We start from the raw sequence: 56,638 nt of genomic DNA on the forward strand, positions 1-56,638 counted from the left end.
TCGGTGATCTGCTCAACGGTGCCCCAACCCGAGGACGGGCGCTGCTGGAACAGGCCCTGCGAGTCGTGGTCGTTGCGCTCACCCAGGTGACCCAGGTTCTCCAACTTCGACTCCTGCAGCGCGGTCGCGATCGCCACCACGGCGGCCCGCTCGTCCATACCCGACTTCTTCGTCGCCGCGATGATCGCCTTCACGTTCTCGGTCTGCTCGCTGCCCAGGTCGATGCGCGACTGCTTGCCCTGCACACCGTGCGGGATCAGCTTGCCCTTGTCCACACCCGGCTTGTCGGCCTGCACCACGGCAACCGCCTTGGCGTCCACCGGGGTGGCGTGGGCCTCGGTGACCGGGCCGGCGAAGACGCCACCGGCGAAAGCCAGACCAGCGATACCCAGAACGCTCTTATGCAGAATGGTCGTGTTCATCAGAGTGGCTCCATTCGGGGGTTGGCACCCAGGCCCGACGGGGGTCGAGCGGGCGCAAGCACCACGACGGCGCTCAAAAAGATCAAAGGGAAAGTCTTCGCCCCGGCAGGCTTCGCGAGCGGGGGCTCACGGCGCCGGGTCCATGTGTAACGACCGGCGGCCCACCATCATTCCGGCGGCCCGCATCCCGGGCGGCCCCATGTATCGGGCCGGGGTGCTGCTGCGATCGTCCAGGTGATGTAACGACCCCGGCCCGGCCACCATTCCACCGCCGGGGTGCCCCCGGTCACGGGACGACCCGGACCAGCTAGCCCAGACCCGACATCCGGGCACGCACAGTGGCCGATAATCGGACATCCGGCACGCGGAGGCCCAACCGGAGCCCGACATCCGGGCACGCCGATCCCGCCGGAATCGGACAACCCGCCCACGGCCAGCGACCGGAACAGGACAGTCCCCGCTTGCCGCCTTTAGTTAGCCGCCGCCCTCAGTACGCCGGCTGCCTGCACTCCGGCAACCGGCGCCCGGCTGCCTCCCAGGGCGCACGCCGTTTGCGGCGTGTCGCGCGATCCCGCGCCCCCGTTCCCGCGACACACCGCAAATCGCGAAGAGGCGACAGCTCGGCGACGGGCTGGGGCGGGGCGGCCCGCGTACCCGGTCAGGGGTGGCCGGGGCGGCGCGGACCGTGCGGGTCAGGAGGTGCGGGCGCTGACCTTGGCCGCGCACTCGGCGACCACCGACCGGGCGTCGAGCCCGAGGCTCTCGATGGCGACCAGCGCGGTGAAGACCACGTCGGCGAGTTCGGCGGCGACGTCCTCGCGGGTGTGGGTGACCCCCTTGCGCGGGTTCTGGCCGAGCACACCGATCCAGGCGCCGGCCGCCTCGCCGGCCTCCTCGGTGAGTTTGAGGATGCGGCAGGTCAGCTCCGCCTGCCCGGTGCCGTTGGCGGCGTCCAGCCAGCTCCGCGAGGCCCGTACGGCGTTCCAGATCGACTCGTCCATCGGATCAGTGAACCGGACAGGGGTGACGATCCGTATCCGGGGACGGTCGGCGGGATGACGCCGGCCCGGTGGTGGCGACGAGGCCGCCAACTGGACCGGAAGGGACGTGCGGTGTGATGCCGGAGGCCGTCGAGTCGGTGTTCGCCAGTGTGGTCAGCCGGAACCCGGGCGAACCGGAGTTCCACCAGGCGGTACGGGAGGTGCTGGAGAGCATCGGCCCTGCCCTGGCCCGTCACCCCGAGTACGCGCGGGCGCGGATCATCGAGCGGATCTGCGAGCCGGAGCGGCAGGTCATCTTCCGGGTGCCGTGGGAGGACGACCACGGCCGGGTCCGGGTCAACCGGGGATTCCGGGTGGAGTTCAACAGCGCGCTCGGCCCGTTCAAGGGTGGCCTGCGCTTCCATCCGTCGGTCTACCTGGGAATCGTCAAGTTCCTCGGCTTCGAGCAGATCTTCAAGAACGCGCTGACCGGCCTGCCGATCGGCGGCGGCAAGGGTGGGGCGGACTTCGATCCGAAGGGCCGCTCGGACCGCGAGGTGATGCGCTTCTGTCAGAGCTTCATGACGGAGCTGTACCGGCACATCGGCGAGCAGACCGACGTGCCCGCCGGGGACATCGGGGTGGGCAGCCGGGAGATCGGCTACCTGTTCGGGCAGTACAAGCGGATCACCAACCGGTACGAGTCGGGGGTGCTGACCGGCAAGGGCCTGTCGTACGGGGGTGCGCAGGTACGCACCGAGGCGACCGGGTACGGCGCGGTGTTCTTCGCCGAGGAGATGCTCGCGCAGACCGGGGACAGCCTGGACGGCAAGCGGGTGGTCGTCTCCGGATCGGGCAACGTGGCGACGTACGCGATCGAGAAGGTGCACCAGCTCGGCGGGACGGTGGTGGCCTGCTCCGACTCGGACGGCTACGTGCTGGACGAGAAGGGCATCGACCTGGAGCTGCTGCGGGAGCTGAAGGAGCAGCGCCGGGTCCGGCTGGACGACTACGTGCGGCACGTGCCGCACGCGGTGGCGGTCTCCGGCCGTACCGTCTGGGAGGTGCCCTGCGACCTGGCCCTGCCCTGCGCGACGCAGAACGAGATCGGCGGCGCGGAGGCCGCGGCGCTGGTCGCCGGCGGCTGCGTGGCGGTGGTCGAGGGGGCGAACATGCCGACCACCCCGGAGGCGGTGCGCATCCTCGGCCGGGCCGGGGTGCGGTTCGCCCCGGGCAAGGCGGCCAACGCCGGCGGCGTGGCGGTGAGCGCGCTGGAGATGCAGCAGAACGCCAGCCGGGACTCGTGGACGTTCGCCCAGTCGGAGCAGCGGTTGCGGGAAACCATGCGGGACATCCACGCCCGCTGCTGGGCCACCGCCGAGGATTACGGCCTGCCGGGCGACTACGTGGCCGGTGCCAACATCAACGGCTTCCGCCGGGTCGCCGAGGCGATGCTCGCGCACGGCCTGGTCTGAGCCGATCCCCCTGACCGGGCGGTCAGTCGGTATCGGCTGACCGTTCGGTCAGGAGGGCATTGACAGGGTTCGACGGCGGGGCCTAGCTTCAGGACGCTACCGGCCGGTAGGCACCGTCCCGCCTGGCCGCCCGCACACTGGGGCGGCACCGTCCCCGGGGGAGCATCGATGCTGTCCTCATCCACCCGACTCGTCCGCCGCCTGCTCGCCGCCGGCGCCACCCTCGCCCTGACCGTCGGGCTCGCCGGCGCGGCGCCCGCCGCCGCCGCCGACCGTGATGGCGACGGCTCCCAGCCACTGCCCGGCTACACCATCAGCAACCCACCGCTCGCGCCACTCGACGTGCGGGGTACCCCGTCGACCGTCCGGCAGGGCGTGCACCGGCACGCCGGCTACATCATCGAGATCCCGCCGGCGTGGAACGGCGAGCTGGTCATGTGGGCGCACGGCTACCGGGGCCAGACCACCGTGCTCTCCCCGGAGACCCCCAACTACGGCCTGCGGCAACGCCTGCTGGACCAGGGGTACGCCTGGGCGGCGTCGTCGTACTCCACCAACGGCTTCGACATCCGCTCCGGTGTGGTCAGCACCCGGGAGCTGGCCGACCTCGTCGCCGGCACCGTGCGGCGGCCACACCGGACGTACCTGACCGGGGTGTCGATGGGCGGCTACATCATCGGCCGCTCGCTGGAGCAGTACCCCGGCTACTACGACGGGGCGCTGCCGATGTGCGGCGTGCTGGGCGACCACCAACTGCTCGACTTCTTCCTCGACTACAACCTGGTCGCGCAGGCCCTCGCCGGGGTGCCCGCCTACCCCACGCCGCCGGACTACCTGACCAACGCGGTGCCGCGGATCCAGGTGGCGCTCGGCCTCGCCGGGCTCACCCCGACCGGGCCGGACACCACCAACGAGCGCGGCAAGCAGTTCCGGGAGATCGTCACCAACCGTTCCGGCGGCCCGCGTCCGGGCGCGGACCGGGCCTTCGCGGCCTGGAAGGACTTCCTCTTCGGGATCAGCACCACCAACGGTGGCGACTCCCCCGCCCAGCGACCGGGGCAGCTCGCCACCAACCTGCTCACCCGCTACACCCCGAACACGCCGGTGAACGTCAACGCCGCCGTCCAGCGGGTCGCGCCGGAGAACGTCCGGCAGCGGCTCTCCCCCACCCTGACCGAGGTGCCGCGGATCGCCGGGCGGCCCACCGCCCCGGTACTCAGCCTGCACGACCTGGGTGACCTGTTCGTGCCGTTCTCGATGGAGCAGGCGTACGCCCGCGACGCGGCGTGGCACGGCCGCAGCCGGCTGGTCGTGCAGCGGGCCATCCGGGCCAGCCAGCACTGCGAGTTCACCCCGGCCGAGGCCGGCGCCGCCTGGGACGACCTGGTGTCCTGGGTACGCACCGGCGCCCGCCCCGGCGGCGACGCGGTCACCGACCCGAAGGCGGTCGCGGCGGCGGACTTCGGCTGCCGGTTCAGCGACCGGGCCGCGTACGCCGCCGGCGTGGGCACCCGTCGGCTCTACTCCGCGTGCCCCTGACCGGACCCGGACACGCCGCTGGCCGGCACCCCGCTCGGGGTGCCGGCCAGCGTGTCGTTCACGTGGTTCAGCTGTTCCAGTGCTCGGCGACCAGGTCGGCAGCCTGCCGCTCCCACTGCGCGTAGTGGAACGGGTAGGCCGAGACCTGCACGGTCTGCGCGGCCTTGGTCAGCGGCATGTCCTGCCAACCGTCGACCTGCTTCAGACCCTTCAGGAACGCCATCGTCGAGTACTCCGGGTCGGTGATCTGCTCAACCGTGCCCCAACCCGACGACGGACGCTGCTGGAACAGGCCCTGCGAGTCGTGGTCGTTGCGCTCACCCAGGTGACCCAGGTTCTCCAGCTTCGACTCCTGCAGCGACGTGGCGATCGCGACCACGGCGGCCCGCTCGTCCATGCCCGACTTCTTCGTCGCCGCGATGATCGCCTTGACGTTGGCGGTCTGCTCGTCGCCCAGGTCGATGCGGGACTGCTCGCCCTGCACGCCGTGCGGGATCAGCTTGCTCTTGTCCACACCCGGCTTGTCCGCCCGCACCGCGACGGCGGCGGCCCGGGTGTCGACCGTGTCGGTGGTGCCGTGGTTCAGCGGACCGGCGGCGAGACCACCGGCGACAGCCAGACCAGCGATACCGAGAACGCTCTTGCGCATGATCGTGTTCATGGAGTAGCTCCTTCGGGGGTTGGCGCCACGACCCGACGGGGGTCGAGCACGGGCGCAAGCACCACGACAGGGCGCTCAAAAGATCACAAGGGGAAAGTCTCTGCCCGGCAGGTCATCACGAGCGGGGGGCTCGTGGCGCCGGGACCATGTGTAACGACCGGCGGTCCACCATCATTCCGGGGGCCCGCATCCCGCGCTTGCCACATCATCGGTCCAGGCCAACGGGGGTTGCTGCTGCGGTCGTACGGAGGATGTAACGACGCCGGCCCCGCCCGCCATTCCGTCGCCGGGGTGCCGCCGGTCACGGACACCGCGAACGGTCACCCCCGATACCAGACATCGGCGGCCAGCGGATCCGGACAGCCCGCACCTGACCGGACATCCCGGCCCGTAACGACCGAGGCCGCAGGCGACACCCATCCGTTGCGAACGCGCCCGGTGAGGGACAGGCGGCAGTGGCCTACCGCTCGTGCCGCCCGTGACCGCCCAGGCCCATCGCTACGTCCTGCGGGGGAAGCTCGGCCAGGTCGGCGTCCACCGCCGCGGCCGGCGATCCGTCGTCGGGCGGCTGCGGCGGCGAGATCCAGGTGACCAGCACCACCGAGATGATCATGAGGAGGAACCACGACGCGAGTTTCGTCGCCGAGACCGGGTGCCAACCGCCCACCTGGCTGGGATACAGCCAGGCATGCGACCAGGTGGCGATGTTCTCCGCGAGCCAGATGAAAACGGCGACGAGGAGGAAGGCCAGCAGGAGCGGCATGCGCCACCGGAACCGGAAGATGCGGAACTGCATGACACAGCGCCCGAACACCAGAGCGACGACGGCGATGAGCAGCCATCGCACGTCCCGGACGTAGTGGTTGGTGAAGAAGTTGGCATAGATCGCGGCGGCCACGACAGCCGTCACCCAGCGCCTCGGGTAGCGCACGAACCGCAGGTCGAACAGCCGGTTGACCCGGACCATGTAGGAACCGACCGCGGCATACATGAAGCCGCTGAACAGCGGCACCGCGCCGAGCCGCAGGACGCCGTCGGGCGCGTAGGACCACGAGCCGATGTGCGTCTTGAACAGCTCCATCGCCGTGCCGACGAGGTGGAACAGCACCACCACCCGCAGTTCGCGCAGGGTTTCCAGGCGTCCGGCCACCATCGCGATCTGGATGACCACCGCGGCGAGGGTCAGGAAGTCGTTGCGGGCGATCAGCGCGACCTCCGGGTACCACAGGTGCGCCGCGAAGATGACCGCCAGCATCGCCCCACCGAACACGCACGCCCAGGCCTGTTTGAGCCCGAAGACCGCGAACTCGGTCAGCCAGCCGGCCGGTCCGCGCCGGGGCAGCCGGGCCAGGATCGCGCGGAAGCGGGCATCGATCGCGCGCTCGGCCGTGGTCAGGGTGGCCGGTCCGGAAGGGGTACCCATCGCCGCGACGCTATCGTGCCGGCGCAGCTCAGCCGGCACCGGCGGGGTGCGGCGGGGCAATCACGCCGGGCACGGTCGGCCAGAGCCACGGCGAATCCGGTGGAGAGGGCGCCCGTCCCGCCACTACGGTGCGGGGATGCCGCTGCACCCCGACCCGTCAGCATCCACCGGACACCTGCTGAGCACCGACGACGGCACGCCGCTGGCCCGGCTGCGGCTGCGCGACGACGACGGTGAACGCGTGGCCGGGGAGGTGACACCGCTGCCGGGAGCGGACGTGCGGGTGCTCGCCGCCCAGGCGCGCCGGGACCTCGCCGGCGCGCGGCTGGAGACGCCGGACGACGACCTGGCCGCCGCGCTGGTCGCCGGGGGCCTGACGCTGCGCCGGGCCGCCACGGACATGCGGCACGACCTGACCGACGTACCGGAGCCGGTGCCGCTGCCCGCCGGTTGGTCCTGGGCACCCGCCGGGTGGGACGACGACCTGGCCGAGGGGCTGGCGGCGGCGTACGGGCCGGACCACCCGGACGGGCGGTGGCAACCCAGCGACACCGCCGAGGTGCGCGGGATGTTCGAGCGGGCCGATCCGGTCGCACCGCTGCTGCCGGCCTCGGCGCGGGTGATCGGTCCGGACGGGCGCAGCGGCGGTCACGTCCTCGCCGCCGGGCCGGTGCCGTGGACCGAGGACGTCTGCGCCTGGATCCTCAACCTCGGGGTGGCGCCGGCGGCGCAGCGGCGAGGGCTGGGGCGGGCGCTGCTCGGCCACGCGTTGCGCGGGGCGCGTGCGGCCGGGCTGCCCCGGGTGGGGCTGTCGGTGGCCGACGGCAATCCGGCCCACCGGATGTACGACGAGGCCGGCTTCCGCCCGGTGGCCCGGGTGCTCACGGTGCCGCTGACGGGCGACGACGGGTCGCCGGACACGCGGCCCTGACCGGGCGCACCGGGGTACGCCCGTGAGCGCCGGAACGTGTGCGGGCGCCCGCCGGAATCCTCCGACGGGCGCCCGTCCTCACTGTTCCGGGCATTGCCCGGCGTACGGGATCAGCGTGGCGACCCCATGCCGAAGCGGTTGCGCCGGCGCCACACCAGGCTGCCCAGCATCAGGACCGCCCCGGCGCCGACGAGACCGCCGCCGACCTTGAGCGGGGTGCCCATGCTGTCACCGGTCACGGGGAGGTGCTTCCCGTCGTCCTTCCCGTCGTGCCTCCCGTCGTGCTTCTTCTTCGGCAGCACCTTGAGGAAGGCGCTGAACTTGCAGCCGGCCGCGGTGAAGGTGTAATTGCCGATTTCGGTCGGCCGGAAGGACACGGTGAACTGGCCCGCCGCGTTGGTCTGCGCGGTGAGGTGCCCCGGGGCTCGGCTCACGTCGATGTCGACCGTCTGGTTGGGACCGAAGCCGGTGCCCCTGAGCACCACGGTCTCGCCGATCTTGATCGTGGTCCGGTTCACCTTCAGGCAGCCCGGCTTCGGCACGTAGTCGTCGGGCGGTGGCTGGGGCGCGCCAAGGGCCGGCTGCGGCTGCGCCGCCCCCGCCGCGGTCGGCGCCAGCACGACGGCCAGGCCGGCCGTGAGCGCCATGATGATGCGGGATAGCCGCATGGTGGTCTCCTCCTACTGGTTGCAGCTTGGTGCGGAAACAACTTGGGTGGTCCATGGGGTGGCTGTGGGGGTGAGCCAGAGCTCGGGCGTACCGGCGGTGTTCCTGCCGGTCAGCAGGTCGACGTCGAGCGTCCGGGTGGCCCCGGGCGGGACCTCGACGTTCGCCACGCCCACCTGCCGGCGCCGCTCGGTGCCGCTGCCCAGGGCAGCGTCCGCCCCGTCGATCCGGGCGCCCACCACGGCACCGTCGGCGGGGCTGAAGACGTACACCAACGTGCGGATGGTGTACGGGTCGCCGGCCTTCCCAGCACCGAGCACCGACCTGTTCAGGCCGGACGTCGGCGCCGAGGAACGCAGGCTGAACCGCAGGCGCAGCTGACGGCGGCCCTCGCCCTGGCACTCACCGACGGTCAGTTGCGCCGTCGGCTTCAGGTAGTAGCCGAGCTTCGCGCCGCTGCCGTCGTTGAGGAACACCCCCACGCTGGGCACCGTCTCGTGCTCGGGCAGGATCCCGCTCACCCGGCTTTCGCCGAAGATGCGCTGTTCTCCTGACCGGGCACTCCAGAACAATATCCTTCTTTCCGCTATAGAGCGGTCAAAAGCGGACAAAACAGCCTTTGGGTTGACTTTCGCGGCAAGAAACGCGTCGAAGACGGCGGCGGCGGCCGCCGCGTAGTAGGCGTCCTGCTCCTTCAGGCCCATGCTCTGGTAGGTCTCGGAGAGCAACGTGCGGACGACCGTGTCGGCGGCGAGCTTCGGCCCGCCCGGCACCGCGACCGGGCCGGTCGCGGCCAGCAGGTACGACAGCGCCACCGGATCGACCGCCAACACACCGTCGACGGTGGTGCCGGTACGGAGCCGGACCATTTCCCGGTAGAGCTTCGCCGCGGTCGGGAAGTGCGGGGTCAGGTTGACGTCCGCCGGATAGATCGCGGGCAGGTCGGTGTAGAGCCGGCGCATCTCGTCCGGGAGCGTGGCGACCGGCGGATCGAACCGCCTCAGGTCCACCCCCGCGCTGCCCTGGGTGACGATCTCCACCCGACCGCCGTCGGCACGGATCACCGCGTACGCTCCCCACATGCCGCCGGTGGCGCGCAGCTCCGCCGGGTTCTGCGAGACGAGCAGGTAGGTGCGGGGCCCGTCTGCCCCGAGCAGCGCCGGGAGCACCTTCGCCCCCTGGTCGGCCGCTCCGGTCAGGCCGGCCAGCCGGTCGATCTCCGCCCGCAGGTCGGTCAGGGCCGTGCGTATTTGTCCGACCAGGTCGGTCGTCGGCACCGCGTCGAGGCGGGTCCGGGTCTCCCGGACGACGGTGTTCACGTCGGCCAACTCGGTCGAGACCGCCCGCAGCCGACCCACGTCCAGGCGCCCCTCTTTCGGCACCAGGGTGGCGAGATCGGTCCCCACCAGCGTGGGGAAGGCCCGCCTGGCGAGATCGTCGATGGCCACCGCGATCTGGCGCACCGCCCCGAGGTCGTCACCGGCGTACGGGGAGCGCTGCCCCAGCCACCAGCCCGGGTCACCGGTGGCGTCGCGGGCCGCCCCGGCCTGCTCCTGCAGTGCGGCGAGCGTGCGCTGCGCCCGGACGGCGTCCCCGCCGACGATCTGCGCGCTGAGCTCACGGGCCAGACCGGCGGCGTTGAGCAGGTGCGCCCGCGCCTGCCAAGCCCGGAACCCGACCCACCCGGCGCCCGTCAGGAGCAGGGATCCGACCACGAGTCCGGCGAGCGACGCTTGCCGGATTCGCGCCCTGGTCCGTCGTCGCAAGCGCCTCCGACTGCGACGCGACACACCGCTCTCGGTCACACCACTCTCCACTCAGAAACGGACAAAATTACGATTCGTCAATTTTCTAGCACGAACCACGCAGCTGGCCTGGCGATTTCACCGCTTTGGTGGCGTAAAAGATGTGGCGCGAGGATCGTTCGGGTGATCACCTGCGATGCCGCGCGACGGCCACCTGGTTCAGCATTTCCTCCACCCGGTCGACACCCGCCCGCAGCGACATCTCCCGCAGATACGTCTCTCGTCCCCGCCGCCCCATCTCGGAGCGGGCCGCGGACGGGATGGTCGAGGCGAGCCAGAACCGGTCGGCCAGCGTGGCCCAGTCCTCGGGCGGGCAGGACAGCCCCGCCCGCGCGCGCTCCACCAGCTCCACGGTGTCCCCGCCGGCGGAGGCGATCACCGGCGCCGCGCAGGCGAGCGCGGCCTGCAGCTTGCCGGGCACGGTGCCGCGCAGCTCGGGCAGGTCGCGGAGCATGACCAGCTGATAGTCGGCGGCCGCGTACAGCTCCGGCATGTCGACCGGCGACCGGCGCTCCACGAAGCGGACGTTCTCCGCCCGCAACTCGGCGGCGAGCCCCCGCACCCGCCGCTCCTCCGCGCCCGAGCCCACCAGCACCAGGTCCGTCCGACCGTCGAGCGCCGCCGCCGCCCGGACCGCCGTCTCGAGCCCCTGCCGTACCCCGATCGTGCCGGCGTGCATGACCACGCACCGGCCGTCGCGCCGGACGAACCCCTGCGCGGCGCGGCTGGGTCGTACCGGCTGGAAGATCTGCTCGTCGGTCCAGTTGAGCACCACCCGCACACGGTCGGCGTCGACCCCGTCCGCGAGCACCATGTCCCGCATGGACGGGGCCGTGACGGCCAGGGCGTCCGCCTCGCGCAGCACCCGACGCATGGTGCTGGCGGTCCGTCCCGGCCGGCGCTGCCGCTGCGCGCCGACCACGTCTTCCTCCAGCCAGAGGTCCTGCACGTGCAGGACGGTGGGCACCCGGCCGAGCATCCTCATCAGCGCGGCGGTGGCGAACGTCGTCGCCGGGAGCTGGAAGACGTACAGCACGTCAACGTCGGCCAGGTAGCGGCGTCCCACCATCGCCACGCTGCCTGCGAAGGAGAGATGACTGGCCATCCGGGCGCCCGTGGAGCCGTCGCCGCCGGCGTACCGTGGCACCCGTCGCACGGTCAGCCGCTCGCTGCGCGTCAGGTGCCCCCAGCGTTGCCGCCAGCCCGGATAGACGTGCCCGCCCGGATAGTCGGGGAAGCCGGTCAGCACCCGTACCTCGTGCCCGCGGGCGGCCAGTTCCTGGGCGAGGCTGCCCGGGATGAAGGCCGGTTCGGGTGGGAAGTGGTACGACAGGATGCCCACCCTCATCAGCGGGTCCCCCTCGGCGGTGAACTCGGCGGGGCGGCCGACCCGCTGCCGGAGCGGGTCGACAGGCCGCGGCGCGTCGTGCTGGCGGCCGCCGCCCGCGCCCGGGGACGGCGGCAACCCGCCGCCCCCGGCGCGGACGATCCCGGTGCTCCCAGCCACGGCCGGCCGGCCGTACGACCAGCGGTGGCACTCATCGGCGCAGCCGGGTGAGTTCCTGCGTGCGATCGGTGACCCCGTCGACCCCGTGCGACTCGCCGTGGCGGGCCGCCGGTGCCCGGTCCGCGGGAACCTTGGTCTTGCCGGTGGTGGCGATCCGGTACGCCTCGTACTGGTAGGCGTCGGCCTTGGCCACCTTGGTCATGTTCAGCACGCAGCCGAGCAGGCGTACCGAGACCGCGTGTAGCGACTGGGCCGCCGCGGCGACCTGGCTCCGCGAGGTGCGCCCCTGCTGGGTGACGAGCAGCGCGCCGTCGGCCTGCACGGCGACCACCACGCCGTCGGTGACGGCCAGCAGCGGTGCGGTGTCGATGACCACGATGTCCGCCGACTCGCGCAGCGCGAGCAGCAGGTCCGCCATGGCCTTCGAGCCGAGCAGCTCGCTCGGGTTCGGCGGCGCCGAGCCGCTCGGCAGCACCAACAGGGACTTGTCGCCCCAGCGCTGCACCACGTCGCCGACCTGCACGTCGCCGACGAGCACGTCGGTCAGGCCGACGCCGCCGTCGAGGCCCAGGTAGTCGGCGACCTTCGGCCGGCGCAGGTCGGCGTCGACCAGCAGCACCCGCCAGCCCGCCTCGGCCAGCGCGATGGCCAGGTTGCAGGACATGGTCGTCTTGCCCTCGCCCTGCAGGGCGCTGGTGACCGCGATGACCCGGGCCGGCTCGTGCACGTCCACGAACCGCAGGTTCGTCCGCAGCTTGCGGACCGCCTCGGCGCGGCCGGAGGTCGCCGCATCGCCGACGATGAGCGGCGCCGCCTTCGCGCCGGCCTCGAACGGGATCTCGCCCAGCAGCGGGCTGCCGGTGACCCGTTGCAGCCCGGCGGCGTCGCGCAGCCGGACGTCGACCAGGCCGCGCAGCACGGCCAGCGCGGCGCCGAGCAGCAGACCGACCAGGCCGCCGACGATCAGGTTGCGGGTGGGCTGCGGCGAGACCGGGCTCGAACTCACCCGGGGACCACTGACCACCTCGATCTTGATGGGAGCGGCCCGCCCCTCGGCCGGCGTCTCGACCTTCTGCACCAGCTCCACGAACTTCGCCGCGAGCGTCTCGGTCACCCTCATCGCCCGGGTCTGATCCGTGTCGGTGACGGTGGCGCGCAACAGCACGGTGCCGGTCTCGGTGGAGGCGCGGAGGCGGCGCTGCACGTCGTCGGCGGTGAGGCCGACCTGCGTCTCGGCCACCACGCTCTGCGCCAGGCGGTCGCTGCGGAGCAGGTCGGCGTAGGACTTCACGCGCTGCTGAAGGAAGAGGCCGCCCTGGTAGGCGTCGGTGACGCCCTGGCTCGGCGTGGTGACGAAGAAGGTCACGGAGGCCACGTACCGGGGTGGCGTGCGGACCGTGATCAGCGCGGCCGAGCCGATCGCCACCATCAGCGTGACCAGGACGATCCACCAGTGGCGGCGGACCAGGCGCAGGTAGGTGCGTACGTCCATCACGCTCTCCGTTCCGCCGGGACAACTAGCCGGTGAAACTGCACGAAATCCCCCAATACTCCCCAAACGACATGACAGGATCTATTCGTCGCAAGCCTGCCGTGAAGTGACCAAACGAATGTAAGCGATCGAACATCCCCGGAGACCTTAATCCTCACAATCAGGCGATAAACGCAGAGGACACCAATGGACGATGCAGCCTCCTTAACCCGCACGAACATCCCGCGACGCGACTGGGTCACCCGACGTGCGAAGACCCTGTCTCTGCTAACGCTCGACACCGGCGCATGGTGCGCTGGATTTCTGGTGGCCGCCTGGGCCAGGTACGAATTCGGCCTGACCCCACAGCAGTGCGCCCTCGCGTTGGGCACCGCCGCCGTCTGCGCGGTGGTGCACGCCGCCATCGAGCAGGTGCGCTCCACCGCCCGTGGCCGCCACCCGATCGGCAGCATCGGCGAGGCCCGTGACCTGGCCCTGACCACCCTCCTTGCCGCCGCCGTGATGTTGGCCGCCCTGGTTACGCTCACCGAACGGCCGGTGCCGGCCAGCGTCCCGGTGACCGGCGGGGCGGTGGCCCTGCTGGTGATGGCCGGCGGGCGGGCCGGCTACCGGTGGCGGCGCGATCGCGACGACCGCCCGGTCCGGGGCGCGGAGCGGGCCCTGATCTACGGCGTCGACGCCGCGAGCGAACGCCTCGTACGGGTGCTGGTCGGCGACCCGGACGGCAGCTACCTGCCGGTCGGCCTGCTCGACGACGACCGCGAGCGACAGGGGCTGCGCCTGGAGGGACTCCGGGTGCTGGGCGGCCGCGAGCAGATCGAGCAGGCGGTACGCCGCACCGGGGCCACCACGATCATCTTCTCCATCGACGGCTCGGACGCCGAACTGATGCGCGACGTACGCCGCCGGACGTTGCAGGCGGGCGCCGCGTTCAAGGTGCTCCCCCCGGTGCGGGAGCTGCTGGACCGGCCGGTGCGGGCCACCGACGTCCGGGACCTGCAGCTCACCGACCTGCTGGGGCGGGCGCAGCGGGTGGCCGAGCTGATGATCGAGCGCAACGGCCTGGCCGGCCGACGGGTGCTGGTCACCGGAGCGGGCGGTTCGATCGGCTCGGAGCTGTGCCGGCAGATCGCCCGCTGCGAGCCGGGCGAGCTGATGATGCTGGACCGGGACGAGTCGGCCCTGCACGCGCTGCAGATGTCGCTGCACGGCCGGGCGCTGCTGGACGGGCCGGAACTCATCCTCGCCGACATCCGCGACGCCGACGGCATCGCCCGGATCGTCGCCGACCGGCAGCCGGACATCGTCTTCCACGCCGCCGCCCTCAAGCACCTGACGCTGCTGCAACGGCACCCGGGGGAGGCGGTCAAGACCAACGTCCGCGGCACCCTGAACGTGCTGGAGGCGTGCCGGGACGTGAGCCAGTTCGTCAACATCTCCACCGACAAGGCGGCCAACCCGGTCAGCGTGCTCGGCTACTCCAAGCGGATCACCGAGCGGCTGACCGCCCACTACGCCGAGCAGGTCGGCGGGGCGTTCCTCAGCGTGCGCTTCGGCAACGTGCTCAGCAGCCGCGGTTCGGTGCTGACCGCCTTCCAGGCGCAGGTCGAGGCGGGGTTGCCGATCACGGTCACCCATCCCGAGGTGACCCGCTACTTCATGACCGTGCAGGAGGCGGTGCAGCTGGTCCTCCAGGCGGCGACCATCGGGCGCGGCGGGGAGGCGCTGGTGCTCGACATGGGCGAGCCGGTGCGCATCGCCGACGTGGCGCGCCGGCTCGCCGCCGAGGCGGACCGCCCGACGGAGATCGTCTTCACCGGACTGCGCCCCGGCGAGAAGCTGCACGAGGACCTGTTCGGCGTCGACGAGGTCGACAGCCGGCCGCTGCACCCGCTCATCTCGCACGTGCGAGTGCCCTCGCTGAGCCCGGAGGAGGTCCACGGGCTCGACCCCTACGCCGACGCGGACGAGCTGATCAAGTGGATGGCGGCGTACTGCGAGGACCTGCCGGTGCGGTCCTCGATGCTGCCCTCACCCCGCTGACGAGGACGCCGCGGCGGCGGAGCCCGATGGGGCCCGCCGCCGCGGCGGCGTCAGGGACGTACGGCGAGGTCAGCGCCGCTCGCGGGCCCGCTCCCCGTCTTCGCCCTCGGTCTCCTCCAGCGCGTCGGCGAACGGCTCGGTCAGGTCGTCGCCCGGCACGGCGACCGCCTCGGCGCGGTCCTGCTCGTCGATCCGGCCACCCGGCGGCGGCTCGGGAGCGGTGGCGCCACCGGCGAAGCCGTACTCGTTGGGCTCGTCATGCCTGCTCATGGGGTTATCCTCCCGCTATGTTCGCTTTGCGTCCTGCCGCTCACGGTAGGCCGTGATCGTCTTACCCGCAGGGCGGCGGCGATAGTCGGTGCCGGGGCGGGCGCGCCGGCGGCGATCCCGGCCCAGAGGAGCTGGCGCAGCAGGATGATCGCCGCGGCGGTCGCCAGCGCGGTCCAACCGCTGCCCACGGCGAGCCGGAGCAGGCCGGCGGCGACGAGCAGGTCCAGCAGCACCCGCAGCGCGGTACGCCAGGAACGGACGGTGAGCAGGACGACCACGCCGCTGCCCAGCGCGAGGGCGGTCGCCACATCGGCCAGGGCCTCCCTCACGTCCGGCTCCCCTGGTCCGTCCCGGCCTCGCCGACCTGCCGCTGTTCCTGGGCGATCTCGCGGCGCAGGAAGAAGTTCAGCGCGGTCCGGATGGTGGCGATGGCCGCCAGCTGCCCGATCTGGTCGAACGTCGGTGACACGGCGGTACGCAGGATGTCCGCGGCGAGCTGGAACTCGAGGCCGAGCGTGAGGAACCGGCCGAGGGAGAGCCGGATCGGGGTGAAGACGGCGGCGCTGCGGTGTCGCAGTCCCTCAACCACGAACCGCAGCGCCGCCCAGAGCGCGCCGACGAAGATCACCACGGCTCCGGCGATCTCCACCAAGGTGACCGCGATGCGGTCGCCCTCGCGCAGGAACTCGTCCAGGTCCACCCGGGGGCGTTACCCGCCCCCGCCGGCGCTAGGCCGGGTCAGAGCTGGTCGACCGCCTCCAGGATCAGCCAGAGACCGCAGATGGCGAAGAGCACGGCGGCGCCGTACCGGATGGTCTTCTCCGGCAGGTGCCGGCCCAGCATCCGGCCGACCAGGATGGCCAGCGCGTCGGCGGCCACCATGCCCAGCGTCGAGCCGAGCCAGGTGCCGAACCAGCCGTACTTGGTGGCCAGCGTGATGGTGGCGAGCATCGTCTTGTCGCCCATCTCGGCCAGGAAGAACGCGACACCGACCGCGATGACGGCCGACTTGCCGGTCTTCTCCGCCTTGCGCTTCTCCTCCTCGGTGAGCTTGTCGCCGCGCAGCGTCCAGACGCCGAAGCCGAGGAACGCCAGGCCGGCGATCAGGGAGATCCAGCCGGTGGGCAGGGCCGCGTTGAGCCCGTAGCCGATGGCCACCGAGGCCAGGTGGACGATCGCGGTGGCGATGGTGATGCCGATCAGCACCGGGACCGGCTTGAAGCGGGTGGCGAAGGTCAGCGCCATCAGCTGGGACTTGTCCCCCAGCTCGGCGACGAAGATGACACCGAAGCTGATCACCAGCGCGGCGAGAAAACCGTCCATGAGAACCTTCCCGATCATGCCGGGAGGAGGTACGGGGGCGCCCTCGACCCGGCTGCAACAGCCTGAGTCGAAGGTCTCGCCCGCCCCACCGGGGTGGGGCCGCGTGGCCGGATGCGGAACGCACCAGTATGTCGACCACGACATTGGGGGCTACTCCCCTTCGCGCCCTCACCCTAGCCGATCACGCCGGCCGCCGGCCCGGACGGGTGCCCCAGGTCACCGCGCGCCGGGCCGCCCGGCCATGCGTTGCGCTGGTCCAAGGGGGGGTATGGCCCGCCGTGCCCGGCTCCGGGCGGTCAGGCTTGATCCCTGCGCCGGGCACGGCGGGCCACACCCCCGTCGTGGGCAACCTCCGCACGGCCCTCGCCGCCCTCGCGGCCCCGAACCCTCCGCCCAGCGTCCGCCGCCGCGCTCGGGCGTCGGCGCCGCGTGGAGTCTTCCACTCACCGTCACGCCTCGATCGACCGTCGCCTGATCCACTCCGTTTGCGGCGTGTCGCGGTATCGCCGGGCTCGGACACCGCGACACGCCGCAAACGGGAGGCGATCACGGGCGCCCACCGCTCTGTGCGGGGCGGTGCCCTCCCGTCCACACCGGTCACCGGCGGTGGATCTGGGTATGCCGCCGGCCGGCGCCGAGGTCGCGCGGCGGGCCGACTGACCGGCGGCCGCCGGTCAGTCGGCCCGGGCCAGGTTCACCCCGAACAGGCCGTCCGGGTCGGTCCAGAACTCGCGTACGGTGAAGCCGGCCGCCGCCAGCTCCCGGGCGATCCCCTCCGGCCGGAACTTCGCCGACACCTCCGTGCGCAGCTCCTCGCCCGCGGCGAAGTCCACCGTCAGGTCCAGCACCCGGACCCGCATCGCCCGCTCGGCCCGCAGCCGCATCTCGATCCACTCCCGGTCGGCGTCCCAGCGCGCCACGTGGGTGAAGGCCGCCGGGTCGAAGTCCGCGCCCAGCTCCCGGTTGACCACCCGCAGCACGTTGCGGTTGAACTCGGCGGTGACCCCGGCCGCGTCGTCGTACGCCGGCACGATCACCTCCGGGTCCTTGACCAGATCGGTGCCGATCAGCAGCCAGTCGCCCGCCTCCAACGTCGCGCGCATCGCGGACAGGAACGCGGCCCGTTCGGGCGGCAGCAGGTTGCCGATGGTGCCGCCGAGGAAGACCACCAGCCGCCGCCCGCCGGTGGGCAGCCGGTCGAGCTGGCGGGTGAAGTCGCCGACGATGCCGCGTACCCGCAGACCCGGGTAGTCGGTGGCGATCTGCTCGGTGGACTGGCGCAGCGCGCTCACGGACACGTCCAGCGGCACGAAGGTGCCGAGCCCACCCCGGCGGGTGAAGGCGTCCAACAGCAGCCGGGTCTTCTCCGACGAACCGGAGCCCAGTTCGATCAGCGTCTTCGCGCCGGTCAGCTCGGCGATGTCGGTGGCCCGCTCGGCCAGCACGGCCCGCTCGGCCCGGGTCGGGTAGTACTCGGGCAGCCGGGTGATCTCCTCGAACAGCTCGCTGCCCCGGGCGTCGTAGAACCATTTCGGTGGCAGCCACTTCTCCTCGGCGGTCAGCCCGACCCGTACGTCCTCCCGCAGGCTGCGCCCCAGGTCCTGGTCTTCGAGGTAGATCTCCAACGGCTCCGCGCCCATGAGGTGTCCCTTCTCCTTCGGCGAACGTCCCTGTCTCCACCTGCGACCCTGCTGCGGCGTCACGCTCCCGCCAGGGCGCGCACGCGCACCGAGGTCGAGGTCGCCACCACCAGGTGCCGGTCCGGCAACGACCGCCAGCCCGGGTCGTCGTCGTGCGGCTCGGAGGCCAGCAGCACCGAGTCCGGCGTCGCGAGGACGGACATCGCGTGCCCCGCCACGGTGGCCACCACCGTCCGGCCGTCGGTGAGCAGCAGGTTCAGCCGCGACCCGGGCGCGGCCTCCGACACCTGCGCGACCGTCTCCGCGACCGCCTCCGCCGGGTCGGCGCCGGCCCGCAACCGGTGCCGGACCAGCGCCCAGAGCAGGGCGGAGTCGGTCGGGGCGTCGAGGGTGAGCAGGTCACGGACAGGCAGGGTGTCGGCGAGCGGCACCAGCGCGTCGGGCCAGCCCCGCACGACACCGTTGTGGCTGAACAGCCACCGGCCCTCGGTGAACGGCGCGGCGGCGGACTCCTGCACCGGCATGCCGACGGTGCCGGAGCGGACGGCGGCCAGCACCGCGCCGGCGAGGGTCACCCCGGCCAGCGCCGGCAGCGTCACGTCGCTCCAGATGGGCTGGGCCCGCCGGTAGCGCACCGGATCGCCCTCGCCGGGGTACCACCCGACGCCGAAGCCGTCGGCGTTGACGGTCCCGCCGCCGCGCATGTCCCGGGGTGCCCAGGACTGCCGGACCAGCGAGTCCGGCGGGTCGTACAGCAGGGCGCGCAGGCTCAGCGGCGGCCCGAGGTAGGCCAGGTGCCGACACATCAGGCGGTGCCGCCGATCACCCGTGCGCCTCCTCGGGCCGGGCGTCGCGGGCGCAGCGGAAGCCGCTGAAGATCTGCCGCCGGATCGGGTAGTCCCAGTTGCGGAACGTGCCCCGGCAGGCCGCCCGGTCCGTGCCGAACGAGCCGCCGCGCAGCACCCGGTAGTCGTCGCCGAAGAACACCTCGGAGTACTCCCGGTACGGGAAGGCCGTGAACCCGGGGTGGCCCCGGAAGGTGCTCGACGTCCACTCCCAGACGTCGCCGATCAGCTGGTGCACGCCCAGCGGCGAGGCGCCCGCCGGGTAGGCGCCCACCGGTGCCGGCCACAGGTGCCGCTGCCCCAGGTTGGCGTGCCCGCCGGTCGGGTCCTCGTCGCCCCACGGGTACCGGCGGGAGCGGCCGGTGCCCGGGTCCCAGCGGGCCGCCTTCTCCCACTCCTCCTCGGTGGGCAGCCGCCGTCCCGCCCAGGCCGCGAAGGCCTCCGCCTCGTACCAGCAGACGTGCACCACCGGCTCGTCGTCGCGGACCGGTGACCACCGCCCGAACCGCCGGTACGCCCAGCCGTCGCCGTCGCGCCGCCAGTGCATCGGCGCGGTCAGTCCCGCCTCGGTGCGGTGCCGCCAGCCGGGCCCGCTCCACCAGCGCGGGTCGTCGTACCCGCCGGCGGCGATGAACTCGCGGTACCGGCCGTTGGTGACCGGCGCCGCGTCGATGACGTACGCGGGCAGCTCGACGGTGTGCGCGGGGCGCTCGTTGTCCAGGGCCCACGGGTCGGTGGAGGTGCCCATGGTGAACGGGCCCGCCGGCACCAGCACCTCGTCGGCGACCGGCACCCGGGGCTCGGGCGGCGGGGGCGCGTCCAGGACCGCGGGCCCGGCGCGCAGCTGGTGGGTGGCGAGCATCGTCTCGTCGTGCTGCTGCTCGTGCTGCACGATCATCCCGAAGGCGAAGCCCTCGGCGACCAGCGGACGGTCGGTGAACCGGATGGCGTCCAGCAGGTCGAACACCTTGTCGCGGACCGTCGACACGTAGGCGCGCGCCTCGGCGGGAGGCAGCAGCGGCAGCGACGGGCGGTCCTTGCGGGGCTGCTTGAACGCGTCGTACAGGTCGTCGATGTCGTGGCGGACCGGCTCGCGCCCGCCGACGTCGCGCACCAGCCAGAGCTCCTCCTGGTTGCCCACGTGGGCGAGGTCCCAGACCAGCGGGGACATCAGCGGGGAGTGCTGGCGGGTCAGGTCGTCGTCGTCCACCGCCTCGGTGAGCAGCGCCGTACGGGCCCGGGTCCGCTCCAGCTCCGCCGCGATCCGGCTGCGCAGCACCTCCGCCTGCGTGTCCGGCTGTTCGGTGGTGGTCACCGGTGCCCCCTCTCCGCGGCGGCCCGTCGCCGCCGGATTCCTCGGCTCGTCTCGTCGTGGGTGCCCGGCGGCAGGTCCAGCCGGGGCAGCGCCTCCAGCGCCAGGTCGAGCAGGGCGGCGGCCGCCGCGGCCAGCGGCGGGTCGGCCAGGCCGTACCGGGCCGCGGCGTGCCAGCGGTCGGCCACCGGCGCGGCGATCGCGCGGGCGGACCGCGCGGTGTCGGCGCGGTCGAGCAGCGCGGTCAGCACGGCGAGCGGGAGGATCCAGCCGGGACCGGGCTGGGCGTCCAGGTAGCGCACCTCCAGGTAGCCCCTCGGGCGGACCGGCGGGAACAGGGTGCTGACGTGGTATTCCAGGTCGTCGGTGGTCGGCGGGCGGGGCAGCGCCCCGTCGATCCAGTCGGCGAAGGTGATCCCCGGTGGCGGGGTCCAGTCCGGGCCGTCGTGGCGCAGGCAGAGCAGCGGCGCGGCCAGCGCGTACTCCGTCCAGGCGGCGACCGGGTCCTCGTCGGGCCGCCGCGGCGACCAGACCGGCCGGGTGCGGGCCGGGTCGATGCCCAGCCAGGCGGCCATCCGCGCGGACGCCCAACCGGTCCGCCGGCCGGCGTGCCGGTCGGCGGTGGCGAACGCGGCCACCAGCGGCGGCCCGACCATGTGCACGGTGGCCCAGCGGGCGGCCAGCTCGGCCGGTTCGCCCGCGTCCAGGCAGACCTGAAGGCCGGCGGTGCTGTACATCATGGTCCGCCCGGCAGGGCCCCGGCGGTCGAAGACGCAGCGCATCGCGCGGTAGCGGGAGGTCTCGACCACCGGCTGCGGGACCCGCCACGGGTCGATGCCGCTGCGGCCGAGCACCAGCCCGGCGCGCTCCAGCAGCGCGCTCAGCTCGGCGATGTCGGCCTCGGTGGCCAGGATCAGCGCGGCGACCGACGGTCGGGGCGCGGTGGACACCTCCACCTGCCCGCCGGGCTCCACGGTCACGCTGCTTCCGTGCCGGAGCGGCTGGGCGGGGCTGGTGTGGTCCAGGGTGACGGGGCTGTGCCGCCCCAGCGCCGCCCGCAGCCGCTCCCGGTCAACCGGTCGGGCGGGGTCGGCGGCGTCGTGCACGGTCCATTCCAGTTCGACGCCGGTGAAGACCGGTGGCCCGGTCTTGAAGCAGATCCGGCCGAGGTGGGCCGCGGCGGCGGCCTTCTCGCCCAGCACGGTCGTCCGCTCGAGTTCCGGGGACGTCACCACGAAACGGTCTCCTCCCGACCGGGGACCCGGCGACACTGCCGGCGCGGGCGGCATCGACCGTCGCCGGCCGGCCGCCGCGTCTCACCATCTTCTGTCTAGCAGACGGAATCCGCGGCCCCGGGCGGGAAGAAATTTCTGTGAAGCCTTTTCGACTACTTCTTCCGACTTGGGCGGGCGTCCGGAGTGGGCGCCGCCGGGGCCGCGGGCGGGCCCGACGGCTTCGCCTCCGGCGATTCGTCCGCCTCCGGGGCCCGCTCCGGAAGCAGCTCCCGGCAGTACGCCTCGACCTTGCCCGCACCGCCGGCGGCGGCCACCAGATCGGCGAACGCGGAGCTCCGCAGCGCCTTCTCACGCTGCGCCGCCGGCTTCGCCAGGTACGCCCGGCACTGCCCCGCCAGCTTCCCCTCGGAGGCCGGCTTCCCGGAGGCGCCGGGCCGGCCGGAGGGGGACGCGGCGGAGGGGCCGGCACCCGGGGTGGGCGCGCCGGTCGTCGACCCGCCACCGGACGAGGACGGCGCCGCCGGACCGGAACCGGATCCGCCCGGCACGGAGGCGGACGGCCGGGGCGCCGGGTCGTCGCCGCGGTCGAGGGTCACCGCGGCGAAGGCGGCGCCGGCCGTGGCGGTGGCGGCGATGCCGGCCACCCAGGCGACCACGCCCGTGGTCACCCGTCGCCGGCGCCGGGACGGCGGCGCGGGCGACGGGGCGGACGCGCCCGCCGCGCGGGCGGCCCGGAACGCGGCCAGCGCGGCCTCCTCGCCGGCCAGCTCACCCGGGCGGGCCGGGGCGGCCGCGGCGGAGAGCAGCCGGGCGAGCGGGTCCTCGCCCGCGGGCGGCGCGTCGGCGGTCCGGGCGGCGTCGAGCAGCCGCTCGGCCTCGGCCCGGTCGGCGGGCCGCTCGGCGCCGTCGGAGCGGCGGAAGTTCATCCAGTTTCCCCTCACGTCATCCGTCCGCCGGCTCGGCGTGGGACGTGCTCGGCGTCTGCCGGCCCCGCCGCGGGTGGGGCCGGCCGGTCCGCTCGTCGCCGCCGGACGGTTGGGGCAGGTCCTGACGTTCCAGCAGCGCGGCGAGCCGGCGCAGGCCGCGGTGCGCGGCGGTGCGGACGGCACCCGAGCGGCGCCCGAGCACCCGGCCGGCGGTTTCGGCGTCCAGCCCGATCACCGCCCGCAGCAGCACCGCCTCGGCCTCCCGGGGCGGCAGCGTCGCGATCAGGGCCAGCGCGGCCTCCGTACCGATGGTCTCACCGGCCCGTTCGGCCGTGTCCGCGTCCCCGGCCAGCTCGCTCAAGGCCTGCACCGGCACCGGCAGCGAGGGACGGCGACGCTGGCGGCGCAGGTGGTCCATCGCCCGGTTCCGGGCGATCGTCACCGTCCAGGCGCGGAACTCCCCGCCGGTGAAGCTGGGCAGGTCCCGGGAGATCTGCAACCAGGTCTCCGAGGCGACGTCCTCGGCGTCAGCGCCGACGAGGGCGGTGAGGTACCGCAACAGGCCCGGCTGGAGGCTGCGGTACAGGAAGCGGAAGGCCTCCTCGTCGCCGGCCTGCGCCGCGGCCACCGCCTCGCTCAGCTCAACGGTCATGCGTCCGCCGCCCCCGCCGTGACCGGCAGGCCGTGCGTGACGCACCCCCGGTGCGGCAGCCGGACCCCCTCGCGCACCAACAGCCCCCCGCTGACCCCATCGCACCCTGCCGAGCGGCCGGGCGGCATGTCTGACACACGCCGCGACAATACGGCGGTCGGCCGAATGCCGCACCGGCACCATGGGCTGGCCCGAGTCGCGCTAACGGTAGGAGTCAATGGACGGGTGGACAAGTCACCGCCTGGCGGAGAAAGAGTGAGAAATATCTAGCTAACAATCGGCGAGTCCGCGTGACGGAAAACGACTGCGGGACGCCCCCGGCCAGGTCATCGCGGTCCGGGCGTCCCCGGTGGCCCCGTACGCCCGGCTTGCTGCCGCCGCCCGCGGCCATTGTGACAGTCCGTTCGGTTCTCGTCACCCCCCGTTCGCCGCGCCGTCGTGGCGCCGGTACCGGTGCCGCGCCGGTGCCGGACGCGACGGGGAGATCGCCATGAGTTCTTTTCTGCTCCTCTGGGTACGGTATTCGGGTGTTGTCATCGGAAGTCGTGCTCAGCGGTCGCTACCGCCTGGACGAACGTGTCGCCACCGGCGGCATGGGCGACGTCTGGCGTGCCACGGACCTGATCCTGGGCCGCCAGGTCGCGGTGAAGGTGCTGCTGCCGGCGCTGGTCTCCGACCCCGACTTCATCGCCCGGTTCCGCGCCGAGGCGCGGATCATGGCCGCCCTGCGCAACCCGGGCATCGTGCAGGTCTTCGACTGCGGCGAGGACCGCCTCGCCGACGGCGGGCGCGCCGACTACCTGGTCATGGAGTTCGTCGAGGGCGAGCCGCTGTCCCGGCGGATCGAGGCCGCCGGTCACCTGGACGTCGCCGAGACGATGTCGATCGTCGCGCAGGCCGCCCAGGCGCTGCACGCCGCGCACGCCGGCGGGATCGTGCACCGCGACGTGAAGCCGAGCAACCTGCTGGTGCAGGAGGACGGCACCGTGGTGCTGGTCGACTTCGGCGTCGCCCGCTCCACCAACGTCACCAGCATCACCAGCACCAACGCGGTGCCGGGGACGGCGCTCTACATGGCGCCGGAGCAGGCGTCCGGCCGTCCCGTCTCCGCCGCCACCGACATCTACGCGCTCGGCGCGGTCGCGTACTGCTGCCTCACCGGCGGGCCGCCGTTCACCGGCGACAACCCGCTCCAGGTCGCGGTGCGGCACCTGGACGACGAGCCGCCGGCGCTGCCGGAGGAGATCCCGGCGCCGGTGCACGCGCTGGTGTCGCGGGCGCTGGCCAAGGACCCGGCCGACCGGTTCGCCACCGGGGCCGAGATGGCCGCCGCGGCCCGGGCCGCGCTGAGCGACGGCACCGCGACGACCGCGTTCGTCCCCCCGGCGCTGCGTGGCGCGGCGGGCCCGGCGACCACCACCCGGGGCGAGGTGCCGGTGCTCCCGGCGGCGGCCACCGTGGCGCCGACGCGGGGCCGCGGTCGGCGCGGCTCGCTGGTCGGCGCGCTCGCGGCGGTGCTGGTGGCACTCACCGCGCTGGGCGCGGCGCTCGGCGCGGCCAAGGAGACCGGTGACGGGGCGACCAACATCAAGAGCACCTCGCCGGCCGTGGCGCCCAGCGAAGAGGGGGAACCGTCGGCGATCCCCGAGGAGACCACCACGGGTCAGCCGAGCCGGCCGAACCGCACCTGGAACCCGCGCAACCGGCCCTCGGCCACCGTCACGGTCACGCCGTCGCCGGGGCCGAGCGGATCGGCGGAGCCGCAGCCGACCTCGGTGCCGACAACCACGCCGGCCGGCCCGCCGACCACCACGGCACCGCCCGATCCGGTGCCGACCACCACGTCACCGCCCGATCCGGTGCCGACCACCACGGCGCCTCCGGACGGGAACCCGCCGCTGGCGGGCAGCTGACCGGATTCGGCACCGCCATCGCCATTAGTCGCAAAATCGGACTTTAAACCTCATACAGGCCCTAAGCTCCCGGACAGGAGTCACTTACTGCCACGGGAGCGAACGTGCGCGTTGAGAAGCTGGTCGTCATCGGTCAGGGGTACGTCGGTCTGCCACTGGCGATGCGTGCCGTCGAGGCGGGGCTGGACGTGGTCGGCCTCGACGTCGACGCCGACCGGGTCAAGCGGCTCGCCACCGGCGAGTCGTTCGTCGAGGACATCACCGCCGAACGGCTCGGCCGGGCGCTGGGCAGCGGCCGCTACCGGCCGAGCACGGAGTACACCGACGCCGAGGGCTTCGACATCTGTGTGATCACCGTCCCGACCCCGCTGCGCGACGGCGCTCCCGACCTCAGCTACGTCGAGCAGGCCGGCCACGGCATCGGCCCGTACGTCCGGGCCGGCTGCACGGTGGTCCTGGAGTCGACCACCTACCCCGGCACCACCGAGGACGTGCTCCGGCCGCTGCTGGAGTCGGCCAGCGGCCTGCGCAGCCCCGGCGACTTCCACCTCGGCTACAGCCCGGAGCGGATCGACCCGGGCAACCGCACCTGGCGGCTGGAGAACACCCCCAAGGTGGTCTCCGGCGTCGACGGCGCCTCGTTGCGCCGGGTCGACGACTTCTACCGGCAACTGGTGGAGCGGACCGTGCCGGTGGACTCGACCCGGGTCGCCGAGCTGACCAAGCTGATCGAGAACACCTTCCGGCAGGTCAACATCGCGCTGATCAACGAGCTGGCGATCGCCTCCCACCACCTGGGGATCGACGTCTGGCAGGCGATCGACGCCGCCTCCTCCAAGCCGTTCGGCTTCATGCCGTTCCGGCCCGGCCCGGGTGTGGGCGGGCACTGCCTGCCGATCGACCCGTGCTACCTGTCCTGGCAGGTGAAGCGGACGATGGGTCGGCAGTTCCGGTTCATCGAGCTGGCCGACGACATCAACCACCAGATGCCCGAGCACGTGGCCCAGCGGGTGATGGCCGGGCTGAACCGGGTGGGCCGCTCGGTCAACGGTGCCCGGCTGCTGCTGCTGGGCCTGGCGTACAAGAAGAACACCGGCGACATGCGCGACTCCCCCGCCGTGGACGTGGCCCGGCGGCTCAACGACCTCGGCGCCGACGTGCGCGCGGTCGAGCCGTACGCCGAGCCGCAGCACATCCCCGGCGGCGTGACCGTGGTCGACCTGACCGAGCGGGAGGTCGCCGAGGCCGACGCCGTGGTCGTGGTGACCGACCACGACAGCTTCGACTACGACCTGGTGGCCCGGCACGCCCGGTACGTCTTCGACACCCGGGACCGCTGTCGGGGCGCGGTGGTGGAGCGGCTCTGATCCGCGCGGCCGTGGCCGGTCCCGCCCGGGACCGGCCACCACCGGTTCACTCCGCGCCGAGCGCCTCGACCACCGGCCGGCCCAACGCCCGGCGGGCCGGCAGCACGGAGGCGAGCAGGGCGGCCAGCACCGCCACCGCGAGCATCAGCCCGAGCCGCCCCCAGGGCAGCACCAGGGTGAACTCCCCGCCGATCTTCGCCACGAAGGCCATCGCCCCGGCGCTGACCCCGGCGCCCAGCGCCATCCCGAGCACCGCCCCGACCAGCGCCATCAGCACCGCCTCGACGGCCAGCATGGCCCGCATCCGGCCCCGGGTGAGGCCGACCGCCCGCAGCACGGCGTTCTCCCGGGTCCGCTCCACCACCGAGAGGCTCAGCGTGTTCGCCACGCCGACCAGGGCGATCACCACCGCCAGGCCGAGCAGCGCGGTGACGAAGGCCAGCAGCATGTCGACCGTGCCGGTGAGCATCTTCTTGTAGGCGGCCTGGTCCATCAGGTTGACCGTCGGGTAACGCGCGACGACGGTCTCGACCGCCGCCCGGGCCCGCTCGGCGGAGACCCCGGCGGCGGGGTCCACCTCGGCGAGGAAGCCGCGCTGGGTCGGGAAGAGCCGGGCGAAGTCGGCGTCGACCATGTCGACCAGGTGTCCCTCGGCCACCCCGGGGGCGGCCTGGGCGGCCTCGTCGGCGGTCACCACCGCGGCCACCCGGAAGGACCGGCCGGCGAGCGTCACCGGGGCGCCGACGGTCCAGCCGCGCGCCTCGGCGAGCTGCCGGTGCACCAGCACCGCGCCCGGGCCGAGGTCGCCGTCGTCGCCGGCCACCGTGCCGGTCAGGGTACGGCCGACCAGCGCCGGATGCGCGGCGCGGATCTCCACCCCGTCGACGACCCGGCTGCGCCGCTCGTGCACCACCCCCAGCTCCGGCCGGGCGGCCAGCTCGTCGGCGAGGGCCGCCGGCAGGTCGCTGCCGACGCCGGTGACCAGGTAGTCGACGCCGATCTGGGCGTCCACGGCGCGTTCGATGCCGACCTTCACGCTGCCGGCGCCGACCACGAACGCCGACACCAGACCGATCCCGATCACCAGCGCGGTGGCGGTCGCCGAGACCCGGCGCGGATTGCGGACGGCGTTGGCCACGGCCAGCCCGGCGGTGGCGCCGAGAAGCAGCCGGGCGGGCGCGCCGAAGAGCCGGACCAGGGCGGGCACCAGCACCGGGCCGTAGAGCACGATGCCGAAGAAGGTCAGCATCCCGCCGAGGGCGACCAGCGCGATCTGGCCGACGGTGGCGGCCACCGCGAGCGCGGCGACCCCGGCGGCGAAGACCAGCGCGCCGATCGTCAGCCGGACCCGGCCGGCGCGGCGGGTCACCTGCACGGCGGCGTCGGTCAGCGCGGCCACCGGGGCGACCCGGGTGCCCTGCCAGGCGGGTACGCAGGCGGCGGCCACGGTGATCGCGGTGCCCAGCGCCACGCAGAGCAGCACCGTCGAGCGGGTCAGCATGACCTCGCCGGTGAACGGCAGGTCCAGCGTGGACAGCCCCGCCGCCAGGCCGGCGGCCAGGCCGGCGCCGGCCAGCACCCCCAGTGCCGAGGCGGTCAGCCCGAGCACCGCCGACTCCAGCAGGGTGGCCCGGAAGACCTGCCCCCGGGTGGCGCCGACCAGCCGGAGCAGGGCGGTACGCCGGGTCCGCTGGGCGAGCACGATGGCGAAGGTGTTGGCGATGACGAAGCCGGCCACCACCACCGCGACCCCGGCGAAGGTCAGCAGGATCATGCCGAACTGCTTGAGGTCGCGGACCGCGTCGTCGACCGCGTCGTCGAGGATCTGCTGACGGGACTTCACGGTGGCGCCGGTGGCGGCCACCCCGGCCAGCCGCTCGGCCACCGCCTCGCGGGACGTGCCCGGGGCGACGGCCACCATGATCCGGCCGTACCCCCGCTCCCCGGTCACCGCCAGGGCGTCGGCGCCCACCAGGCCGATGAACGGTCCGCCGACGTCGCGGGCGGTGCCGGCCACGTCGACGGCGCCGACCAGGGTGTACGCGCGGGCGGCCCCGGTGGAGCCGCCCACCTCGACCGGCGCGCCGAGGGCGAAGCCCTCCTCACGCACGGTGGACGCGTCGAGGACGACCTCGCCGGGGCGGTCCGGCAGCCGGCCGGCGGTCAGGTCGTACGAGCGCAGGGCCGGGTCGGTGGGGATCGCGGCGAGCACCCCGTAGCCGAGCACCGGGCGGCCGTCGGAGCCGACCACCCCGCCGGAACCGGTCAGCTCCCCCTCGGCGGCGGCCACCCCGTCGACCGCGCGCACCCGGTCGACCAGGGCGGGCGGGAGGGGGTCCTTGCCGGCGTACACGCCGAGGTCGGTGTGCCGGTCGAAGGCGCCGGCCCGGTCGTACGCGCCGGCCCGCATGCCGTCGGTGAGCATCAGGGTGCCGGCGACGAAGGCCACGCCGAGCACGATCGCCAGGGAGGAGAGCAGCAGCCGCAGCGCGTCGGCGCGCAACGAGCGCAGGGTCAACCGGATCATCGCGGTCACCGCCCCCGCGCCGGGGCGACCGGGTCGAGGCCGGCGAGCGCGTCCAGGATCCGCTCGGCGGTCGGCGCGGCCAGTTCGCGGACCAGCCGGCCGTCGGAGAGGAAGACCACCCGGTCGGCGTACGCGGCGGCCACCGGGTCGTGGGTCACCATGACCACGGTCTGGCCGAGGGTGTCCACGGCCTCCCGGAGCAGCCCCAGCACCTCGGCGCCCGAGCGGGAGTCCAGGTTGCCGGTCGGCTCGTCGGCGAAGACCACCCAGGGGCGGGTGACCAGCGCCCGGGCCACGGCCACCCGCTGCTGCTGCCCGCCGGAGAGTTCGGCCGGCCGGTGCCCGAGCCGGTCGGCCAGGCCGACCGCCGCCACCACCTGCCGCAGCCAGGCCGGATCCGCCCGCCGGCCCGCGATGGCCAGCGGCAGCAGGATGTTCTCCTCGGCGGTCAGCGCCGGCAGCAGGTTGAACTTCTGGAAGACGAAGCCGATCCGGTCCCGGCGCAGCAGGGTGAGCCGCTTGTCGTCGAGGCGGGCGGTCTCGGTGTCGCCGAGCCGGACGGTGCCCGCCGTGGGACTGTCGAGGCCGGCCAGGCAGTGCATCAGCGTCGACTTGCCCGAGCCGGACGGGCCCATGATGGCGGTGAACCGGCCGGCGGCGAAGTCGACGTCGACGCCGTCGAGGGCGACGACGCGGGCGGCGCCGCGCCCGTACTCCTTGCGCAGGCCGCGGGCGGTGACCGCGACACCGGTACGGGACGGGACGGGTGGGGCGAGGGACATGCGGAGACTCCCCGTGCAGTCGGTGACCGGGACGTCTCCGACGCTATGGAGCGCCGCCCGCGGTGGCGTCCGCCCGCACGGTCGAGGTCGGTACGCCCCGGGTCGCCCCCGACCGGGTGGACCCGTACGACCCAGGTCGTAGCGCCGGTCAGCCTCCCGGCGTGACCAGCCCGCTCTCGTACGCCAGCACCACCGCCTGGACCCGGTCGCGGAGCTGGAGCTTGGCCAGGATCCGCCCGACGTGGGTCTTCACGGTCGCCTCGGCGACGTGCACCCGGCCGGCGATCTCGGCGTTCGACAGTCCCTGCGCGACGAGCAGCAGGATCTCCCGCTCCCGGTCGGTGAGCTGGGCCAGCCGGGGGTCCTCGCTGGGCCCCGGCCCCAACCGGTCGGCGAACCGGTCCAGCAGCCGGCGGGTGATCGACGGCGCGACCACCGAGTCACCGGCGGCGACCACCCGGATCGCGGCGAGCAGCTCCTCCGGGGGCACGTTCTTGAGCAGGAAGCCGCTCGCCCCGGCGCGCAGCGCGGCGAACGCGTCGGCCTCGGTGTCGAAGGTGGTGAGCACCAGCACCCAGGGCGGGCCGGCCGGGCGGTCCCGGCAGATCCGGCGGGTCGCCTCCACCCCGTCCATGGTGGGCATCCGGACGTCCATCACCACCACGTCCGCCTCGATGCGGGCAAGCAGCCGCAGCGCGTCCGCGCCGTCGATGGCCTCGCCGACCACCTCCAGGTCCGGCTGGGAGTCCAGCACCATCCGGAACCCCGCGCGCACCAGCGCCTGGTCGTCCACGATCACCACGCGGACCGTCATGCCGCCACCTCCGTCCCGGCTGTCGACGGTAGCGGCAGCCGCGCCTCGACCCGCCAGCCCCCGGCCAGCCGGGGGCCGGCGACGAGGCTGCCGTCGTACACGCCGACCCGCTCGCGCATGCCGACCAGGCCGTGCCCGCCGGACGGCGCGGGACCGACCGGCGGCCGGCCGTGCCCGTCGTCGACCACCCGGACCACGACGGCGTCCGGGACATGCTCCAGGGTGACCGTGACGCTCGCGCCGACCCCGGCGTGCTTGAGCGCGTTGGTCAGCGCCTCCTGCACCACCCGGTAGACGGTGAGGTCCAGGCCCGGGGGCAGCGCGGCCGGTTCGCCGGTGACCGTGTGCCGGACCCGCAGCCCGGCGTCGCGGAACCGGTCCAGCAGCGCGGGCAGTTCGGCGACCGCCGCCCGCCGGTGCTCCGGGTCGGCGGCGACGGCGTCGTCGTCCGGCGGCTCCGCCGTGGCGAGCGGCTCCGCCGGGCTGGGCTCCCGCAGGACGTCCACCAGCCGGCGCATCTCCTCCAGCGCCTGCCGGCCGGTGTCCGCGACCACCTTGACCGCGGCGCGGGCGGTCTCCGGGTCCTGGTCGAGCATGTACCGGGCCCCGTCGGCCTGGACGATCATCACGGCCATGCTGTGCGCCACCACGTCGTGCAGCTCGCGGGCGATCCGGGCCCGCTCCCCCGCCACCGCGGCGCGGGCCTCGGCCTCCCGCTCGCGCTCCAGCGTGGCGGCGCGCTCCTCCAGGCTGAGCACGTACAGGCGGCGGGTCCGCACGTTCAGGGCGGCGAGCCACACCCCGCCGGTGACCAGCGCGAAATAGATGGCGGTGGCCCACCAGGCGGCGTTGCCGACGGTCTGCGAGGCGGCCAGCACCACCCCGATCGCCGCGACGATCCCGGCCAGCACGCCGTCGCGCAGCCGCTCGGCGTACTTCACGACGCTGTAGAGGGCGATCAGCACGCCGATGTCGTAGGCCAGCGGCCCCCAGCCGGCGATCACCTGCACCATGGCCAGCCCGGCCACCACAGCCGCCACGGCCGACGGGTGGACCCGACGCCACAGCAGGGCGACCGCCATGGCGCAACCGACCAGCGTGGCGGGCACGCCGCCGGGCTGGCTCACCAGGGCGGCCACGGCCAGGAGCGCCACCACGCCGGAGACGAGGACGTCGAAGGCGAGCGAGCGCAGCGGGCGGCCGAAGACGGTGCGGTTCACGGTCACCCAGCGTACGGGGCAGGTCGCCGTCGATGCGCCCGCGGACGGCCGGTCGCGGCCGGGGTCGCCCGGCGCCGGGACGGGTCAGGCGGGTGGCCGGACCAGCTCGCGCATGCGGTCGATCTCGACGGACTGCTCGGTGGCGACGGAGTTGGCGAACTCGTCGAGCTGCTGGTCGACGCCGACCTTCAGCAGGTCGGTCGCCATGGTGACGGCACCCTGGTGGTGCGCGGTCATCAGCTGCACGAACAGCCGGTCGAAGTCGGCGCCCCGGGCGTCCGCGAGCCGCCGGATCGCCTCCGGCGACTGCATGCCGCGCATGGTGCCGTGGTCGTGGCCGGGCACCTCGGCCGGCAGGCCGCGGGCGCTCAACCAGCCGCGCATCATGCCGATCTCCGGCCGCTGCGCGCCCCTGATCCGGTCGGCCACCGCCCGGATCTGCGGGCTGGCGGCCCGGCCCTCGGCCAGCTCCGCCATCGCCAGGGCCTGCTCGTGGTGCGGGATCATCATCCGCACGAACCAGACGTCCAGGGAGTTGTAGCTGGGCGAGGCGGTGTCGCGGACCTCCGCGGCCGGGCGGGCGACGGCGGACTCGCCGGGGCGGCCGGGGACGATGACGGAGGGGCCGTCAGCCGGGGCCGGGGTCGGCGACGCGACTCCGGTCGATCCGACGGCCACCGGGGCGGGACGGTCGGTGGGCCGCAGCGCGAGCCCGAGCGCCACCAGCACCACGGCCGCGACTGTGACGACGAGCAGGGTCCGTCCACGTCGGGCGGTCATGCGACTCCCCCTCCGGTCGAGGTCGCAGCGATCGTATCCATTGACGACGACGCTTTCATGTGACGCAGATCACATCGACGCCCATCGCCGGAAGGTAAGGTGTCCATAATCATCAACCCCTGTCGAAGGGCTCTGCCGATGATCAGATTTTCCCTCCCCCGACGACGCCAGCTGAGGATCGTGAGCCTGGCTGCGGCCGGCCTCCTGGTGGCGAGCGTGGCCACCGCGCCGGCCGGCAACGCCGCCGTGACGCCCGACGCGGAGGCGGTCGCCACGGCCACCACCGCACAGGCCGCCACGGCCACCCCCACGCTCGGCGTGGACGAGATCTCCAGCAGCCCCAACCTGCGACAGATCGCCAACCTGCCGAAGCAGGCCCCGTTCAACACGTCGGCGGCCTTCAACAGCGACATGGCCTTCCAGGGCCGGTACGCCTTCGTCGGCAACTACGAGGGCTTCGTCATCTACGACATCGCCCGTCCCAGCGCACCGAAGATCGTGTCCCAGGTGCTCTGCCCGGGGTCGCAGAACGACATCTCGGTCTACGGCGACCTGCTCTTCCTCTCCACCGACCAGGGCCGCAGCAACGACTCCTGCACGAGTGAGCGCCTGACCGAGACCAAACCGGAGTCTTGGGAAGGCATCAAGGTCTTCGACATCAGCGACAAGGCCAACCCGCGCTACATCAAGGCGGTCGAGACCGACTGCGGCTCGCACACCCACACGCTGGTGCCGGCCAAGGACAAGAAGTCCGTCTACCTGTACGTCTCGTCGTACCGCCCCTTGGTGGAGCTGCCGGACTGCCAGCCCCCGCACGATTCCATCTCGATCGTCAAGGTGCCGCTGAAGAAGCCGACCGACGCGGCCGTGGTGGCCATGCCGAACCTCTTCCCGGACGGCGGGTACGAGGGCATCCCGGGTCAGAAGTCGGCGACCAGCGGCTGCCACGACATCACCGCGTACCCGTCGAAGGACATCGCCGCCGGCGCCTGCATGGGCGACGGCATCCTGATGGACATCTCGAACCGGGAGGCGCCCCGGGTCATCAACCGGGTGCGTGACACGGTGAACTTCGCCTTCTGGCACTCGGCGACGTTCAACAACGCCGGCACCAAGGTCGTCTTCACCGACGAGCTGGGCGGCGGCGGCGCGGCCACCTGCAACGAGGTCGTCGGGCCGAACCGTGGCGCGGACGCCATCTACGACATCACCGGTCGCGGCGACGCCCGGACGATGGTCTTCCGCAGCTACTACAAGATCCCGCGGGCCAACGCGGACACCGAGAACTGCGTGGCGCACAACGGCTCGCTGATCCCGGTGTTCGGCCGCGACATCATGGTCCAGGCGTGGTACCAGGGCGGCATCTCGGTCTGGGACTTCACCGACTCGACCAAGCCGAAGGAGATCGGGTTCTGGGAGCGCGGTCCGCTCTCGGCCACCCAGCTCACCACCGGTGGCGCCTGGTCGACGTACTACTACAACGGGCACATCTACTCCAGCGACATCCAGAAGGGCCTGGACGTGCTGGAGCTGAACGACTGGCGGACGTGGACGGCGAACCTGGTCCGGTTCCGCGAGCTGAACGTGCAGACCCAGGCCGGCTACCTGAGCTGGTAGGGCCACGTCGGAAGGGCCCGGTCCCCGTCGGGGGCCGGGCCCTTGCGCGTACGGCGGGTTCAGTCCATCGGCAGCTGGTAGCGCCGCTCCTTGCCCGTCGCGGTGACCAGGTGCACGTCGCCGCTGCGCAGCCCGTACGTCACCGACCAGCGGGTGTGGCCCTGCCGCACCTGGTCGAGGATCCGCAGCGCCGCCGGGGCGTCCACCCGGGCGCCGGAGCTCTCCAACGCGGCCGCGATGGCCCCGTACCGGCGGTCGGCGCGCCGCTCCTTCTCGGACACCCCGACCACCGGCACGTTGGTCAGCGCCTGCCAGCGGCCCTCGCCGCGCTGGACCCGCATCGTCCCGTCCACGAACTCGACCACGGCCGAGCGGCCGGTCGCGTCGGCGAGCAGGTAGTGCAGCGGCGGCCCGCCGTCGAAGTCCAGGTTGTACCGGCCGAAGACGGCCACCGCCTCGTCGACCGTGGCGGCCCGGTCGAGCACCAGTCGCAGGATGCGCACCGAGCCGACCGTGGGGCGGCCCGGCACCGGCGTGACCGTCGCGTGGTCGTCGGCGGCCAGGCCGACCGCGAGCCCGCGCTCGTTCATGCCGTCGAAGGGCAGCAGCGGCGCGTCCAGCAGCCGCCGGTCGCCGGTCGGATCGGCGCCGATCCCGAGGTACGACAGGTCCACCAGGGACACCGAGGCGTAGCCGTCCGGCGGGTCGGTACGCAGCACCATCGCCGGGTTGGCCGCCCAGTCGAAGTTGCGGGCGAACAGCGGCCGGGCCGGGTCGCCGCTGGCGGCGAAGAGCGAGCAGCCGAAGGGGCTCGCCTCGGGCTCCGCGTCGGTGCCGACCGTCGCGTCGTACCGGCCGACGTAGGTCATCTCGTACAACGGCAGTTTGTCGACCCGGCGCAGGCTGGCCAGGGTGCGCCCGACCTCGTCGGCGTCCTGCCGGGACGCGGCCGGCACCCGGTCGCCGGCCGGCACGGGCGGCGTGTCGTCGGTGCCGGCGCAGCCGGTGGTGGCGAGCAACAGGGCGAGCCCGGCGCCCAGGAGAGTCCTCCGCATATCTCCGGAACGCTATGGGAGACCCCGGGGGTTGTCCACCGACCTAAGCCGACACCGGTTTTCCGTTTCGGGCATCCGGGTACCTGGATCCGGACGGACGAGAGGAGAGCGCCCATGAAGCGCAACGAATACCACGTGGTGCCGAACGACGGCTCCTGGAAGGTGGAGCAGGGCAGCCGGAGCCTCGGCTCGTACGACACCAAGCACCGCGCGGTCGAAGAGGGCCGCAAGGTGGCGCACGCCAACGAGCCCAGCCAGCTCGTCGTACACACCGCCGACGGGAAGATCGAGACCGAGTACACCTACAAGGACGATCCCTTCCCGCCCGCCGGCTGACCGGCGCGCTCCCTCCGGCGGCCTGCCGGAATCACCTGGGTCACAGGCGGTTCCGGTAGGCCGCCGTCGGCTGCCCGCCCGCGGCGCGACGACCGCTGCGAGTTCGGATACCGCGAGACGCCTGATCCACTCCGTTTGCGGCGTGTCGCGGTATCGCCGTTCTCCGACACCGCGACACGCCGCAAACGGAGACGATCACGGGCACGCTCGGCCGGGCTCACCGGACCGGCGCCCCGCGGGTGGGACGCGGCCCGACCAGCCGGCGGACCAGCGGGGCGGCGTTCCACTTCGCCGCCCCGACCAGGTCCCGGGCGTGCTCCAGCACGGTGTAGTCGGGTCGGGCCAGCCCGTCGGCGATGGCCCGGTCCAGGTCGTTGCCGCAGCGGGTGAGCACGCTGTCGAAGTCGCGGCGGACCGGCTCCAGCAGGTCGTAGCCGAACCGGCGGTGCAGCCGGGAGAAGAACGGCTTGTAGAGCCGGGCCCGCTCGTGCAGACCCGAAGAGTACGACATCGGGTTCTTCGGCCGCCGCCGGATGTAGTCGGGCAGCACGTCGGCGAACGCCCGCCGGACGATCCACTTCTCCTGCCCGTCGCGCATCTTGAGCGCCAGCGGCAACCGCATCGCCAGCTCCACCACGCTGAGGTCGAGGAAGGGCACCCGGGCCTCCACCCCGTGGCCCATGCTGGCCCGGTCGACCCGCTGCAACTCCGTACGGCAGAGGTTGCGGATCTTGTGGAGGAAGAGCCGGCGGGCCCGGTCGGGGCCGACCTGGTGGTACATCGGGTAGCCGCCGAACAGCTCGTCGGAGCCGTCGCCGGTGAGCACCACCTTGATCCCCATCTCGTGCAGTCGCCGGAAGATCGGCACGGTGACCACCGCGTTGATGATGTCGCCGTACTCGGTCAGCTCGGAGATCCGGATCGCCTCCCGGACGTCGGCCAGCCGGATGTCGCGCGGGCGCAGCTGGACCACCTCGTGCGGCACACCGAGGTCGGCGGCGAGCCGCCGCGCGTACGCCACGTCGGGGCTGTCCGGCACCCCGACGGTCACCGCCACGCAGTCCGGGTGCAGCTCGCGGACGTGCAGCAGCGCCAGCGAGCTGTCCAGGCCGCCGGAGAGCACCACCCCGACGGTGAGGTCGGTGTCCACCCGCATCCGGATGCTGTCGCTGATCGCGGCCCGGACGAGCAGGGCGGCCTCGTCCGGGTCGTCCACCTCGGGCAGTCCCGCGCCGAGGGCGAGCAGGTCGAGGTACGCCGCCAGCTCCACCCGCCCGTCCGGGTCGGCCCAGCCGTGGTGCCCGGGCGGCACCTCGTCGACCGGGGCGCGCAGCCCGACCAGCGCCTTGACCTCCGAGGCGACGTGCAGGCAGCCGGGCGTGCGGGCCCAGTAGAGCGGCTTGACGCCGAGCGGGTCCCGGGCCAGGTAGACCCGGCCGGTGGCGCGTTCGGCGACGGCGAAGGCCCACTCGCCGCGCAGCCGGTGCACCGCCCGCTCACCCCAGCGCAGGAACGCGGCGAGCACCACCTCGGTGTCGCTCGTGGTGCGGAACGGGTGTCCGGCCCGGGTCAGCTCGGCGCGCAGCTCGTGGTGGTTGAAGACCTCGCCGTTGTAGCAGAGGACGTACCGGCCGTCGGCGGAGGTGAACGGCTGCACGGCCCGGTCCCGGTCGACGATGCGCAGCCGCCGTACGCCGGCGAGCAGGCCGGCCTCCTGCCGGGTCTCGGTGACCTCGCCCCGGGGGCTGAGGACGGCGAGCATCCGGCGGAAGATCGCCGGGTCGGCCTCGGGGCCGGCGCTGAGCGCGATGCCGCACATCGCCTCAGGCCCCCATCTCCGCCTCGTAGGCCGAGCGCAGCCGGGCGCGGGCGCCCGGTGCCAGGCACACGTGCCAGGCCTGCCCCTCGTCGACCACGTTGATCTCACCGGCGGCCTGCCGGGCGAGCAGGATCTCAGCGAGGGTGTCCCGGACGCCGAAGCGCGTGAACCAGGCCATCTCCACGTCCACCGCCCAGCCGAGGCAGTGCCCGCTGGGCACCATCGCGGCGTACCCGAGACGGCGCAGCTGGTACTGGTGCTCGGCGCTGCGCACCAGGCTGGTCACCCAGAGCGGCGGGGTGGCCGGCGGGGTGGCCCGGGCCAGCTCGCGGGCCAGGTCGTTGAGGAGCGCCACCACCTCGCGCCGGGTGCGCCGGAACTTCACCCCGGCGGTGCGCGGGGTGGCGTCCGGGCGGAGCTTGCGGCGTACCGCCCGTACGCCCCGGCCGAGCACGGTGGCCGGCTGCTCCTGGTAACGGAAGGCGAGCAGCCCACGCCGGCGCAGCCACTCCAGGTCGACCAGGTCCGGATGGGTGTCGACCTGGTCGTCGGTGAGGAAGGTGGTGGTGTCGCGCCACCACATCACGTCGATGCGGGAGAGCAGGTAGATCCGGACCAGCGCGGTGAGGTCGCTCGCCGAGGTCCGCTCGTTGGGCTGGTAGCGGGCGATCTCCAGCAGCAGTGTCTCGCGGGCGCCGATGAACCCCTGCGAGGTCGCGTCGAGCACCGCGGCAATCGCCGGCTCCCGCAACCGCTGGTCGAGGAGCACCTGGCGGGCCGCGCTGGACGTCGCGTCGGCGAGCGCCCCCACCTCGACCAGCAGCTCCGCCACGGCCTCGCGGTACGCGTCGAGGTCCGGCGGGGCGGTCGGCACCGCGCGGGCTCGGCCCAGCGCGGGTGACCGGCGCGCCGGGGCGGGCGAGGAGACGGACGGGCCGGGTTGGGGGCCGGAACTTCGGCTGGGCACGCGCATGGTCGGGTCCTCTCCCGGTACGACACGGTGCGGATGAACCTGAAACACACCGTAAGCACCCGGAACAGGGAAAGTGCGAGCAATCCTCCCATCCACCCCTAAGGGCGACGACCGGTCGCTGTCATCCGCTGCACGTCCGCGTACGACGGCAGCGCCGGATCCGGCTCCACCATCCCCGTCCGGACGGCGTCGGCGGTGCGGACCACGGCGGCCAGCGCCGCCCGGAACAGCAGCGAGCCGGTGCTGACCCGGGCCACCCCGAGGCGGCCGAGCGCCGCCGGCGACGGCCCGCCCGGCTGGGCCAGGACGTTCAGCGGCGCGTCGACCGCGTCCGCCAGCCGCCGGACGACGTCCGGGTCGCCGACCCCCGGGACGAAGACGCCGTCCGCCCCGGCCCGCCGGTAGGCCCGCGCCCGCGGCAGCGCCTGCTCCAGCGGGTCGGGCCGGCCGAGCCACCAGGCGTCGGTGCGGGCGTTGACGAAGAGCCCGGGCACCCGCGCGCGGACCGCCTCGATCTTCGCCACCACCAGGGCCGGATCGGCGAGGCTGCCGTCGGGCCGCCCGTCCTCCAGGTTGATCCCGACCACGCCGAGGGCCGCCAGCTCGGCGGCGTACCCGGCGACGGCCGACGGGTCGTCGCTGAAGCCGGCCTCGACGTCCACGGTCACCGGCACCGGCAAGCGGACCAGCAGCTCGGCGAGGCGGAGGGTCTCCTCGGCGGTGGCCGCCAGCCCGTCCGGCCGGCCGGCGGCCACGGCCACGCCGAGGCTGGTGGTGCCCACCGCCGGATGGCCGGCGGCGGCCAGGGCGGCGCCGGAGGCGTGATCCCAGGCGTTGGGCAGCACCAGCGGCCGGCCGGGGCGGTGCAGGGCGCGGAAGGCGGCGTGGCGGTCGCTCACCGGGGCACCGCCGGGCGGGTGCGCGGGACGCGGGGTGCGTGCTCCGGTCGGGGCGCCGGGCCGGCCCGGCGTTCGCGCAGCACGTCCACCACCCCGGTGGCCAGGGCCAGCGCGTGCCGTTCACCCGGGCAGCCGTGCGGGCCGGCGCCGAAGGTCAGCACCGACCGGCCCGGCGCGAACCGGTCCGGCGCGGTGACCACCGCCGGGTCCCGGTTCGCCGCGTCGAAGCGCAGCACCAGCTCCGCGCCGGACGGGACCGGCTGCCCACCCACCCGGGCCGGGGGGGCGGCGATCCGGCGGGTGGCGCGTACCGGTGGGTCGAGGCGCAGCACCTCGGCCAGCAGCGCCGCGGTGGGCACCGACGGGGGCAACGCCGGGGCGTACCGGGCGGCGGCGCCGATCAATGCGGCGGTGGCGTCGCAGGCCTGCACGAGCAGCCCGATCCGGTTGGCCAGCGCCTCGGGCGGCCCCGCCGGGGACATCGCCACCAGCGCCGCCACCGCGCGGTCCGCGCGGCGCACCGCGGCCGGCCCGGCGCCGGGCTGGTAGGCGGCGGCCACCACGGTCACCGCCGGCACCGCCGCCGCCGGATCGGCCAGGCCGAGCCGGGCCGCCAACACCCGCAGCGGTACGCCCCGAGCCAGCCGCGCCGACCCGGCGAGCGGGTCGCGGTCGAGTTCCTCGGCGGTCAGCCGGGCGGCGTCACGCCGCAGCCCGTCCGGCGCGCAGTCGGCGAGCGCGGCGACGGCGGCGGCCCGCCGGGCGGGATGCCGGTCCGGCCCGCTGAACCGGGCGACGGTGCCGCGCAGCCAGGCGAGGCTGCCGGGCGGTCCCGGCGCCGCCTCGGGCACCCGGAAGTCCGGATCGGTGAGCACACCGCGCACGTCCGCGTGGCGGGTCACCGACCAGACGCCGCCGTCGAGGGTCGGCGGGCCGCAGGCCGGGGTGTCGGGTCCGGGCGGGATCAGGGGTATCGGGTCGCTCATCCGCCCGACGCTAGGGGCGGATCGCTTCGGCGCCGACCGAACTCTGCCGGCCTCGGCGCACTCCCCCAGCGGCCCTCCCGCGTTGCCCGGGTTGATCGAGGCGTCAGTCTGCACCGCGCTGCGGGGGCGGTGATGCCGGCCTCGTCCGGGTCAGGCGCGTCGGGGCTGCCCCGGTTCGCGTGCGACGACCGCGCGGGTCGGGCCGGCTGCGCCGGGTTGGGCGCGGCGACCGCGCGGCTCGGGCCGGCTGCGCTGGTCAGGCGCGTCCGCCGCCACCGTCGCGGCGGGGCGGCACCAGCTCGCCGGCGTCGATCCCCAGCACCTCGGGCAGCGCCGCGACGCCGGCCGGGGTCACCCGCACGCTGCGCCCGGTGCCGCGCGTCGTCCAGCCCAGTTCCGCGAAGCGGCGGCACAGCGCGGCGCCGAGCGCGCCGGCCAGGTGGGGACGGCGTTCCGTCCAGTCCAGGCAGTCCCGCACCAGGGGCCGCCGGCCGCCGCGCAGCGGCGCGACGCCGAGGTCGGCCAGCCAATCCCGGCCGGTCGGGGTGACCGCGAGACCGTCCGCGCCGTCGAGCAGACCGCGGGTCAGCAGGGCGTCGCGCAGCCGGACGCCGAGCCGTCCGGCGAGGTGGTCGTAGCAGGTCCGGGCGTGGACCAGGGCGGCGTCGGCGGTGGCCACACGCAGCGATCCGGCCGGGCGCGGCGCCGGCGACACGTGCCCGGCCAGGTCCTCGATCAGCTGCGCCACCGCCGGGCCCGCCAGCCGCAGGTAGCGGTGCCGTCCCTGGCGCTCCTCCACCAACAGGCCGCCCCGGACCAGCCGGGTGAGGTGTTCGCTGGCGGTCGAGGGGGCCACCCCGGCACCGCGCGCCAGCTCGCCGGCCGTCCACGCCCGCCCGTCGAGCAGGGCCAGGCAGATGCTTGCCCGGGTGTCGTCGGCGAGCAGGGCGGCCAGGTCGGCGAGGCGGCGGCCGTCGGTGGGCGCAGCGGTCATCCGCCGATGGTGCCACGGCGACGGTTCGGTGGGCACCGACCCGTGCCAACACCTTTACATCGTTGTATTCATCGTTGTAGAACTGGACGGAATGACGCACCGACCACCATTCACCCCAACCGAGGCAGGTCTGATGGGTCAACTCCGCCGCGGCGGCGCGCTCGCCGCCGTACTCGGTCTGCTCCTGGCGGCGGTCGCCTCCGCGCCCGCCACCGCCGGAGCCGACACCCCCGACCGCTACCGCAACCCGCTCTCCGCCGGGTTCGCCGACACCTTCGCCGACCCCGTCGTCGTCCGCGGCGACGACGGCTTCTGGTACGCCTACGGCACCACCGACCCGCTGCGCGAGGGCGAGAAGCGGTTCCACCGGGTGCCCACCGCCCGCTCCGCCGACCTGGTCGACTGGACCTACCTCGGCGACGCCTTCGGCCCCGACCAACGCCCGCCGTACGCCACGGCCGGCGCCGGCTTCTGGGCCCCCGACGTGCGCCGCGTCGGCGACCGGTGGGTCATGTACGTGACCGTCACCGACACCACCGTCTCCCCCGACGGCGGCGACTTCGCCGTCGGCGCGGCGACCGCCCCCAACCCGACCGGCCCCTGGACCTTCGCCGACCAGCCCGTGGTGGCGCCCCGTCCCGGCGGCGGCGGTGGCTGGCTCTGGACCATCGACCCGTCGCAGTTCACCGACGTCGACGGGAAGCACTACCTCTACTACGGCAGCTACTACGGCGGCATCTCGGTCACCGAGCTCTCCGCCGACGGGCTGCGCGCGGTCGGCGCGCCCACCCTGGTCGCCATCGACAACAAGTTCGAGGGCAGCTACGTGCTGCGCCACGACGGCTGGTACTACCTCTTCGCCTCCACCGCCAACTGCTGCGCCGGCCCGGCCACCGGCTACTCCGTCCAGGTGGGCCGCGCGACGAGCCCGCGCGGGCCGTTCGTCGACCGCGACGGCATCCCGCTGACCGCCTCCCGGGCCGGCGGCACGCCGGTGCTCACCCAGAACGGCAATCGCTGGATCGGCACCGGGCACAACGGGTTCCTCACCGACCTGTCCGGGCAGGACTGGATCGTCTACCACGCCATCGACCGGGCCGACCCGTACCTGGACGAGCCGTTCGGCATCAACGAGCGGCCGATGCTGATCGACCGCCTCGACTGGATCGACGGCTGGCCCCAGGTCAACGCCGGCGCCGGCCCGTCCGACGGCGACCGCCGGGCGCCGGTGACCACCGCCCGACTCGACGCCCGCTTCGACTCCCCGGCTCTGAGCGGCTGGACCGGCAGCGGCGCGTGGCGGGTCACCGACGGCCACCTCACCGGCACCGGCGCGCTGACCAGCCGCACGGTGACCGGCGGCGACCTGCACGCGGAGGCCGACCTGCGGCTCACCGGCGCGGCGGCGGCCGGACTGACCGTCGGCCGGGTCGAGGTACGCCTCGACGCCGCCGCCGGTCGGCTCGTCGCCCGGGAGGCGGGCGGCGCGACGGCGAGCGTGCCCCTGCCCGCCGCTCTCGACCCCGCCGACCCGCACAACCTCGCCGTCGAGGTGCGCGGCCGGCAGCTCGTCGCCGAGCTGAGCCCGGCCCGGCTCGGTGACCAGCTCGCCGTGGTGTCGCTGCGGCTGACCCGGCCGACGGTCGGCCGGCTCACCGTCACCGCGACCGGCGGCGCGGCGGAGTTCGACAACGTCAGCGTCGCCCGGCTGCACCGGCCCGCCCCACGGGCGGTGCCGGAGCCCCGCGTCGGCGGGGTGCTGCCGGCGTACTCCGACGAGTTCGCCGACGGCCTCGACCCGGCCTGGCGTTGGGTCCGCGAGGATCCGGCGGCGACCGTCTCCGGTGGCGCGCTGCGTTGGCCGGTGCAGGCGGCGGACCTGACCGGCACCGGCAACACCGCCGGGGTGCTGCTGCGCGACGCGCCGACCGGCGACTACGTGGTCGAGACGAAGGTGACCCTCGACCTGGGCGAGGAGACGGTCCGCAACTACCAGCAGGCCGGCCTGGTCGCGTACGTCGACGACGACCGGTTCGCCCGGCTGGCCCAGGTGGCGATCTGGAACACCCGTCAGGTCGAGTACGGCTACGAGCTGCCCTTCGCCGGCCAGCCCGTCTACGGCGGATACATCGTCGGCACCCCGGCCACCACCACCTGGCTGCGGCTGGCCCACCGGGTCGACCCGGCCACCGGCGAGCACGAGTTCCGGGCCGGCTCCAGCCGGGACGGGACGAGCTGGACGTGGGGCGGGGTGTGGACGTTCCCGGCGGACGCGACTCCACGGATCGGCCTGGTCGCGCACGGCGGCGCGGAGCCCCCGGTGACCGCCGTCTTCGACTACGTCCGCTTCCACGGATGAGTCCCCGGGCGGGTGCGCGCCGACGTCGCGCCGCACCCGCCCGGCCGGCCCTCCCCGGAGGCGGGCGCGCTTCGAGTCGGATTCGAGTCCGGTCTGGAATCCTGCATCGCGCCACAGCCGGTCCCGACTCGGCTAGAACGGAAGATGTCCACCGGCCCGTGGGCCCGGCCATCCGCGCCCGCGGCAGGCGTCGACCGGTGCCGTGATCCAGGGCGCGCCGACGCACCCGACCCGGCCGCCGCGACGGCTCGACATCCAGGACTCTCGAGGTGAACATGACGCAGGACTCCACCGGCACGATCCGGACGGCACCGACTCCCGACGAGGAACTCGTCGCGCTCCGGCGTGAGCTCCGGGCACTCACCGACCACCGCGAGATCTCCGAACTGGTGGCCCGGCTCGGCAGGTGGCTGGACGGCCGCTGCCTCGGCGACGCGGACGCGCTGTTCACGCCGGAAGCGGTCGCCGTGACGCCGGGCGGCACCGACGAGGGCCGTACCCGTCTGGTCGAGCAGGCGCAGCAGCACCACGCCCACTACCACCGACTCCAGCACTCGATGGCGCACCTGCTCGTCGAGCAGGACGGCGACCGGGCGTCGGGGCAGGCGAACCTGACCGCCGTCTTCGTCGAGAACGACCCGCCCGCCGTCCGGGTCCTCGCCGGCGACTACCGCTTCGGCTTCGTCCGCACCGCCGACGGCTGGCGGTTCTCCCGCCTCGAGATCCGACCCACGTGGATGTCGACCGCATCGCAGGTCGTGCTCATCCCCCAGCCCGCCGGGGCCTGACCGGTCAGGCCGCCTGGGCGACGGCAGGTACGGTGCCGTCGCCCGGGCGGCACGGCCGCCCCGCCCGGGCTGAGTGCGTCGACGGACGACCGGCACGTCGACGGCTCAGAAGAGCTGGTCGTGCTCGACCTTGCGGGAGCGCAGCAGCAGACCGCCGTCCTCGCCGCGCACGATCACGTCCCGGACGACGCAGCTCGGTGCGATGTCCGGCTTACCACCCGGGCGCGTCGTGATCACCAGCGCGTAGCAGGTCGAGCGGATGCTCCCGTCGTCCTGCGGTTCGAGGTCGATCATGTTGAACCAGTGCCGGCGCTGCACCGGGTCGTTCTCGAACCGCTTGTGGAACTCGTGCAGGTCGGCGGCGATGCCGGCCCGGGTCCGGGCGGGTTCTCGTCCGGGCGTGTGACCGAACTCCGCGTCCTCGGTGAACGTCTCGGCGTATGCCTCCAACTTGCGTTCGTCGAGCTGGCGCATCTGCCGCGCGTAGAACTGCTGGACCTCCGTGTACAGCTCGGTGAACGAGGTGGACGTCGGCATGGGTGACCTCCGGGATGGCTGGCCTGGACGGGGGCACCGGAGGGCGGGCCCCGGCGGCACCACGATGACCGTCCGGACTCGAATCCGGCTCGAAGGCCGGACGCGCAGTCCCCGGCCCGGCCGCGAAACCCGGCTCTCCAGGCACCCTCGACCGGTGTTCGAGGACGGACGGTGATCCTCGGCGGCGTCACAGTCGGCCGTGCGGTGAAGGGAAGCCAATGTCGGAGCAGAGCCAGCGAGTGGCAATCGTGTCTGGGGCCACCAGCGGAATTGGGCTGGCGGTCGCCCGGTCGATCGCTCGCAGCGGGGCACACGTCTACATCTGTTCCCGCCGTGAGTCGGCGGTCGCGGACACCGTCAAGAGCCTCCAGTCGGAGGGGCTCGACGTCGACGGCCGTAGCTGCGACGTGCGGTCCGCGGAGGACGTCACGCGGTTCGTGGGCGCGGCGGTGGAGCGGTACGGGCCGATCGACGTCCTGGTCAACAACGCCGGACGCCCGGGCGGCGGCGCCACTGCCGAGATCGACGACGAGCTCTGGTTCGACGTCATCAACACCAACCTCAACAGCGTGTTCCTGATGACCAAGCAGGTCCTCACCACCGGCGGCATGTTGGCGCGGGGCCGGGGTCGCGTCATCAACATCGCCTCCACCGGCGGCAAGCAGGGTGTGGTCCACGCCGCCCCCTACTCGGCCTCGAAGCACGGCGTGGTGGGTTTCAGCAAGGCCCTCGGCCTGGAGCTGGCGAAGACCGGCATCACCGTGAACGCGGTGTGCCCCGGGTTCGTGGAGACCCCCATGGCCGAACGGGTGCGGGAGCACTACGCGGACATCTGGGGCGTCGACGAGGCCGAGACCCACGCCCGGATCACCGGACGGGTCCCGATCGGCCGCTACGTCGAGGTGGAGGAGGTCGCCGCAATGGTGTCGTACCTGATGAGCGACGGCGCCGCCGCGGTGACCGCGCAGGCGATGAACGTCTGCGGCGGGCTCGGCAACTACTGACAGGTCACGGGACACCGGCCGGACACGGATCGAGCAGCCGGACCCGGCACGGTTTCGAGGAGAGGCACCGTCATGACGAGTGACACCACCCGGGCGCCGCACCGGCCACCGGAAGAGACGCCCGACGACCACGACCCCCGGGCGATGCGGGACATCCAGGCCGCGCTGGAACTGGTCCGCAGCAGCACACTGGAACTGCTGACGGGTTTCGGCCGTACCCCGAGCGCCCTGCGCGTGCGAGCCGGCGGCGTGACGGTCGAGGCCGAATGGCCGGTGGAACCGGCGACCGCCCACGCCGCCACCAACGCTCCCGTGGCCGTGGCGGTGGCGGCTGGCAGTGGCTCCACACCCCTCGCCGTCGAGCCGGACGGCCACCAGGTCCGCTCACCGGCGGTCGGGATCCTGTTCCACGCGCCGTCACCCGGCGCCCCGCCGTTCGTCTCGGTGGGCGACACGGTGGCCCCGGGCCAGCAGCTGGCGATCGTGGAGGTGATGAAGCTGATGATCCCGGTCGAGTCCACGGTGCACGGCACAGTCAGCGCGGTGCTGCACGACAACGGCGAGCCGGTGGAGTACGACGACCCGCTCTTCCTCATCAACGTCACCGAGGGCTCCTGACCGGCCCGCTCCGCCCGGTCGTCGCCATCGCGGACGACCGGGCGGGGCCGGCTGGTCACCGGGAGGCCAGTCCGGCGAGCCGGCTGTCCTCCCCCTGCAGGACGGTCAGCTGCAAGCGTTGCACCTGGACGGTCGGCTCGACCCCGAGCTCACGGGCAAGGATGCCGCGCAGGTTCTGATATGCCTGCAACGCCTCCGCCCGGCGGCCCGACTCGTAGAGCACTTCGATCAACTGAGCGTGGAAGGACTCGTTGAGCGGATGGGCGGCGACGAGGGCACGCAGTTCCGCCACGAGCTCCAGATGGCGGCCGAGCCGGCGCTCCGCGGTGATCCGCAGGTGGGTCGCCTGGAGTCGCACCTCGTCGAGGTGGGCGATGTGCGCGGCCAGCACCTCCCCGACCGCCAGACCGGCGAACGCCGGACCCCGCCAGAGGTCGAGTGCCGTGCGGAGTTCACGCAGCGCCGCCTCCGGCTCGTCGTCAACCAACAATTCACGCGCCCGTTGCACGAGTCGTTCGAAGACATTCACGTCCACGTCCTGCGCCGCGATCCGCATGGCATAACCGGGCGCCCTGGTCGACACCAGGTCCTGACCGAGCGGTGACAACTCGCGCGCCAACATCCGCCGGCCGTGGTAGATGTACGTCTGAAGGGTCGTGACCGCGCTGCGCGGCGGCTTCTCGCCCCACAATTCCCTAATGAGGGTGTCGACCGCCACCGCATCGGGGCACCGGGCGATCAGCAACGCCAGCACCTGCCCGGTCTTCGACGGGCTCACATCGATCGACCTGTCGTCATCCGTGATGATTTCCAGTGGGCCCAGAACGTTGAACCTCATAGGTACTCCCCCGTCGCTCACGGTGCTTCTGCCGTCGCTCTCGATAGACCGGAAGAACAGCCGGAAAGCGGTCTGATCCGCACCGCCCCCACGCCGGTGAGAAGTCGGGACGTGCGGCCGATCCCCCTTGTCACGGCCATGGCCACCCCCTCGGACCAGCAAAGTGGAGGTCCCTCCACTTCCCGCTACTGGGCGCCAGTTTACACATGCTCGCCACTCCTCAGGACCATCTGTTTCCCGATCACCGAGGGCCCGGCAGGGGACTGTTTCCGCAGGAAGAGGCGCGATTTCTCGGCCCCGGGCGGGGTGATTGCCTAACTGTGACGAAGCGCACTGTCACATCGATGTCTGTATCCATCAGATATCGCGTCCCGACATACGTAAAGAAGGGGAGGATTCGGACACCGGAATTCGCTTTCATCGTCAGCTATTCACCAGATCAACGAAGTGGTGACGGAAAGCCAACAGGACTCCCCCATTCGGGTGATCACATTGAACCTTCCGACGCTGTTTCGGAATTGACGTCGCGAATACCGTATTGATTGCGGCTCAGTGTTCCGACAGCACCCGATGCACACGGGACCGGGCGAGCATCCACGGGGGTGGAATTCGGCACTCGTTCTCGACCCGATCCGGGTCGACGGGCCGAAATCACGCGCGAACTCAGCGCCTCTTCCCGAACGGTCCGCCCGTCGCGATCTTCCGGTCCCGCCGGACACGTCCGCGCACCCGAGAATGCGAATGGGAAGGAACGGCATGGCACACATCAGCAGGAGAAGCCTGCTCAGCGGGACCGCCGCGGTCGCGGGTACCGCCGTGGCGGGTATGGCCACGGGAGCACCCGCGCAGGCCGCCACGACCACCACGACGCCCGCGCTGACGGTCACCCCGGGCGACCCGCGCTACCCCGACCTCGTCGTCGGCAACAACCAGCGGTGGGTCGCGACGCCCGACGCCGTACGGCTGGTCACCTCGTCGGCCCAGGTGCTGCAGGCGGTGCAGGAGGCGGTCGACGCCGGCAAGCGGGTCTCCGTGCGCAGCGGCGGGCACTGCTACGCGGACTTCGTCTACCACTCCGCCAGCAAGGTCGTCATCGACATGTCGGCGATGAACCGGATCTCCTACGACCAGAACCGCCAGGCCTTCGCGGTGGAGCCCGGGGCCCTGCTCATCGCCGTGTACGAGACGCTGCAGAAGGGCTGGAACGTCACCCTGCCCGCCGGCGTCTGCCCGACCGTGGGCATCGGCGGCCACGCCACCGGCGGCGGCTACGGACTGCTCTCCCGCAGCCACGGGGTGGTCGCCGACCACATCGAGGCGGTCGAGATGGTCGTCGTCGACGCGAACCGCATCGCCCGGCTCGTGGTCGCCTCCCGCGCCTCCACCGACCCGAACCGGGACCTGTGGTGGGCGTGCGCGGGCGGCGGAGGCGGCAACTTCGGCATCATCACCCGCTACTGGTTCCGCTCGCCGAACGCCTCCGGCACCATCCCCGGTCAGCAGCTGCCCCGTCCGCCGCGCGAGGTGCTCGTCAGCAACGTGCCGGTGCCCTGGGTGGCCCTCGACCAGGCCAGGTTCACCACCCTCGTGCGCAACTTCGGCACCTGGTACGCGCAGAACAGCGGCGCCACCTCCCCGTACACCGCGCTGTCCGGGGTGGCGTTCATCCCGCACCGGTCCGCCGGGGGCATGGGGCTGCTGACCCAGATCGACGCGGCCGTGCCCGACGCCGAGAAGCTGCTCGCCGACTACCTCGCCGCCGTCACCCGGGACACCGGCATCACCGCCCCGTACCCGCCCCGGCGGCTGCGGTGGCTGGCGGCCACCCGGCTCATCGGCACCAGCAACCCGGCCACCATGCTGGACCCGACGATGCGCAGCGCGGTGAAGTCGGCGTACCTGCGCCGCAGCTTCACCGACACCCAGATCGCAGCCCTCTGGCGGAACCTGACCCGCCAGGACTACGCGAACCCCAACGCGACCCTCCAGCTCACCGGGGTCGCCGGCGGCAAGGTCAACACGGTGCCCACCACCGCCACCGCGTACCCGCACCGCAACTCGGCGTTCCTGGCCCTCTACGAGAACTTCTGGATCAACCCGGCGGAGGACGCCCAGCACGTGGGCTGGCTCCGCGACATCTACGGCCAGACGTTCGCCGCCACCGGCGGTTACCCGGTGCCGAACGACCAGACCGACGGTTGCTACATCAACTCGCCGGACATGGATATCCGCGACCCCGAGATCAACCGCTCCGGCGTACCGTGGTCGACCCTCTACTACAAGGAGAACTACCCCCGGTTGCAGCAGGTGAAGGCCCGCTGGGATCCGACGAACTTCTTCCGGCACTCGCAGTCGATCACGCTGCCCTGACGCGATCGGCGCCGGCCCCGAGCGGGGCCGGCGCCGAGAGCCGCGCCACGAGACGGCGGCGCCGGACCGGGTCCGGCGCCGCCGTTACCGTCGGTCCGTCAGCTGGTCGACAAGGGCCGTGGTGTGCGTGGCGGTCCGGAACCGGGGATCGTCGAGCACCTGACGCAGGAAGTCCACCGTGGTGTGCACGCGGGGCCCGGAGATGCGGAACTCGGCCAGGGACCGCAGCATGCGCGCGATGGCCTCGTCGCGGCGGGGTGCCCAGACCACCAGCTTGGCCAGGAGCGAGTCGTAGTTCGGCGGCACCTCGTAGCCGGCGTGCACATGGGAATCGACCCGGACGAACGGGCCGCCGGGTGGCACGAACTCCGTCACCAGGCCGGGCGCCGGGGCGAAGTCCCGCGCCGGGTCCTCCGCGTTGATCCGGCACTCGATCGCCACCCCGCGGGGCCGGACGTCGTCCTGCGTGAACGCGAGCGGCTCACCCGCGGCGATCTTGATCTGCTCCCGCACCAGGTCGATGCCGGTCACCATCTCCGTCACCGGGTGCTCCACCTGGATGCGGCAGTTGACCTCCATGAAGTAGTAGCTGCCGTCGGGGTCGACCAGGAACTCGAAGGTGCCGGCGCCGACGTAACCGGCCGCGAGCGCGCCGTCGACGGCGGACCTTCCCATCCGCTCGGTGAGGTCGACGGGCAGCTCCGGCGCCGGCGTCTCCTCCACCAGTTTCTGGTGGCGTCGCTGCACGGTGCAGTCCCGCTCCCCCAGGTGCACGGCGTGACCGTACCGGTCGCAGAGCACCTGGATCTCCACGTGCCGGGCGTCGCGGAGGTACTTCTCGACATACACCCGGCCGTCGCCGAAGAGCATCTGAGCCGTGGCCTGGGTCCTGCGGTACTCGTCGAGGAAGCTGTCCCGGTCGTGGACGACCTGCATGCCGCGGCCGCCACCGCCCGCGGCGGCCTTGACGATGACGGGGAATCCGATCGTCGCCGCCAGTTCCTCGGCCGCCTCGGGGCTCAGCGGGTGGACGCTCCCCGGCAGCAGCGGCAGGCCGGCGCGGGTCATCAGGGCCCGGGCCGAGGTCTTGTCGCCTAGCTCCGCCATCACGGAGGCGGGCGGACCGATCAGAGTGACGCCGAGCGATTCGCACGCGTCGGCGAAGTCCGGTGACTCGGAGAGGAACCCGTACCCGGGATGGATGGCGTCGGCGCCCGACTGCTCGGCGGCCTGGAGCACGGCGGCCGCGTTCAGGTAGCTGCGGGTGGGCGGCGCCGGACCGATCTGCACCGCCTGGTCGGCGAGCTGGACGACGGCCGAGTCACGGTCCCGGGTGGAGTGCACGGCGACCGTCGGGATCCCGAGCTCCCGGCAGCAACGGGCGATCCGCAGGGCGATCTCGCCCCGGTTGGCGATCAGGATCTTCTTGAACATGCTCAATGCACCTCTCCGCTGATCGTCAACAGCTCCGCCTCCACGGTCACGGCCGATCCGAACTGGCGGAAGCGGGCCCGCCGATCGGCGCCGAGCTGGTCGGGGGCGAGCGCGCCCAGCTCGTGCAGGCTCGCCCGCACGGCTGCGCCGAGCAGCTCGGCCGCACGCAGCGGGTCCGCCCCCGTGCCGCCCTCCGGCTCGACCAGTACGCCGTCGACCACACCGAGGCGCAGCAGCTCCCGGGCGTCCAGCCCGAGCGCCGCAGCGGCACGCGGGGCCGCGGCGGGGTCCTTCCAGACAATCGCGGCGCAGCCCTCCGGGCTGATCACCGAGTAGACGCTGCTCGAGAACATCAGCACCCGGTTGGCCACCGCGAGGCCGAGCGCGCCACCGCTGCCACCCTCCCCGATGATCACCGTCACCACCGGCACCGACAGGAAGGCCATCAGGCGCAGGTTCTCGGCGATCGCCACCGCCTGGCCCTGCTCCTCGGCGTCCACTCCCGGATAGGCGCCGGGGGTGTCCACGAGCGTGACGATCGGCAGGTCCAGCTTCTCGGCCAGACGCATCAGCCGGGCCGCCTTCCGGTAGCCGGCCGGCACCGGCATGCCGAAGTTGCGGCGCATCAGCTCGGCCGGGTCGTGCCCCTTCTGCTGGCCGAGCACCAGCACCGGCCGGCCGTCCAGCCACGCCGTTCCACCCACCACCGCTGGACAGTCGCCGGAGATCCGGTCCCCGTGCAGCTCCTGGAAGTCGGTGAAGGCGAGGGACAGGTAGTCCAGCGTCGTCGGCCGGGTGAGGTCCCGCGCCTGGGAGACGTGCCGCCACGGATCCGGCTCGGGCAGCGCACGGTGGTCACGGACGACCGGGTCCGCCGGCGCGGGGCCGCCGGAGCGTACGCCGGTGAAGGTGGCCGCGCGCAGCAGCCGGCCCAGTTCCTGGCGCAGTCGCCCCCGCTCGACGATCATGTCGATCATCCCGCGGGCCAGCAGGAACTCGGCCGTCTGGAACCCCTCGGGCAGGACCTGGCGGATGGTCTGCTCGATGACCCGGCGACCGGCGAAGCCCAGCCGGGCCCCCGGCTCGGCGACGATCACGTCGGCGAGCGTCGCGAAGGAGGCGGCCACCCCGCCGTACGTCGGGTCGGTGATCACCGAGACGGTCAGCACACCGGCCCGGTCCAGGGCGCCCAGCGCGGCGCTGGTCTTGGCCATCTGCATGAGCGACAGCGCCCCCTCCTGCATCCGCGCGCCGCCCGAGGCCGTCACGATGATCAGCGGCGTGTGCTCGGCCAGCGCCGTCTCGGCGGCGATGGTGATCAGCTCGCCGACGGCGCTGCCGAGGCTGCCGCCGAGGAAGCGGAAGTCCATCACCGCCATGATCGCCGGGACACCCTGCACCGTGGCCCGGGCGCAGAGCACCGCCTCGTTCAGTCCGGTACGGGCGCGGGCGTCGGCGAGCCGGTCGGCGTAGGGCACCCGGTCGACGAAGCGCAGCGGGTCACTGCTGGTCACCGTGACGGCCAGCGGCTCGTAGCGCCCCTCGTCGGCCAGCATCCCGAGCCGCTGCTCGGCGGTGAGCGGCAGGTGCAGGCCGCATTCGGGGCAGACCCGGTGGTTGCGGATCAGGCGCTTGCCGTAGACCGGGGTACGGCAACCCCGGCACAGCAGCCAGTCGGTGTCGGTGGAAACAGCTGTGGTGCGGGACATGGGTTCTCCTCGCGACGGAAGCCGATCGGCGGGCGCAGGGCTCAGATCTTGAACACCTGGTCCGCGTAGGCGCTGGCGGCGGGCGGAAACTGCAGCGCCACGTGACTGCTGGCGGTGTTGACGTCACGCCAGGCGCGCTGCATCGGGCTGCTGGTCGCGTGCCCGGACGTGCCGGCCGCCCGGAACAGCCGGTTGACCGCCTCGACGAGCAGGTCCATGGCGAGCGAGCAGTCCCGCAGGTTGCGGCTGGTCTCCAGCGGGGTGATGCCGGCGCCCTGGTCGGCGGCGGCGGCCGCCCGTTCCAGCAGCAGTTCCGCGGCGTCGATCTCGCCGGCGGTCCGGGCGAGGGTGACGTCCTGCTCGACGCGCCGGGGCGGCGCCGGGGCGGGCCCGGCGGCGGCGGAGCGGATCTTCTCGGCGACGTGTCCGGTCCAGGCCCGTTCCATCCCGCGCGCCGCGCCGAGCACGGGGGCGACGAACGACAGCCCGTTGACCGCCGGCAGCGGCACCACGTGACAGGGCTCGGTGGAGGCGGCCGCGGCGCCGGTGAACAGGTGCGCGCGGTCGAAGGACCTGGCGTCCGGGACGAGGACGTCCCGCACGACGACGGTGTTGCTCCCGGTCGCGGCCATCCCCACGTTGAACCAGGTGTCGGTGACTTCGTAGGCGGCGCGCGGCACGGCGAACACCCGCGCCGCCGGCGGGCCGTCGGAGGGGACCTGGCCGCAGAGCAGCGCCCAGTCCGCGAAACCCACGGCACTGATGTAGGCCCACCGCCCGGAGAGCCGCCAACCACCGGAGACCGGCTCGGCACGGCCGGTCGGGCTCAGCGACCCCACCACCACCGCGTCGGGACCGTCCGCCCACAACTCCGCCTGGCCCTCGGCCGGGAGCAGCCCGGCCATCCGGCCCAGGTTCGCCACCAGGGAGGCGCACCAGGCCGTCGCCGTGCAGGCCTCGCCGATCCGGACGACGGCGCGGGTCAGGTCGGTGAAGGTGCCGGCGTTGCCGCCGTGTCGGGTCGGCGCGAAGTGACGCGCGAAGCCGGCGTCGATCAGGGCGTGCACGACGTCCGGGTCGAGCCGGCGGTCGGCCTCGGACGCGGCGGCGCAGCGCGCCGCCACCGCGGCGAGGTCCGCCACCGCGGTGGGCGTGAGACGCGTGGCCGGTGAACTCTGCTCGCGCATGGTGGATGCCTCCTCGGTCCGGGCGGGACATCCGACGGCGCGGTCGGCGGGGGCGGTTGGTCCCGCCGCCGTGCCGTGTCCCGCTGGTGACCATCGCCGGGGCCGGTCGAAGACGACTCGACCCCGGCTGGAGCACCGACTACAGGCCCAGCCCCAGAAGGTCGTCGAGGCCGGCCTTTATCGCGTCGACCGCGAACCCGCGCTCCCGCCGCTGGAAGGTCAGGAACGTGGCGGAGAGGGGGGCCAGCAGCGCCGCGGCCACGAAGTGGGCGTCCACCCCGGGCCGGGCGAGGCCGAGCAGCGTGACCAGGTGGATGTGGTAGATGGTGTACGGGCCACTGGTGAACCGGGCCGTCGGCGAGCTGGTTTCAGCGGCGACCAGCAGTTCCCGCTGTGCCTCGACCCGGTCGACGAGCGCGTGCAGGAACGCGCGGACGCGCTCGGCGGGCGGGCCGCCGGGGCCCAGCGGCGGCGGGCCCTGCATGAAGGCGGACTGGAACTGCCGCTCCTCCTCGTCCAGCAGGGCGAAGATCAGCCCGGCCCGGTCACCGAACCGGCGGTAGACCGTGCCCACGCCCACCCCGGCCACCCGGGCCACCTCGTCGAGCGACAGGGCGGGGATGCCGGCCCGGGACACGATCCCCGCCGCCGCCGTCAGGATCTTGCGCCGGTTCCTCGCGGCGTCGGCGCGCTCGACCGGTCGACCGGCGATCGGCAGGCTGAGCGCCACGGGTGTCCGCTCGGCCGGAGGTTGCTCGGCCACCTTGGCCCCCTCCCTCGGTCGGCGCCGACCGGTGCCACCCGGGGCGCGGGTTGCTCCATTGTGCCGGTGCTGGGGGGAAACCACCCGCAGGACCCGACCACGGCCGATCGGAGGACGTCCGATCGGGCGACGGACCGGACGACAGGACGAGGGTCGTTGCACGGACGCGCCACGACGGTTACTCTCGGCACAAACGGAGGGGGTTCCGCTTAGCTTCGCGTGCTCCCCGCCGTCCTCTCCCCTCGCGTCGACAGCGGAAGGACGCCCATGACCACGAAGGTCGCCGTCATCTACTACTCCTCCACCGGCAACGTGCACGCCCTCGCGCAGGCCCTCGCCGAGGGCGCCGTCAAGGCCGGTGCGGAGGTACGCCTCCGTCGGGTCCCGGAGCTGGCCCCGGACGCCGCGATCGACAGCAACCCGGCGTGGCGGGCACACCTCACCGCCACCGCCGACGTCGAGGTCGCCACCCACGACGACCTGCGCTGGGCGGACGCCTACGCCTTCGGCACCCCGACCCGTTACGGCAACGTCTCCGCGCAGCTCAAGCAGTTCCTCGACGGCACCGGTCAGCTCTGGGCCGCCGGTGAACTGTCCGGGAAGGCCGCGACGGCCTTCACCAGCGCGGGCAACATGCAGGGCGGCAACGAGTCGACCCTGCTCGCGCTCTACAACACGATGTACCACTGGGGCTGCCTGATCGTCCCGCCCGGCTACACCGACCCGAGCGTCTACGCCGCCCACGGCAACCCGTACGGCACGGGCCACGCCGGCGGCGGCGGCCTGCCGGGCGAGCAGGTGCTCGCCGCCGCCAACTACCAGGGGCACCGGCTGGCCACGGTCGGCGCCCGGCTGCTCGGCTCCGCCGTCTGACCCCGCCGCCCGCACGTCGCACGGATCACCGTCGACGGACCCCCCGGCATGAGGGAGCACCCATGACAGACGTGGCACCGGCCCGGTCCATCGCGGAGGTTCCGCCTGGCCGCCTCTTCCACGACGAGTTCCACGACGGATTCCGCACCACCGGGCCGGACGCGCGGTGGTTCCACACCACCGCCGGCCCGCACGTCGCCGACGACGGCACGGTGCACACCTCGGCCGAGGGGCTGCGGGTGGTCTCCGGAGGGCCCGACGGGCGCCCGGTCTTCACCCGCACCGTCGCCCAGGACACCACGCCGGGCGCGGTCCCCGGCGTCCTCGACCACGTCAAGTGGCTCGTCTACACGACCCACCGGACGGCGGACGGCACCCCGGGCTTCGAGGTACCGGCCGGACAGGTCCTCACCGGCACGGCCGTGGTGTCCGGACGCACCCACGGCACCACCGGGCACCCCTTCGGTGACCAGGTCACCGACCCGGAGGACGACCTCCGGCTCGCCTCGACCGGGATCAACGCCGTCGATCCGGAGACGTACGTCATCTTCGACTTCCTGCTGACCAACCGGCGGGTGTACGCCTTCTACGAACGCCTCCCGTTCGCCCGCGCCGAGCTGGGCCGCTACGCGGCGTTCTCGTACGGCGTGCCGGTGGCCGACCGGTCACCGGAGGACGAGCACGAGCTCGTCCTCTCGTACGACCGGGACGCGGGCGTCGCCCGCTGGCTCCTCGACGGGCGGGAGGTGTTCCGGGTCGACCGGATCGGTCACCACCTGCCCGGCCGGGAGCACCTGATGCTCGACCACGGCGGCACCGAGGCCCTGGTCGTGCCCCGTCAGCTGAACTTCGGCATGGGGATGCTCACCCTGCTCGACGGCGCCCTGCCCGGGCGCTCCCCCGTCGGCCTGGTCCGGCTGGTGGGTGAC

50 protein-coding genes (2 of these 50 cut by a window edge) are annotated in these 56,638 nt (G+C 73.4%); 15 read left to right on the forward strand and 35 right to left on the reverse strand.

The genetic code is table 11. The features are described from left to right. Together ACTMTB_RS25015 and ACTMTB_RS25020 are read right to left on the reverse strand one after the other, a co-directional pair. Positions 1–422, reverse strand: the 5' portion of a protein-coding gene (locus ACTMTB_RS25015; protein ID WP_441148658.1) for a hypothetical protein. Its footprint begins 172 nt before the window's first position; 422 of the gene's 594 nt are visible here — the first part of the coding sequence; its start codon is at positions 420–422; the stop codon falls past the left edge of the window. A 692-nt stretch (positions 423–1,114) separates the two neighbouring features. Beyond that, positions 1,115–1,423 (reverse strand): MazG-like family protein, encoded by a 309-nt coding sequence (locus tag ACTMTB_RS25020; RefSeq protein ID WP_441148659.1) that lies wholly within the window; start codon positions 1,421–1,423, stop codon positions 1,115–1,117. Between the two features lie 116 nt (positions 1,424–1,539). Here ACTMTB_RS25020 and gdhA point away from each other — a divergent pair, with 116 nt between their 5' ends. Both gdhA and ACTMTB_RS25030 read left to right on the forward strand, forming a co-directional pair. After that, positions 1,540–2,877, forward strand: coding sequence for an NADP-specific glutamate dehydrogenase (gene gdhA / locus ACTMTB_RS25025; RefSeq protein WP_441148660.1), 1,338 nt, complete (start codon positions 1,540–1,542; stop codon positions 2,875–2,877). A gap of 168 nt (positions 2,878–3,045) precedes the next feature. Continuing rightward, a complete protein-coding gene (locus ACTMTB_RS25030; RefSeq protein ID WP_441148661.1) occupies positions 3,046–4,416 on the forward strand; it encodes an alpha/beta hydrolase family protein in 1,371 nt (456 codons plus the stop codon). Positions 4,417–4,483: 67 nt separating this feature from the next. Here the strand turns inward: ACTMTB_RS25030 and ACTMTB_RS25035 are convergent, their stop codons facing one another. Further along, positions 4,484–5,077 (reverse strand): hypothetical protein, encoded by a 594-nt coding sequence (locus ACTMTB_RS25035; RefSeq protein ID WP_441148662.1) that lies wholly within the window; start codon positions 5,075–5,077, stop codon positions 4,484–4,486. Between the two features lie 460 nt (positions 5,078–5,537). Beyond that, positions 5,538–6,500 (reverse strand): DUF817 domain-containing protein, encoded by a 963-nt coding sequence (locus ACTMTB_RS25040; protein WP_441148663.1) that lies wholly within the window; start codon positions 6,498–6,500, stop codon positions 5,538–5,540. 136 nt (positions 6,501–6,636) lie between these two features. Between ACTMTB_RS25040 and ACTMTB_RS25045 the strand changes: the two genes are divergently transcribed. Continuing rightward, positions 6,637–7,431: a GNAT family N-acetyltransferase gene (locus tag ACTMTB_RS25045; RefSeq protein ID WP_441148664.1), complete on the forward strand. Its 795-nt coding sequence runs from the start codon at positions 6,637–6,639 to the stop codon at positions 7,429–7,431. A 110-nt stretch (positions 7,432–7,541) separates the two neighbouring features. On the opposite strand, the gene ACTMTB_RS25050 is transcribed toward ACTMTB_RS25045, so the two are convergent. From ACTMTB_RS25050 to ACTMTB_RS25065, 4 genes are all read right to left on the reverse strand, one after another. Then, complete coding sequence (locus ACTMTB_RS25050; protein ID WP_441148665.1) at positions 7,542–8,099, reverse strand: hypothetical protein; 558 nt, start codon at positions 8,097–8,099, stop codon at positions 7,542–7,544. Positions 8,100–8,111: 12 nt separating this feature from the next. Beyond that, positions 8,112–9,812, reverse strand: coding sequence for a DUF4012 domain-containing protein (locus tag ACTMTB_RS25055; RefSeq protein ID WP_441148666.1), 1,701 nt, complete (start codon positions 9,810–9,812; stop codon positions 8,112–8,114). Positions 9,813–10,029: 217 nt separating this feature from the next. Next, a complete protein-coding gene (locus tag ACTMTB_RS25060; RefSeq protein ID WP_441148766.1) occupies positions 10,030–11,250 on the reverse strand; it encodes a glycosyltransferase family 4 protein in 1,221 nt (406 codons plus the stop codon). Between the two features lie 190 nt (positions 11,251–11,440). After that, positions 11,441–12,901, reverse strand: a complete 1,461-nt coding sequence (locus ACTMTB_RS25065; protein WP_441148667.1) for a polysaccharide biosynthesis tyrosine autokinase — start codon at positions 12,899–12,901, stop codon at positions 11,441–11,443. Positions 12,902–13,087: 186 nt separating this feature from the next. Here ACTMTB_RS25065 and ACTMTB_RS25070 point away from each other — a divergent pair, with 186 nt between their 5' ends. Beyond that, positions 13,088–14,944 carry a polysaccharide biosynthesis protein gene (locus ACTMTB_RS25070; RefSeq protein WP_441148668.1) on the forward strand — a complete coding sequence of 619 codons (1,857 nt, stop codon included), beginning with the start codon at positions 13,088–13,090 and terminating at the stop codon, positions 14,942–14,944. A 69-nt stretch (positions 14,945–15,013) separates the two neighbouring features. Here ACTMTB_RS25070 and ACTMTB_RS25075 read toward each other — a convergent pair whose 3' ends face one another. The 10 genes from ACTMTB_RS25075 to ACTMTB_RS25120 all read right to left on the reverse strand — a co-directional run bounded on the left by ACTMTB_RS25075 (position 15,014) and on the right by ACTMTB_RS25120 (position 23,147). Next, the gene (locus ACTMTB_RS25075; protein WP_154936558.1) at positions 15,014–15,214 is read right to left on the reverse strand and encodes a hypothetical protein; all 201 of its coding nucleotides are present in this window, start codon (positions 15,212–15,214) and stop codon (positions 15,014–15,016) included. Then, positions 15,211–15,543 (reverse strand): hypothetical protein, encoded by a 333-nt coding sequence (locus ACTMTB_RS25080; protein WP_441148669.1) that lies wholly within the window; start codon positions 15,541–15,543, stop codon positions 15,211–15,213. The genes ACTMTB_RS25075 and ACTMTB_RS25080 overlap by 4 nt, the downstream gene beginning before the upstream one ends. After that, positions 15,540–15,914: a DUF1622 domain-containing protein gene (locus tag ACTMTB_RS25085; RefSeq protein WP_441148670.1), complete on the reverse strand. Its 375-nt coding sequence runs from the start codon at positions 15,912–15,914 to the stop codon at positions 15,540–15,542. The genes ACTMTB_RS25080 and ACTMTB_RS25085 overlap by 4 nt, the downstream gene beginning before the upstream one ends. A 38-nt stretch (positions 15,915–15,952) precedes the next feature. Continuing rightward, complete coding sequence (locus ACTMTB_RS25090) at positions 15,953–16,537, reverse strand: TMEM165/GDT1 family protein (protein ID WP_441148671.1); 585 nt, start codon at positions 16,535–16,537, stop codon at positions 15,953–15,955. 674 nt (positions 16,538–17,211) lie between these two features. Further along, a complete protein-coding gene (egtD, locus tag ACTMTB_RS25095; protein ID WP_441148672.1) occupies positions 17,212–18,177 on the reverse strand; it encodes an L-histidine N(alpha)-methyltransferase in 966 nt (321 codons plus the stop codon). Between the two features lie 59 nt (positions 18,178–18,236). Further along, a complete protein-coding gene (gene egtC, locus ACTMTB_RS25100; protein ID WP_441148673.1) occupies positions 18,237–18,983 on the reverse strand; it encodes an ergothioneine biosynthesis protein EgtC in 747 nt (248 codons plus the stop codon). A gap of 16 nt (positions 18,984–18,999) precedes the next feature. After that, positions 19,000–20,337, reverse strand: a complete 1,338-nt coding sequence (gene egtB / locus ACTMTB_RS25105; protein WP_441148674.1) for an ergothioneine biosynthesis protein EgtB — start codon at positions 20,335–20,337, stop codon at positions 19,000–19,002. After that, positions 20,334–21,569 (reverse strand): ergothioneine biosynthesis glutamate--cysteine ligase EgtA, encoded by a 1,236-nt coding sequence (gene egtA, locus ACTMTB_RS25110; RefSeq protein ID WP_441148675.1) that lies wholly within the window; start codon positions 21,567–21,569, stop codon positions 20,334–20,336. The genes egtB and egtA overlap by 4 nt, the downstream gene beginning before the upstream one ends. Positions 21,570–21,721: 152 nt before the next feature. Then, the gene (locus tag ACTMTB_RS25115; protein ID WP_441148676.1) at positions 21,722–22,495 is read right to left on the reverse strand and encodes a hypothetical protein; all 774 of its coding nucleotides are present in this window, start codon (positions 22,493–22,495) and stop codon (positions 21,722–21,724) included. 16 nt (positions 22,496–22,511) lie between these two features. Next, positions 22,512–23,147: an RNA polymerase sigma factor gene (locus ACTMTB_RS25120; protein WP_441148677.1), complete on the reverse strand. Its 636-nt coding sequence runs from the start codon at positions 23,145–23,147 to the stop codon at positions 22,512–22,514. Positions 23,148–23,674: 527 nt separating this feature from the next. On the opposite strand from ACTMTB_RS25120, the gene ACTMTB_RS25125 reads away from it, so the two are divergent. Next, positions 23,675–25,060, forward strand: a complete 1,386-nt coding sequence (locus ACTMTB_RS25125) for a serine/threonine-protein kinase (protein WP_441148678.1) — start codon at positions 23,675–23,677, stop codon at positions 25,058–25,060. A 104-nt stretch (positions 25,061–25,164) separates the two neighbouring features. Next, positions 25,165–26,427 (forward strand): nucleotide sugar dehydrogenase, encoded by a 1,263-nt coding sequence (locus ACTMTB_RS25130; RefSeq protein WP_441148679.1) that lies wholly within the window; start codon positions 25,165–25,167, stop codon positions 26,425–26,427. A gap of 46 nt (positions 26,428–26,473) precedes the next feature. Here the strand turns inward: ACTMTB_RS25130 and ACTMTB_RS25135 are convergent, their stop codons facing one another. From ACTMTB_RS25135 to ACTMTB_RS25155, 5 genes are all read right to left on the reverse strand, one after another. Beyond that, a complete protein-coding gene (locus ACTMTB_RS25135) occupies positions 26,474–28,954 on the reverse strand; it encodes an ABC transporter permease (RefSeq protein WP_441148680.1) in 2,481 nt (826 codons plus the stop codon). A 5-nt stretch (positions 28,955–28,959) separates the two neighbouring features. Continuing rightward, complete coding sequence (locus ACTMTB_RS25140; protein ID WP_441148681.1) at positions 28,960–29,736, reverse strand: ABC transporter ATP-binding protein; 777 nt, start codon at positions 29,734–29,736, stop codon at positions 28,960–28,962. Positions 29,737–29,884: 148 nt separating this feature from the next. Beyond that, positions 29,885–30,550, reverse strand: a complete 666-nt coding sequence (locus tag ACTMTB_RS25145) for a response regulator (protein ID WP_441148682.1) — start codon at positions 30,548–30,550, stop codon at positions 29,885–29,887. Further along, a complete protein-coding gene (locus ACTMTB_RS25150; RefSeq protein ID WP_441148683.1) occupies positions 30,547–31,776 on the reverse strand; it encodes a sensor histidine kinase in 1,230 nt (409 codons plus the stop codon). The genes ACTMTB_RS25145 and ACTMTB_RS25150 overlap by 4 nt, the downstream gene beginning before the upstream one ends. 78 nt (positions 31,777–31,854) lie before the next feature. Then, positions 31,855–32,550 carry a DUF305 domain-containing protein gene (locus ACTMTB_RS25155; protein WP_441148684.1) on the reverse strand — a complete coding sequence of 232 codons (696 nt, stop codon included), beginning with the start codon at positions 32,548–32,550 and terminating at the stop codon, positions 31,855–31,857. Between the two features lie 138 nt (positions 32,551–32,688). Between ACTMTB_RS25155 and ACTMTB_RS25160 the strand changes: the two genes are divergently transcribed. Continuing rightward, positions 32,689–34,167: an LVIVD repeat-containing protein gene (locus tag ACTMTB_RS25160; RefSeq protein WP_441148685.1), complete on the forward strand. Its 1,479-nt coding sequence runs from the start codon at positions 32,689–32,691 to the stop codon at positions 34,165–34,167. Between the two features lie 59 nt (positions 34,168–34,226). Here ACTMTB_RS25160 and ACTMTB_RS25165 read toward each other — a convergent pair whose 3' ends face one another. Continuing rightward, entirely contained in the window at positions 34,227–35,222 is a 996-nt protein-coding gene (locus ACTMTB_RS25165) for a linear amide C-N hydrolase (RefSeq protein WP_441148686.1), read from the reverse strand. A 114-nt stretch (positions 35,223–35,336) separates the two neighbouring features. Here ACTMTB_RS25165 and ACTMTB_RS25170 point away from each other — a divergent pair, with 114 nt between their 5' ends. Next, complete coding sequence (locus tag ACTMTB_RS25170) at positions 35,337–35,558, forward strand: DUF2188 domain-containing protein (RefSeq protein WP_280836726.1); 222 nt, start codon at positions 35,337–35,339, stop codon at positions 35,556–35,558. 217 nt (positions 35,559–35,775) lie between these two features. On the opposite strand, the gene ACTMTB_RS25175 is transcribed toward ACTMTB_RS25170, so the two are convergent. The 5 genes from ACTMTB_RS25175 to ACTMTB_RS25195 all read right to left on the reverse strand — a co-directional run bounded on the left by ACTMTB_RS25175 (position 35,776) and on the right by ACTMTB_RS25195 (position 41,229). Further along, on the reverse strand, positions 35,776–37,377 hold the full coding sequence (locus ACTMTB_RS25175; RefSeq protein ID WP_441148687.1) for an asparagine synthetase B family protein: 1,602 nt from the start codon (positions 37,375–37,377) through the stop codon (positions 35,776–35,778). A 4-nt stretch (positions 37,378–37,381) separates the two neighbouring features. Further along, complete coding sequence (locus tag ACTMTB_RS25180) at positions 37,382–38,350, reverse strand: hypothetical protein (protein ID WP_441148688.1); 969 nt, start codon at positions 38,348–38,350, stop codon at positions 37,382–37,384. Positions 38,351–38,448: 98 nt separating this feature from the next. Further along, positions 38,449–39,249, reverse strand: coding sequence for an isocitrate lyase/PEP mutase family protein (locus ACTMTB_RS25185; RefSeq protein ID WP_441148689.1), 801 nt, complete (start codon positions 39,247–39,249; stop codon positions 38,449–38,451). Beyond that, complete coding sequence (locus ACTMTB_RS25190) at positions 39,246–40,235, reverse strand: cytochrome P450 (protein ID WP_441148690.1); 990 nt, start codon at positions 40,233–40,235, stop codon at positions 39,246–39,248. The genes ACTMTB_RS25185 and ACTMTB_RS25190 overlap by 4 nt, the downstream gene beginning before the upstream one ends. Positions 40,236–40,491: 256 nt before the next feature. Beyond that, on the reverse strand, positions 40,492–41,229 hold the full coding sequence (locus tag ACTMTB_RS25195; protein WP_441148691.1) for an ArsR/SmtB family transcription factor: 738 nt from the start codon (positions 41,227–41,229) through the stop codon (positions 40,492–40,494). A gap of 133 nt (positions 41,230–41,362) precedes the next feature. Between ACTMTB_RS25195 and ACTMTB_RS25200 the strand changes: the two genes are divergently transcribed. After that, entirely contained in the window at positions 41,363–43,588 is a 2,226-nt protein-coding gene (locus ACTMTB_RS25200; RefSeq protein ID WP_441148692.1) for a family 43 glycosylhydrolase, read from the forward strand. A 275-nt stretch (positions 43,589–43,863) separates the two neighbouring features. Beyond that, on the forward strand, positions 43,864–44,376 hold the full coding sequence (locus tag ACTMTB_RS25205) for a nuclear transport factor 2 family protein (protein WP_441148767.1): 513 nt from the start codon (positions 43,864–43,866) through the stop codon (positions 44,374–44,376). A gap of 105 nt (positions 44,377–44,481) precedes the next feature. Here ACTMTB_RS25205 and ACTMTB_RS25210 read toward each other — a convergent pair whose 3' ends face one another. Then, the gene (locus ACTMTB_RS25210) at positions 44,482–44,913 is read right to left on the reverse strand and encodes a nuclear transport factor 2 family protein (protein WP_210777993.1); all 432 of its coding nucleotides are present in this window, start codon (positions 44,911–44,913) and stop codon (positions 44,482–44,484) included. A 218-nt stretch (positions 44,914–45,131) separates the two neighbouring features. On the opposite strand from ACTMTB_RS25210, the gene ACTMTB_RS25215 reads away from it, so the two are divergent. Next, positions 45,132–45,917: an SDR family NAD(P)-dependent oxidoreductase gene (locus ACTMTB_RS25215; RefSeq protein WP_441148693.1), complete on the forward strand. Its 786-nt coding sequence runs from the start codon at positions 45,132–45,134 to the stop codon at positions 45,915–45,917. A 72-nt stretch (positions 45,918–45,989) separates the two neighbouring features. Further along, positions 45,990–46,535, forward strand: coding sequence for an acetyl-CoA carboxylase biotin carboxyl carrier protein (locus tag ACTMTB_RS25220; protein ID WP_441148694.1), 546 nt, complete (start codon positions 45,990–45,992; stop codon positions 46,533–46,535). A 55-nt stretch (positions 46,536–46,590) separates the two neighbouring features. Here ACTMTB_RS25220 and ACTMTB_RS25225 read toward each other — a convergent pair whose 3' ends face one another. Continuing rightward, the gene (locus ACTMTB_RS25225) at positions 46,591–47,373 is read right to left on the reverse strand and encodes an AfsR/SARP family transcriptional regulator (protein ID WP_357614315.1); all 783 of its coding nucleotides are present in this window, start codon (positions 47,371–47,373) and stop codon (positions 46,591–46,593) included. Positions 47,374–48,129: 756 nt separating this feature from the next. Here ACTMTB_RS25225 and ACTMTB_RS25230 point away from each other — a divergent pair. After that, a complete protein-coding gene (locus ACTMTB_RS25230; RefSeq protein WP_441148695.1) occupies positions 48,130–49,743 on the forward strand; it encodes an FAD-binding oxidoreductase in 1,614 nt (537 codons plus the stop codon). An 84-nt stretch (positions 49,744–49,827) separates the two neighbouring features. On the opposite strand, the gene ACTMTB_RS25235 is transcribed toward ACTMTB_RS25230, so the two are convergent. The 4 genes from ACTMTB_RS25235 to ACTMTB_RS25250 all read right to left on the reverse strand — a co-directional run bounded on the left by ACTMTB_RS25235 (position 49,828) and on the right by ACTMTB_RS25250 (position 54,836). Next, on the reverse strand, positions 49,828–51,177 hold the full coding sequence (locus tag ACTMTB_RS25235; protein WP_441148696.1) for an acetyl-CoA carboxylase biotin carboxylase subunit: 1,350 nt from the start codon (positions 51,175–51,177) through the stop codon (positions 49,828–49,830). Positions 51,178–51,179: 2 nt separating this feature from the next. Beyond that, positions 51,180–52,931, reverse strand: coding sequence for an acetyl-CoA carboxylase, carboxyltransferase subunit beta (accD, locus tag ACTMTB_RS25240; protein ID WP_441148768.1), 1,752 nt, complete (start codon positions 52,929–52,931; stop codon positions 51,180–51,182). Next, positions 52,928–54,073: a hydrolase gene (locus ACTMTB_RS25245; RefSeq protein WP_441148697.1), complete on the reverse strand. Its 1,146-nt coding sequence runs from the start codon at positions 54,071–54,073 to the stop codon at positions 52,928–52,930. Before ACTMTB_RS25245 ends, accD begins: the two co-directional genes overlap by 4 nt. A 139-nt stretch (positions 54,074–54,212) precedes the next feature. Further along, entirely contained in the window at positions 54,213–54,836 is a 624-nt protein-coding gene (locus ACTMTB_RS25250; RefSeq protein ID WP_441148698.1) for a TetR/AcrR family transcriptional regulator, read from the reverse strand. A 267-nt stretch (positions 54,837–55,103) separates the two neighbouring features. Between ACTMTB_RS25250 and wrbA the strand changes: the two genes are divergently transcribed. Beyond that, entirely contained in the window at positions 55,104–55,709 is a 606-nt protein-coding gene (wrbA, locus tag ACTMTB_RS25255) for an NAD(P)H:quinone oxidoreductase (protein ID WP_441148699.1), read from the forward strand. Between the two features lie 62 nt (positions 55,710–55,771). Further along, positions 55,772–56,638, forward strand: the 5' portion of a protein-coding gene (locus tag ACTMTB_RS25260) for a DUF6081 family protein (RefSeq protein ID WP_441148701.1). The gene runs 147 nt beyond the window's last position; 867 of the gene's 1,014 nt are visible here — the first part of the coding sequence; the start codon lies at positions 55,772–55,774; its stop codon lies off the right edge, out of view.

It is taken from the genome of Micromonospora sp. L32, assembly GCF_052068055.1.
Taxonomy (GTDB): domain Bacteria; phylum Actinomycetota; class Actinomycetes; order Mycobacteriales; family Micromonosporaceae; genus Micromonospora; species Micromonospora purpureochromogenes.

Coding starts and splice junctions, on each gene's coding strand:
- ACTMTB_RS25145 (WP_441148682.1), bottom strand. CDS start 30,550: ATGACGGTCCGCGTGGTGATCGTGGACGACCAGGCGCTGGTGCGCGCG.
- ACTMTB_RS25225 (WP_357614315.1), bottom strand. CDS start 47,373: ATGAGGTTCAACGTTCTGGGCCCACTGGAAATCATCACGGATGACGAC.
- egtD (WP_441148672.1), bottom strand. CDS start 18,177: ATGGGCGCGGAGCCGTTGGAGATCTACCTCGAAGACCAGGACCTGGGG.
- ACTMTB_RS25020 (WP_441148659.1), bottom strand. CDS start 1,423: ATGGACGAGTCGATCTGGAACGCCGTACGGGCCTCGCGGAGCTGGCTG.
- ACTMTB_RS25175 (WP_441148687.1), bottom strand. CDS start 37,377: ATGTGCGGCATCGCGCTCAGCGCCGGCCCCGAGGCCGACCCGGCGATC.
- wrbA (WP_441148699.1), top strand. CDS start 55,104: ATGACCACGAAGGTCGCCGTCATCTACTACTCCTCCACCGGCAACGTG.
- ACTMTB_RS25220 (WP_441148694.1), top strand. CDS start 45,990: ATGACGAGTGACACCACCCGGGCGCCGCACCGGCCACCGGAAGAGACG.
- ACTMTB_RS25155 (WP_441148684.1), bottom strand. CDS start 32,550: ATGACCGCCCGACGTGGACGGACCCTGCTCGTCGTCACAGTCGCGGCC.
- ACTMTB_RS25215 (WP_441148693.1), top strand. CDS start 45,132: ATGTCGGAGCAGAGCCAGCGAGTGGCAATCGTGTCTGGGGCCACCAGC.
- ACTMTB_RS25205 (WP_441148767.1), top strand. CDS start 43,864: ATGACGCAGGACTCCACCGGCACGATCCGGACGGCACCGACTCCCGAC.
- ACTMTB_RS25040 (WP_441148663.1), bottom strand. CDS start 6,500: ATGGGTACCCCTTCCGGACCGGCCACCCTGACCACGGCCGAGCGCGCG.
- ACTMTB_RS25190 (WP_441148690.1), bottom strand. CDS start 40,235: ATGAGCGACCCGATACCCCTGATCCCGCCCGGACCCGACACCCCGGCC.
- ACTMTB_RS25050 (WP_441148665.1), bottom strand. CDS start 8,099: ATGCGGCTATCCCGCATCATCATGGCGCTCACGGCCGGCCTGGCCGTC.
- ACTMTB_RS25160 (WP_441148685.1), top strand. CDS start 32,689: ATGATCAGATTTTCCCTCCCCCGACGACGCCAGCTGAGGATCGTGAGC.
- ACTMTB_RS25140 (WP_441148681.1), bottom strand. CDS start 29,736: ATGTCCCTCGCCCCACCCGTCCCGTCCCGTACCGGTGTCGCGGTCACC.
- ACTMTB_RS25200 (WP_441148692.1), top strand. CDS start 41,363: ATGGGTCAACTCCGCCGCGGCGGCGCGCTCGCCGCCGTACTCGGTCTG.
- ACTMTB_RS25060 (WP_441148766.1), bottom strand. CDS start 11,250: ATGAGGGTGGGCATCCTGTCGTACCACTTCCCACCCGAACCGGCCTTC.
- ACTMTB_RS25210 (WP_210777993.1), bottom strand. CDS start 44,913: ATGCCGACGTCCACCTCGTTCACCGAGCTGTACACGGAGGTCCAGCAG.
- egtC (WP_441148673.1), bottom strand. CDS start 18,983: ATGTGTCGGCACCTGGCCTACCTCGGGCCGCCGCTGAGCCTGCGCGCC.
- ACTMTB_RS25170 (WP_280836726.1), top strand. CDS start 35,337: ATGAAGCGCAACGAATACCACGTGGTGCCGAACGACGGCTCCTGGAAG.
- ACTMTB_RS25045 (WP_441148664.1), top strand. CDS start 6,637: ATGCCGCTGCACCCCGACCCGTCAGCATCCACCGGACACCTGCTGAGC.
- ACTMTB_RS25230 (WP_441148695.1), top strand. CDS start 48,130: ATGGCACACATCAGCAGGAGAAGCCTGCTCAGCGGGACCGCCGCGGTC.
- ACTMTB_RS25065 (WP_441148667.1), bottom strand. CDS start 12,901: ATGGACGTACGCACCTACCTGCGCCTGGTCCGCCGCCACTGGTGGATC.
- ACTMTB_RS25165 (WP_441148686.1), bottom strand. CDS start 35,222: ATGCGGAGGACTCTCCTGGGCGCCGGGCTCGCCCTGTTGCTCGCCACC.
- ACTMTB_RS25075 (WP_154936558.1), bottom strand. CDS start 15,214: ATGAGCAGGCATGACGAGCCCAACGAGTACGGCTTCGCCGGTGGCGCC.
- ACTMTB_RS25120 (WP_441148677.1), bottom strand. CDS start 23,147: ATGACCGTTGAGCTGAGCGAGGCGGTGGCCGCGGCGCAGGCCGGCGAC.
- ACTMTB_RS25070 (WP_441148668.1), top strand. CDS start 13,088: ATGGACGATGCAGCCTCCTTAACCCGCACGAACATCCCGCGACGCGAC.
- ACTMTB_RS25180 (WP_441148688.1), bottom strand. CDS start 38,350: ATGCGCGTGCCCAGCCGAAGTTCCGGCCCCCAACCCGGCCCGTCCGTC.
- ACTMTB_RS25245 (WP_441148697.1), bottom strand. CDS start 54,073: ATGCGCGAGCAGAGTTCACCGGCCACGCGTCTCACGCCCACCGCGGTG.
- ACTMTB_RS25235 (WP_441148696.1), bottom strand. CDS start 51,177: ATGTTCAAGAAGATCCTGATCGCCAACCGGGGCGAGATCGCCCTGCGG.
- ACTMTB_RS25090 (WP_441148671.1), bottom strand. CDS start 16,537: ATGGACGGTTTTCTCGCCGCGCTGGTGATCAGCTTCGGTGTCATCTTC.
- ACTMTB_RS25195 (WP_441148691.1), bottom strand. CDS start 41,229: ATGACCGCTGCGCCCACCGACGGCCGCCGCCTCGCCGACCTGGCCGCC.
- gdhA (WP_441148660.1), top strand. CDS start 1,540: ATGCCGGAGGCCGTCGAGTCGGTGTTCGCCAGTGTGGTCAGCCGGAAC.
- ACTMTB_RS25035 (WP_441148662.1), bottom strand. CDS start 5,077: ATGAACACGATCATGCGCAAGAGCGTTCTCGGTATCGCTGGTCTGGCT.
- ACTMTB_RS25030 (WP_441148661.1), top strand. CDS start 3,046: ATGCTGTCCTCATCCACCCGACTCGTCCGCCGCCTGCTCGCCGCCGGC.
- ACTMTB_RS25135 (WP_441148680.1), bottom strand. CDS start 28,954: ATGATCCGGTTGACCCTGCGCTCGTTGCGCGCCGACGCGCTGCGGCTG.
- ACTMTB_RS25115 (WP_441148676.1), bottom strand. CDS start 22,495: ATGAACTTCCGCCGCTCCGACGGCGCCGAGCGGCCCGCCGACCGGGCC.